The following is a 57671-nucleotide window of genomic DNA, read 5'->3' as shown; positions in this document are numbered from 1 at the left end:
ACACGACTGGAGCTCACTCCACCTGACGAGGTGGCTGATAACTGTTGTTCCGCCAAGGTTTCCGGCGAGCCGCTGATTGTTGACCTCGAGCCCATCAAGGTGTTTACCAATAGCTCAAATGTTGGAACATCAACGCAAGTTATTCCATTGCCTGAAGGTGATTCGCGCCCTCTAACCGCTGGCGAGATTGCCATGGCTCAGGTCGTCTTTAAGGACGCCATCGATTACAGCAAGGTGAAAGCGCACCACGGAGGCTGGTGGCTGTTCTTAGGCTTCCAGAATACTGCTGTTACGCCGAATGGCGAAATGTATTTCCCTGAAAGTACTGGCTTGTACAAGGACGATTTTTCTGCAACAGCGAAAGGCAGAGATAAAGCGCTGTTCATTCATGAGATGACGCATGTTTGGCAATACCAAATGGGCTACTGGGTTAAGTGGCACGCTTTATGGGTAACAAGCCGAGGCGCTTCAGCATATGAATACACCTTGAGGAAGACTGGCAAGCTATCTGATTACAACATGGAACAGCAGGGTGAAATTGTCTCGGATTACTACATGATTTGTGTCGAGCAAGATATTGAAGGCGTGTGGAATCAAAATAACAAATATAACGATCCATTACTGCTGGCTTCGACCGTTAAGGACTTGCTGTCCAATCCCGCTGACAAGGCAAATTTACCATGAAGAAACTAACACTGCTTAAAAGTGCTTTAGTAACTCTCGGATTAGCGTTCGTTTATTTCGATGCCGTAGCAACTCCGTGGGGGATGCCCAGGGACGCCAAAATTGAAGTCGGGAATGGAGTTCCGAAGCTATGCATTCCCGCAGAAGAGACCAATGATGTCGCTGTAGAATCGGTTTCAGTATCTGAAAGCTTTAAAAGAGACGGTATACGGCAGGTCATGTGGAGCGTAGAGATTAATAAAATATCTACTCCTGTAGTTTTGAAACCCGGTGATTGCTTGGGGTATGGGGTCGCATTGTCAGGCTACAAGATAATTAATAGCTCCAGGCCACTCGAGAATGGCGTGACTTATTATTTTAGGTTGAACAGGCGTGTCAGCAATCCTCAAAGAACTAGCGTCACATTTTATGATGCGACATTCTGTTCCGCTATTCAGGGAGGGGAGCTTAGATATCCGCAGTATCTGTATCAGAAGAATGGAGGCGTGATTAAGCCTCGGTGCGACAGCGATTAAATTCCGCACGAAGTTACTGGTGGAGCTGCAAACGTCGATCTCCTTTTCAAGGATGAACAAAATGTCAGATAAGAATCACCGTACAGATACGCTCAACCCCGGCATGGCTGTTCAGGGTAAGAAGCAAAATCAGCACTGGGTCGAGTTTCAGTTGGTAGATGAGCAAAATGTACCGTTACCTCATCTGCCTTATCGCGCGCAAAATACAGCTACGCGAGATGGTGCTGCGCCGGAGTACCGTGGCCAGGCTGATGCTCAGGGTGTGATTCGGATTGAAGGGCTGCGCCCAATTCCCCTGACACTGCTGATCGACGCGGACCAACTCGCGGAAGTTCTGCAGACCCGAAGACTTCGTGCGCTGCGTCCCGAGCCGTTACGTCCCGGCGTGGGCGATAAAACCCCGCTGTACTGCCCACCTTGCACGGGACATTCACCTGTCGAGGCGCAAGCGCTGAGAGAGGGGTATGGCTACCACTACCTGCGCATAGGCCAGCTATGCGATAAGCAGCCCAGCTTTGATCCTCCGCTGGAAGAAAATGAGGCTTTGCCGCCCTATCACTTCCCGGACAAGGACTTTAAAGGCTTCACGCTGGGCGCTGATGCACCTAACGGCATTGCAACGCCCTTGCTCAACCGTCGTCATGTGCTGGAGGTCTGCCCGTTCCGGGCGTGGTCATTGGTCCTTAATCATCAGCGCGAATATTGTCTCGTCACGGCCTACAACTTAGGGCTAATGAGCATACTTTCCTACAGTAAGTATGAGGGGCTTCAACCCGGATCGGTGAAGGAGTTCTTCAAAATGCAATGCCAAGATCTCTCTCGCACACCTCGTGTACTTGATGGGGCTAGCAACCCGCCATGCGTCGTAGTTGATGTTCCGTTCAATAATAGATACTCGATCTCCGAGCCATTAGACACAACTAAAGGGAAACTTCCGGAGGGTGATACTCAACTCTTCTACGCCATTAGCAATGATCAGGTTCTAGTTGGGTGGAGGGGGACGGAAATGGGAATCCCGGATTTAGCGACGGATGTCACCTTCAGACCATCCAGGCCCGAAGTACAAGCAACTTGTGAGCCTAAAGTTCCCTGCGCTGATTTAACGTCGGCAGGGAGTGTCCATCTAGGGTTTAGGAATGGATTTGAAGTGGCTCGCCGTATATTTTCAAAAGAGTTAGGAAAAGCCTTTTCAGACAGGCTGATCGGTAAGGATTTCTTTATTTGCGGGCACAGTTTAGGCGGCGCGCTAGGCCTGATACATGCGGCATCTCATAAAGAGAGCAATCCGCTACTATACACTTATGGTATGCCACGCACTTTCACTCTTAAAGCAGTCAGTTGTCTTGATGAGGTTCGACATTTTCGCCATGTCAACGACACGGACCTGATTCCCGACGTGCCACCGGAGGCTGCGATGGACAATTGGCTGTACGACCTATACGGCCCGCTTGGGACAACTTTGGGTACGATTTGGTCGGTTGGTCAGTTAGCCGCCAGCAAGGTGGTTAAGTTAGGTGACCCGTTCTGCCATCACGGCGAAATAGTCGCATTTTACAAGGCCGAGCAACATACTCAGGACCGATCCTCGGACAACCCGTTCTATCAGAGCCGTAAGGGGCTGGAAGCCCCGTATCACACTGTCGTCACGAAAATACTACCGGCAAAGGCAAAATTATTCCTCGTGCCAAGTTTAAGTGAAGGCGACAGTGATGAGGCCCGAGCGGCACAGGAGCGGTTTAAGGCTTCACTCGGGGAGGCCAGCCTAACACGCTATTTCCCTCGTCGAGGAAACGCCAAATCTGGAACCTTGGTTGGAGTACTCAATCATTTTATGACTGAGTATCAGCCATTTCTCTATGGCCAACTTATTGAATCAAACAACTCTAATCGTATGCAGGAGCGACAGGAAAGGCGCCGATTGTTTGAGGAGCAAATGGCCAAGCATGGCGAGCGCATTCCACCCGCAGAAATGACCCGCGACCGTGTTTTTCTCGATCTGCAGAATCTCGTAGGGCAGACCTTGGAAGCCACTCGGCATTTGGAAGGGGGAAAGGATGCTCTGCAGCGATTCGACTCTGTAGTTGAGGAAAGTGCATATGTGGAGAAAGTTCATGGTTAGTTCACTTCGTGGTCCGACAGGGATTTCCCTAGTTCTGCTCGGCGTGGGGTGGTGTCTGAGTGGCTGCGCTCAGGACTACGGCTTTGCTCCGCCTTCTAATAGCCAACTGGTTACTGTTCAGGTCAGGGTGCATCCGGACCTCGTAGCTGAGAAGCTTGAAGTTATGTATCGCTCTGCTTCCTGTAAGCGGACTCGTCGGGATGCACGCGGGGAGCCCTATGAAGTCGACGGGTTTCACGAAATCGATGTGCTACCCCAAAAAAATGGAAGTACAGACATTTATGAGGCAAGGATTTTTAAAGACGGTGGTGGAGAGTGTCGCTGGAAACTATCTAACGTGACCTTTGGTGTTGCTTACAAAGAGCCTACACCGTTTGGTGATGGAGTGCGCTATGGGGCGGGAGGCGGGGTAGTGGTAATGTTTGATGAGCACGACTCACCCCACGGTGGAGCTGATATAGAGGCAAGTGGTAACTTGCTGATAAAAAAAGACTACTACCCTTGGGTGAGTGAGTCTTACATTGGAGGCTATAGGAAGGAAGTAAGTCTCGCTGGAAGAGGTGATATATATGCAAAGTATCGCACCTCAGATGCCGATTCCGTATATTTCGAACCGATCCTGCATACAGATATGGTTGTATCTTCCGAACAGCCGAAGGTTCATAAAAAAGGCCTATTTACAATCTTTAAGTACCCTGATGGGACTGTTGTTGCGGATGGTCATTCAGAGCCTGACATTCTTAGGTTAGAAGCGATTAGGTTGAAATCAGAAAATAGACAATGAATTCATATTTTGCAGCATGATTCGGCGACCGCTGCTATTTGTGATTTCAATATTATCTCTCACAAGAAACGTCTGAAATTGTAGAAATGGAAGCAAACATGTCTCGCGGCTTCGTTTTGTTAGGCGATCAGACCACCCATGGCGGCAAGGTTATTTCTGCGTCGTCCACCCATGAAGTTCACGGCAAGCTGGCTGCGTTGGTGGGCGATCTGGTGAGCTGCCCTATTCCCGGACATGGAGTGAATGCCATTGTCGAAGGCTGCGCGGACTGGTCCGAGAATGGTCGCGCGCTGGTGGTCGATGGTTGCCGTAGTGCTTGCGGCTGTCAGGTGATCTCCAGCGCCCCTGACTGTGCGGTGACCTGATCCATGGCTTGGAATCGTCGCGCGCCGGAAGTGGTTACCGCGCCTGAGCCACCGTCGATGGTGCGCTGGCTCGGAGCGGGCCTGCTGGCGGTGGTGGTGGGCATTGGCCTGTTCGTGCTGGTCGCCTCTGGGCAGGTGCCGGAGCTGGGCGGAGTGAATGTCTGGGGGCTGGCGGCTTCGCCGCTGCTGCTTTGGGTACTTGCGTTCAGCGTGCGCGCATATAGCTATGGTGGGGCTGTCAGTCATTTTCAGTTCCTTGAAGACGAGGCGATCGAGGCAGAGAACGCCTGGAACCTGTGGGCGCGCCGCAACATTGCTGTGCTCAACAGTTGCGTAGTACTACCGGAGATGATCTCCGCTCCTGTGATTGCGCAGGGCGCGCCTGGCATTTCGCCGTGCTCCGGCGTGGCAAAACGGATCACGTCGCTACCCGCTAAAGGCTCCGCCCGTATACAGGCCGGCTTGGACCAGTTGCTGGAGGGGGTGGCGCCGGCCTTGCTGGCAATGCCTGCCGAGCAGCCGTTGCGGGTGACGCTGTTGAGCGATGTCGCCCCGGACGATTACGAGCTGCTGCGCAGCGCTTGGCGCAAGCGCTGGTTAAAGGTTGCACCCAACCATATTTCTGTGACGCCCAACCTCGTCAATGAACTGTCCCTTGACTGGGTTGAGCGTTCGCTCAAATCACCGGGAGCAGACATTGATCTGATCCTGGTCCTCCAGGTGAGTGGGCAAGGTGACTATTCCGATGGCCTGGCAGCGTTGCTGCTGTGCCCAGATGCTCTGGCCAGCGAGCAGGAACTGACAGCGCAAGGCCGAATACTGCGTCCCATGCCACTGGATGTGGGTCAGCTCGACAGCGAGCTGCCGTTATTCCTGCAGACCCAGGCGGCTGCGCGCGAGGCCACCGCAATGCTGGCCGACAGTGTGCGATGGCAAGAGTGTTTCGGAACAGTCCTATCGCTGGCGGGCAAGCATGGCGCCAAGCTGCAGGTCGGCAGCCAATGGATTCAAGAGTCGCTCAGTGGGCTGCCGGGGCCGTTTGGTCACTGGCTGGTTGCCGCGCTTGGGCTCGATCTGGTGCGGCAGCTGCAGCAGCCGTTGCTGCTGCTGAGCCAGGAAACATCGCAATGCTGGATCAGCACCATCGCCACAGGAGAGTGTGCATGAAGACCTACAACAACCCCTGGCGCCGATTTGGCGGTGGGATGTTGATCACCGTGGCGCTGGCGGCCGTTGGGGCGCTGATCTGGCACTACGGTGATCGGATAGGTCTGGTAGAGAAGCACCACAAGTTGCTGGCGTTCCTGTTGGTCGTCGTGATCGTTGCTATTGCTCGTGGCATGCCTCGGATCCTAGCCTACATCACGCGGCAGCAGCATCGTGAGGAGGGACAGGCCACGGGCGTACGGCCGACGGCCGATGGAAAACTGCCGCCTTCGAGCCAGCGCCGCTCCCCGGTCGAGGAAATACCTGGTCACCTGAAGGCTCAATATGGCTACTTCTGGAGGCGCAAAGTTCGCTTGTTGTTGGTGGTCGGTGAGCCCGAGCAGATCGAGGCCGTGGCCCCTGGCTTGAGCAAACAGCGCTGGCTGGAAGGCCAGGACTGCGTGCTGTTATGCGGCGACTCGCTGAATGGCCACTGGCAGACCGATGTAGCCGCGCTTGCGAAGTCGCTGCGCGGCTCGCGGCCGCTGGACGGCATCGTCTGGGCGCTGAGCGAGGCGCAGGGCAATGACGTCACTACGTTCAGCACCGGTGTGCGTCAACTGCGGGACTTATGTCAGGTGCTGCGCCGACAGGTTCCGCTGTATCTCTGGCAAGTGCGTGAAAGCGTTTGGGAGCAGACCGGGCGTGATGTGCAGCCAGTGGGCTGTCTGCTGCCTTCCAAGGTCACCGGAGAACGGATTGAAGTCTCCCTGCAGCGGTTGGTCGAGCCACTTCGCGAGCAAGGCATGGGGCAACTGGAGGTCGACTCGAAACATGATTTCCTCCTTCGCCTGTCCCGTGATCTGGAGAACCAGGGAATCAGTCGTTGGCGCGAAGCCTTGGCGCCGTTCCTAGATCAGCTCAGCCGTACCGTGCCGTTGCGTGGCTTGTTGTTCAGCCCAAATCTGCCCGATGGCTCTGCCGGTACGCCCAACAGCTGGTGGCCGCAGACCAGCTGGAAAACCGTACTGGACGACAGAAATGTCCGTGGTCGACGCCTGGGCTGGACCTGGCTCCGCGGCCTCTACACTGCCGTCCTCGCTGTCGCGGGCCTTTGCCTCCTGGCCCTGTTGGTGTCCTTCACCAGCAACCGCGCGCAGATCGCCACGGTGGAAACGGCGCTGGCGACGATCAATCAGTCCGGAGATGCGGATGCGCAGCTTTCGGCGCTGAACGAGCTGACCCGTGAGATCGCGCGGCTGGATTATCGTCGTGAGCACGGGGTGCCCTGGTACCAGCGTTTCGGCCTGAGCCAGAACGATGCCTTGCTGGAATCACTGTGGCCGCGCTATGCGCAGGCGAACAATCGGCTGATGCGCGATGTGATGGCCAAGGAGCTGGAAGCGCAACTGAGCGATCTGGCGGCATTGCCGGCGGACAGTCCCGAGCGGGGCGAGCGTGCCGAGGAGGCACACGGGCAGCTCAAGGCGTACCTGATGATGGCGCGGCCGGAGAAGGTCGATGCGGCCTTCCTGACCAAGGTGCTGACCCAGACTGAACCGACGCGCGCGGGCGTGGCGCCTGGCCTGTGGCAAGGCATTTCGCCCAACCTGTGGGCCTTCTATGCGCAGCACCTGGCGGCGCATCCGCAGTGGCGTATCAAGACGCAGCCTGCACTGGTAGCGCAGGTTCGTCAGGTATTACTGGGGCAGCTCGGGCGGCGCAATGGCGTGGCTAACCTGTACCAGCAGGTGATCGAACAGGCGAGCAACAACTACGCCGATCTGACGCTGATGGACATGGTCGGGGAAACCGACTCTTCGAGCCTGTTCGATACGCCCAACAGTGTGCCGGGGGTATTTACCCGCCAGGCCTGGGAACGGCAGGTGAGCAAGGCCATCGACGAGATGGCCGAGACCCGCCGCGAGGAAATCGACTGGGTGCTGAGCGACCAGCAGAGCACCATCGACAGCGAGCTGACGCCCGAGGTGCTCAAGTCGCAGCTGACCGAGCGCTACTTCCGGGACTTCAGCGATGCCTGGCTGACCTTCCTCAACAGCATCCGCTGGCGTAAAGCGGACAGCCTCTCCGACTCCATCAGCCAACTGACCCTGCTCAGCGATGTGCGCCAGTCGCCGCTGATCGCTCTGATGAACACCCTGGCCTACCAGGGCCGCACCGAGGTCAAGGGCGAGGCGCTGGCCGACTCGCTGATGCGCTCGGCGCAGCAACTGCTGGAGAAGGACAAGCAGCCGGCGATCGAGCAGAGGACCCGTGCGCCGCAGGGCCCGCTGGACAATACTTTCGGCCCGCTGCTCGCGCTGCTGGGCAAGGAGAAGGGTGCTTCGCGGGGTGATGACGCGCTGAGCCTGCAGGCCTTCCTGACCCGGGTCACCCGCGTGCGCCTGAAGCTGCAGCACGTGACCAATGCCAGCGACCCGCAGGCGATGACCCAGGCCCTGGCGCAGACGGTGTTCCAGGGCACCAGCGTCGACCTCACCGACACCCTCGACTACGGCGGCTTGATCGCTGCCAGTCTCGGCGGGGAGTGGAGCGGCTTTGGCCAGAATCTCTTCGTGCAGCCGCTCAACCAGGCCTGGGAAGGTGTGTTGCAGCCGTCGGCAGCAGGCCTGAACCGCCAGTGGCAACGCGCCGTGGTGGACAACTGGAATCGTGCCTTCAAGGGGCGCTATCCCTTCGACTCCACCGGCAGCGACGCATCCTTGCCCATGCTCGGGCAGATGATCCGTTCGGGCAGCGGGCGGATCGACCAGTTCATCAAAACCCAGCTGGGCGGCGTGCTGCGCAAGGAAGGCAACCGCTGGGTACCGGACAGCACCCACAGCCAAGGCCTGCATTTCAATCCGCAGTTCCTGCGGGCGGTCAACCAGCTCAGCGACCTGGCGGACATCCTCTACACCGACGGCGGCATGGGCATGAGCTTCCAGCTGCAGGCCAAGCCGGTGCGCAACGTGGTGGAAACCACCTTCATCCTTGATGGCGTGAAGCTGGAGTACTTCAACCAGATGGAGAGCTGGCAACAGTTCACCTGGCCGGGCGGCACCGATCATCCGGGCGCATCGTTGAGCTGGACCAGCCTGAAGGGCGGCGCGCGGCTGTTCGGCGACTACGCCGGCGTCTGGGGGCTGATCCGCCTGCTGGAGCAGGCGCAGGTGACCTCCCTGGACGGCAGCGACACCCGTTTCGAACTGGTACTCAAGGCGGCGGACGAACTGCCCCTGACCTGGCAGCTACAGACGGAGCTGGGCCGCGGCCCGCTGGCGGTGCTGGAGCTGCGCGGCTTCGCGTTGCCGGAGAGCATCTTCGATGTCGGAGCAGGGCAGGTAACGCCTTATGCCGTGACCGATCCGCTGGGTTACGACGAATGATCAAAGCAAGGCAATTCAGGACGCATCGATGAGTTTGCAGGGATTGATATCAACCTGCCTGGAAGGGCAGGACGCCGTGGCGCTGGCCAAGGTGCAGGCGGCGCAGTGGGAAGCCTGGCTGAAGCCCATGGAGGGCAACACCGCCGTGGGCGAGGACCCCGGTTACGACGACGACTTCCAGCGCATGCGCGAGGAGGTCAACAAGCTTTCGTCGGCCAACGTGGCGCTGGTAGCGCAGCTGGCGGAGCAACTGCTCAAGCATCGCTGCAAGGACGTGCGGATCGTCAGCTACTACCTTTGGGCGCGGACCCAGAGCGATGGCGAGGCGGGCTTTGCCGATGGCCTGGAGTTGCTCGCGGCGCTGCTGGATCGCTTCGGCGCCCAGGTGCTGCCAGCGCGCCCGAAGAGCCGGCGCATGGCGCTGGAATGGCTGGCCAGCGCCAAGGTGCTGGACAGCCTGTCGCTGTTCCCCGAAGTAGTGAAGGCAGAAACCCAGCGCACGGTCGCGGCACTGGCGTGGCTGGAGGATATCCTCGCCTCCTGGCCCGAGGCCGAGCGGCCGGGGCTGGGCGGCTTGTATGCCGCACTGGGCAGCCGCCTGGCGCAGTCCGGCGGCGTGCACGCGTTGGTGCCGCAGAACAGCGCGGCGCAGAGCGAGAACCTGCTGGCGTCCCCGGCACCGGTGCCGGGCAAGGTGCAGTCAGGGCGCGACCTGCTCGACAGCGGTAAGGTCCTGGCCAACTACCTGCGCGACCAGCCCCAGGGCTGGCTGGCGGCCCATCGGCTGCTGACCAGCCTGCGCTGGGACACTGTGCACCAGCTGCCACCCCAGGACTCCAATGGCAATACGCGGTTGGCTCCTCCGCGCACCGAGTACCGCGCGCAGCTCAAACGCCTGAACCTGCAACAGGGCTGGACCGAGCTGCTCGATCACGCCGAGCGTATGTTCGCCGAAGGGGTGAATCACTTCTGGTTGGACCTGCAATGGCACCTGTGCCAGGCACTGGGGCGGCTGGGCACGCCCTACGACGGTTGGGCCGAGATGCTCAAAGGCGACCTGCGCATGCTGCTGGAGCGCCTGCCTGGGCTAGAGCAGTTGCATTGGAGCGACGGCACGCCGTTCGCCGACGAAGCCACACGCAACTGGATCGCCCAGCACGTCTGCACCGGGCAGGCCGCGCACTGGATGGGCTCGGCCGTGGCCGCCAGCACAGCCAGTGACGATGTGCTCGCCCTGGAAAGCGAAGCCCTGGCCCAGGCCGACAGCGACGGCGTGGAGGCGGCGCTGGCCTGGCTGGCATCGCGTCCGGACCTGCGCAGTGGCCGTCAGCGCTGGCTGTTGCGCCTGCTGATGGCGCGGGTGGCCGAGCAGCATGGCAAGGCGGAATTGGCAGCGCACCTGCTGAGCGAGTTGGATGGTCAGGCACAGGCGCTGAGCGACTGGGAGCCCGAACTGTGCTTCGAAGTCAAGGCACGCCTGCTCAAGTTGCTGCGGCAGAAAGCCCAGCGCAGCGACGCCGACAAACCCGCCCTGGCGCGACGCATGGAAGGCCTGCTGGCCGCCCTGGTTGCCATCGATCCCGTTCGCGCCGCCGTGCTTTGCGGCTGAACCCCATTCTCAGGACAGTAAATGGACAATCGGACCCTGCGCTATTTCGATGCCGAAATGCGCTACCTGCGCGAGGCCGGCAAGGAGTTTGCCGAAGCCTTTCCGGATCGCGCCGCGCAACTCAACCTGGACAAGGCCGGCGCGCGCGACCCTTACGTGGAACGCCTGTTCGAAGGTTTCGCCTTCCTCATGGGGCGCCTGCGCGAGAAGCTCGACGATGACCTGCCGGAGCTCACCGAAGGACTGGTGAGCCTGCTCTGGCCGCACTACCTGCGCACCATTCCATCGCTGTCGGTGGTGGAGCTGACGCCGGACCACCTGCAGATGAAGCGTGACGAACTCATCGACGCCGGCTTCGAGGTGCTGTCGCGCCCCGTCGGTCCGCAGCGCACCCGTTGCCGCTACACCACAACCGAGCCGGTAAACCTGCACCCGCTGGCACTGGAATCGCTGCGGGTGGCCAGCGAGCCCGACGGTCGCTCGGTGCTGCGCCTGCGCTTTTCCTGCGGCGCCCTGGCGGACTGGAAACAGATTGACCTGGGTAACCTGCCGCTCTACCTCAACGCCGATGCGCCGCTGGCCAGTGCCCTGCATCAGGCGCTGACGTTGCAAACCCAGGCGCTGTACGTGCGTCTGCCCGGCGAGGCGGATCGCCAACCGTTGCAGGGGCATTTTTCGCCCAAGGGTTTCGCTGCCCAGGACCGCCTCTGGCCCAAGGCCGACAGCGCCTTCAGCGGCTACCAGTTACTGCTGGAGTACTTCACCTTCCGCGAGAAATTCATGTTCGTCACCCTGCACGGGCTGGAGAACCTGCCGGTGAAGGAGGGGCTGCCGTGGTTCGAACTGGACGTGGTGCTGAGCGAGCAGTGGTCCCACGAATTCCTGCTCAGCGCCGAGCACGTGCGCCTGCACGCGGTGCCGGTTATCAACCTGTTCCCGTTGGAAGCCGACCCCATGCGCCTGGCGCCGCTGCAGACCGACTACCTGCTGCGCCCCATGCGCCTGCAGGACGGCCATACGGAAATTTACTCAGTGGACAGCGTCACCTCGTCCAAGAGCACCGAGCGCCAGGATTACGTGCCCTTCACCAGCTTCCGCCACAAGGGCGGCATGCTCCGCGACGAAGCGCCGGAGCGGTATTTCCACACACGCCTGAAGCGCGGCGTCAACGGCATGCATGACACCTGGCTGATCCTTGGCGGCGAAGGCTTCGACCGTGACCGCCTGCGCGAGGGCGAAAGCCTGTCGCTGCGCCTGACTGGCACCAACGGCTTGCTGCCGCGCAAGGCGCTGCAGAGCACGTTGCTGGACAGCGTAGTGAAGGCGGCCCAGGTCGAATTGCGCGTGCGCAACCTGTGCGCGCCGACCATGCCCTGCTACCCGCCCAACCGCGACCGCTTTCACTGGCGCGTGCTCAGCCACTTGGGGTCGAACTTCCTGCCGATGCTGGATAACGCCGAGGTCCTGCGCGGCACCCTGGCGCTTTACGACTGGACCCACAGTGAGCTGAACCGCCGCCGTCTGGAGGCCATCGCCGAGGTACGCCACCACTTGGTGCAGCGCTTCGAGAAGGGCTTCCTGCTGCGCGGCGTGGACATCGAAGTAACGCTCGATGCCAACGGTTTCTCGGGCGAGGGCGACATTCATCTGTTCGGCGAAATGCTCAGCCGCTTCTTTGCGCTGTACGCCGATATTCATCTGTTCAACCAGCTCACGCTGGTCCTGCAACCTTCGGGCAAATGTCTGCGATGGAAAGAGAACCACAGTCAGCGTATTCCCGGCTGAAAGCCAGCGGATTACTGGAGGCGCTCGGCGAGCGCCTGCCCCAGGCGAACCTGTACCGCTTCTGCCAATTGTTGGAGGCGGCGCTGCCGGGCAACCCGCCGCTGGGCAGCACGTCGAATCCGGCGGACGATGCCGTGCGCTTCCGCCCCCATTCGGGCATGGGTTTCCCGGCCGGCGAGCTGAAGGGCTTCGAGGAGGACGAGGAGCACCCGTTGCGGCCGATCACGGTGCGCACGCGCCTGCTCGGGCTGTACGGTGTCGATTCACCGCTGCCCACCGCCTACCTGGACGACATCGCCCAGCGCCGCGAAGGGCATGAGGCGCTGGAGGCCTTCCTCGATATCTTCAACCACCGGGTTTTCACCCAGTTCTACCGGATCTGGCGCAAGTACTCCTATCCCGCGTCGTTCCAGGCGGGCGGGGCGGACGCCACCTCGCAATGCCTGCTGGGGCTGATCGGCCTGGGGATTCCCGGCACCGCCGAGCACATTGCCACGCCGGTGTCGCGTTTCCTCGCGCTACTGGGAGTGATGCGCCTGCCGACGCGCAACGCCGAAGGCGTCGTGGCACTGGTGAAGCTGCTCGCACCGGGGACCGATGCCCAGGTAACGCCGCACTGGCCGCGCAAGGTGCCGTTGACGAGTGCGGCCAGCCTGTCGCGCATCCAACCGGTGCTTCTGGGACAGGGTACGCCGCTGGGCGCCAGTGGGGCGGATGCCAACAGCCAGCTGCTGCTGGTGCTGAGCACCGAGGACCTGGACGAAGCCCGTGGCTGGCTGCCCGGCGGCCAGCTGCACAGCGACCTGTTGGTACTGCTGCGGGTCTACCTCGGCTGGCGTTGCACGGCGCGGCTGCAACTGTCGTTGCCGCTGGGCTGCCTGCCGGCCCCCAGCCTGGGCAGCCCCGCCGTGTTACTGGGCATGACGGCGGTGCCAGGGCTGGACGAGCGCAGGCGGCAAATGGCGGGGAACCAGTGCGTCACGGTGAATCTGGGGCGCTGCCAGGGATTGAGCGAAAACACCATGAGCAGGGAGACACGAGATGTCGCTTACCGTTTCTAGATCGCGCCTGGCGCTACTGCTGCTGGCGTCGATCCTGACTGGCTGCGGCCTGACGCAGCGCACCATGGATGCCAGCAAGTCGGTCAGCAACGCCATCTTCTACAAGCAGGTCAGGGACCTGCACCTGGACTTCAGCGGCCGTGCGGCGTTGAACACCGACAGCCGGGACATGAGCGGGCTGTCGGTGTCGACGCTGGTGCGTGTCTATCAGTTGCGCGACCGCAAGGCGCTGGACCAGGCCAGTTACCAGGACCTGCTGGGTGATGGCGACCAACTGCTGTCCAACGACCTGCTGGACCAGCGCCGCGTGGTGGTGAAACCGCAGGAGGGTACGCAGCTGAATGTGCCGATGGCCAGCGAGGCTCAGTTCGTTGCAGTGGTGGCGCTGTTCCGCTCCCCCGACAAGCAGGATGACAGCTGGCGTCTGGTGCTTGCCCGCGACGATCTGGATCCGGACAAGGCACGGGTGATCGAACTGGGCGACAACGCCCTGAGCCTGGTGCCGTTGCCGAAGAAGGATGCCTGGTGGTGAGCGAACCGACCCCGTCGCTCTACGAACTGCTGCTGCAGAATTTCAGCGGAGAGCTCGACCTGCATCAGGTGCGCGAGAAGGACCAGCCGATGCTCTCGGTGCTGGACAACCTGCAGCGCATTCTCAACTGCAGCGCTGGCACCCTCAGCCACCTGCCCGACTATGGCCTGCCGGACATGAGCCAGATCCTCCACGGCATGCCGGGCAGCGCCCACGGTTTGATGGCGACGCTGCGCAGCATGCTGCTCAAGTATGAGCCGCGCCTGGCTTCGGTGGAGGTGGTGTTGTTGCCGCAGGTATTGCCAGGGCATCTGGAGTACAGCCTGGAAGTGGAGCTGCGTGATGGCGCCCGCGCCACCTTCGGCACGACGCTGGAACCGCAGGGCAAGGTGCTGATACGGCATCTGAAACAGCGCAACTACCTGCAACGCTGAAAACAAGAGAGTGGAATGAAGGGATGACGGTGGTTGAGGAAAAACTGCGCCTGGGCGGCGACCCGCAGGGAAACGAGCAGTCAGCGGCACTGGGCGCGGAGCTGGCGAAACTGAGCCATCCGGCACGCCCGGACGTGGCTTGGCCCAGGGTGGAGCGCCTGTGCCTGGCGCTGTTCCGCGAGCACGGCCTGGAGTTGCAGTCGGTCACTGCGTTTGTCCTGGCCAGGGCGCATCTGCACGGACTGCAGGGGCTGGAAGAGGGCCTGAACCTGGCCTGCACCTTGTTCGCCGATGAATGGGACAGACTCTGGCCGCCCGCGCCGGCGGTGCGACTGGAGATGCTCGGCTGGCTTTTTACTCAGCTACGCCCCTGGTTGCGCGGCTTGCTGCTGTCGGAATCAAACGTGCCTGACCTGCTGCAATTGGACGAGTCGCTCAAGGAACTGGTACAGCTGTTGGTGCGCCGGCAGCAGACCAGCCTGCCGGCGCTGGAGGCGCTACGCAGCCAGTTGCAGGGGCTGATCCGGCGCCTCTCGCCGGAACAGGACACCAAGACCAGCTGGGTGGTCAGCATCGCTCATGCAGAGCCCAGGCCGGAGCCGACCATGGTCGCCGTACCGGCGCAGGAACAACAACCGGCGCAGCCGCATCGGGGGGAGGCGCCGCAAGTGCTGGTGCTCAAGCTGGATCGCGAGGGTGCACCGATACCCGAAAAACGTCGCAGACTTTGGCCGTGGCTGCTGACGCTGGTCCTGTTGATCGTGCTGTCGGGGCTGTTTGCCTGGGCACACGCTCACGGTTGGTTGGGCCAGGGTTGGCAGGTCGTGCGCGTCGAGCCCGCGCCGCCGCCCGCAAGCAAGGCCGTGCAACTGGACGGCCAGTTGCTGTTTCCGCCCGGCAAGGCGGAACTGCGATCGCAGTCGGACAAGGTGCTGATCAACAGCCTGATCGACATCAAGGCTCAGCCGGGTTGGCTGATCGTCATCACCGGGCACAGCGACTCTACCGGGGATGCGCGGCGCAACCTCGAGCTGTCCCGCGATCGTGCGGCGGCAGTGCGTGACTGGATGCAGCGGATGGGCGATATCCCGAGCGATTGTTTCGAGGTGCGGGGAGCCGGAGACAGCCAACCGGTGGCCAGCGATGAAACGGAGGAGGGACGCAACGCCAACCGACGGGTCGAGATTACCCTGGTTCCCGAAGGCGGTGCCTGCAGCAAGGCCGGAGAAACGCCGGAGACCTGAGTTTCGACCCTCACCGAAGGCCAGCCGTGACCGGCTTTCGGTGAGGGTGTGGCGTCAGCAGACTGCGATGTGCGAGTCCGCGCGCGGTTCGGTGCCACCGCAGAGCACGCCGGTGTGCGGATCACGGACGATGATCTGGCCGCGGCCGTAGTCGGTCAGGTCACAGGCGATCTCCACCTCGTGGCCGCGCCGCGCCAGGCCGAAGGCGAGATCGCGGTTGGCGTGCTGCTCGATGCCTACCTTCATGCCGCCCAGCCATTGCCAGCGCGGGGCGTCCAGCGCGGCCTGGGGGTTGAGGCCGAAGTCCACCAGGTTCATCACCATCTGCACGTGGCCTTGCGGCTGCATGTAGCCGCCCATCACGCCGAATGGGCCGACGGCCACGCCATCCTTGCTGAGGAAGCCGGGGATGATGGTGTGGAAGGTCTTTTTGCCCGGTGCCAGGGCGTTGGAATGCGCAGGGTCCAGGCTGAACTCCGAGCCACGGTTCTGCAAGCCGATGCCGCTGTCGGGCAGCACCACGCCGGAGCCGAAGCCGTGGTAGGCGCTCTGTATGAACGAGACCATGTTGCCTTCGCCGTCGGCGGTGGCGATGTACACGGTGCCGCTGGCGTGCGGGTCGCCATGTCTGGGCTCGGCAGCCTTTTCGTCGATCTCGGCGCGGCGGCGCGCGGCGTAGTCGTCCGACAGCAGCGCGGCGGTGCTGACGCGCATGTGCTCGGCGTCGGTGATGTAGTGCAGGCCATCGGCGTAGGCCTTCTTCATCGCCTCGAGCTGGCGGTGCCAGGTGAGCTGGCTATCGCGCTGGTCGAAGTCGTAACCCTGGAGGATATTCAGGGTCATCAGGGCGATCAGGCCTTGGCCGGCCGGCGGGATTTCCCAGACGTCATAGCCACGGTAGTTGGTCTTGATCGGCTCGACCCATTTGGGCTTGTAGCCGGCCAGGTCCGCCGCGCTCAGCTCGCCACCTGTGGCGGCGGAGTGGGCGGCCAGGCGCTCGGCGATGGCGCCACGGTAGAAGCTTTCGCACTTCGTCTCGGCCAGCTCGGCGAGGGTTTTCGCCTGGGCCGGGTTACGGAACAGCTGACCGGCATGCGGTGCCTCGCCGTTGACGGTGAAGGTGTCGAACCAGGCTTCCAGGGCCGGCACGGCGGCGCGGCTTTGTTGGTATTCGCAACGGGCGATTTCCCACTGGTGGGCCACCACCGGGGACACCGGGAAGCCGTCGCGGGCCAGGACGATGGCCGGTTGCAGCAGGTCGGCGAAGGGCAGTTTGCCGAAGCGCGCGGACAGCTCGGCCCAGGCCGAGGGAATGCCCGGCACGGTGACCGGCAGCCAGCCGTGCACGGGCATCTTGTCGTGACCGGCGGCCTTGACCTTGTCGATGGAGATGGAGGCGGGCGCATGGCCGCTGGCGTCCAGGCCGTGCAGCTGGTCCTTGACCCAGACCAGGGCAAAGGCGTCACCACCGATGGCGCAGCCGGTGGGTTCGACCACGGTCAGCGCGGCGGCGGTGGCGATGGCGGCGTCGATGGCGTTGCCACCGGCACGCAGCATGGCGATGCCGGCCTCGGCAGCCAGGGGCTGCGAGGCGGCGACCATACCGTTGCGGGCGAACACGCTCTGGCGCTGGGAGGCGTAGGGATACTCGTGAGCGGAAAACTTAAGCATGGCAGGGCTCTTCGAAGGTCATTGGCCAGTCTTGATCCGGGTCCATTCGCGGGTGATCACGCGCTGGATTTTCGGCGGCAGGTCGGCGGAGACGTAGAGCTTCTCGATCACCGCGTCGCTGGGGTAGATGCCGGGGTTGTCACGCACCTTCGCGTCGAGCAGCGAGGTGGCGTCGGGGTTGGGGTTGGCGTAGCCGACATAGTCGCTGATCGGTGCGATTACTTCAGGACGCAGCAGGTAGTTCACCAGTTCGTGGGCGCCCTTGGGGTTCTTCGAGTCGCGCGGGATGGCGAGCATGTCGAACCACAGGTTGGCGCCTTCCCTGGGGATCACGTAGCGCACGTCGATTTTCTTGCCGGCTTCCTGGGCGCGGGTCTGCGCCTGCATCACATCGCCCGAGTAACCGACCGCCACGCAGATGTCGCCGTTGGCGAGGTCGGTGGTGTACTTGGAGGAGTTGAAGTAGGTGATCGACGGGGCGAGCTTCTGCAGCAGGGCGGAGGCTTTGGTGTAGTCGTCCGGGTTGGTGCTGTTCGGGTTCAGGCCGAGGTAGTGCAGCGCCTGCGGGATGATCTTCACTGGCGCGTCGAGGAAGGCGACACCGCAGCCGTGCAGCTTGGCGAGGTTTTCCGGCTTGAAGATCAGGTCCCAGGAATCCAGCGGGGCGCTGTCGCCCAGGGCGGCCTTGACCTTGTCGTAGTTGTAGCCGATGCCGACGGTGCCCCACATGTAGGGCACGGCATACTGGTTGCCCGGATCGGCAGCTTCCAGGCGCTTCATCAGGCGCGGGTCGAGGTGCTTCCAGTTGCTCAGCTGGGCACGATCGAGCTTCTGGTAGACACCGGCGTTGATCTGCTTGGTGAGGAACTGGCTGGACGGCACCACCAGGTCATAGCCCGAGTGGCCGGAGAGCAGCTTGGCCTCAAGCATCTCGTTGGTGTCGAAGACGTCGTACTGGACCTTGATGCCGCTGTCCTTTTCGAAGTTCTTCAGGGTGTCCGGGCCCATGTAGTCGGACCAGTTGTAGAAGCGCACCAGCTTGTCGTTGGCCTGGGCTGCGGTGGCGCAGGCGAGGAGGGTCAGAGTGCTGGCGAACAGAACGCGTTTACGCATGACTTGTCCTTATCGTTAGAGAACGCGGCTTAGGAATTCCCGCGTACGCGGGTGGTGCGGATTGCCGAAGACCTGCGCGGGCGGGCCTTCCTCGATGAGTTCACCCTGGTGCAGCACCACCACGCGGTCGGCCACTTCGCGGGCGAAGCCCATCTCGTGGGTGACGACCACCATGGTCATGCCTTCGTCGGCCAGCTCCTTCATCACCTGAAGGACCTCGCCGACGGTTTCCGGGTCGAGGGCGCTGGTGGGTTCGTCGAAGAGCATGGCCTGGGGCTTCATCGCCAGGGCGCGGGCGATGGCCACGCGCTGCTGTTGGCCGCCGGAAAGCTGGCCGGGGTAGTGCTCGGCCTTGTCCGACAAGCGCACTCGCGCCAGCAGCCGGCGGGCCTGGTCCAGTGCTTCGCCCCTGGGTACGCCGAGCACCTGGGTCGGCGCTTCGATGATGTTCTCCAGCACCGTCATGTGCGGGAACAGGTTGAAGCGCTGGAACACCATGCCGATGTCGCGGCGACGGCGGGCGATGTTGCTTTCCGAGTCACGCACCAGCTTGCCGTCGGGACGCTCGCGGTAGCCCATCAGCTCGCCGTTGACGCGGATGCTGCCGCCCTGGATGTCTTCAAGGTGGTTCATGCAGCGGATGAAGGTGGTCTTGCCCGAGCCGGAGGCGCCGATCAGCACCACCACTTCGCCGCGGTGCACTTCCAGGGAAACACCCTTGAGGATTTCCAGCTCGCCGAAGGCCTTGTGCACGTCGCGGGCCTGGATCACCACGTCTTTCATATCCGGGATCATCTCAACGCCCCCTCAGCAGTTTCATCGCCTGGCGGCCGAACATGCGGTTCGGTGCGGCGGCCTGGCCGTCGGATTTGCCGAAGCGCACTTCCAGCCAGCGCTGGAAGAAGCCCCACAGGGTGGTCAGGGCGAGGAAGTAGATCGCCACGACCAGGTACAGCTCGAACACGCGGAAGGTCGCGGAGGTGACCATCTGGGTGCTCAGCAGCAGTTCCTGCACGCCGATCACGCTGACCAGCGTGGTGTTCTTCAGCATCACGTTGAACTCGTTGCCCAGCGGCGGAACGATCACCCGGAAGGCCTGGGGCAGCACGATGCGGCGCATCAGCCTGGGGAAGGTCATGCCGAGGGATTTGCCGGCTTCGTACTGGCCCTTGTCCACCGCGCCGATGCCGGCGCGGATGATCTCGGCCATGTAGGCGCCTTCGTTGAGCCCCAGGGCGATGATCGCCGCCTGGATGTTGCCCGGCAGGATGAACAGCCCCAGGTCCAGGTCCTCGAACCGGAAGATCCCGCCGGCGGCCAGCGCGGTGTAGAGGAATACGATCTGCACCAGCAGCGGCGTACCGCGCATCAGCCATACGTAGAAGCGCACCGGGTATTGCAGCAGCGGATTGGTCGACAGACGCATCAGCGCTGCCAGCAGCCCGAGCACGCAGCCCAGCAGCATGGCGCTGACGGCGATCACGCAGGTCAACCAGAGGCCGTAGAGGTAGATGTCGCTCGGCCGTAGCAGGTATTGCCAGAACACGTCCCAACTGAAGTTCATGTCTCGTTACCTCAGTCCAGTTTGTCGCCTTCGATGTGCCACTTGGCCAGCAGCGCGGCGTAGCTGCCGTCGGCCTGCATGTCCTTGATGATCTGCGTGACGGCCTCGCTCAGCTGTTTGTCCTCCTTGCGGATGCCCAGGCCGGTGAGGATGCGCGCGAAGGCCGGCACGCCGATCTCGAACAGGTCCGGCGCCATGCTCTGGTAGTAGCCGGCGGTTTCCACGGTGGTGCCGTAGGCGTCGGTCTGGCGGATGCGCAGGGACTGGAAGGCATCGGTGTCGGTGTTGTAGACCACCACCTTCATCGGCGGCTTGCCGGCCTTGGCCAGCTTCTCGTTGTGGGCGTCGAGCAGGGTGCGGATGGTCGAGCCGTTGAGCACCGCGACCTTCTTGCCGGAGAGGTCGTCGAGGGTGCGAATGCCTTCGGGGTTGCCCTTGGCGACCACCACGGCCTGGCTGGAGTACATGTAGTTGACCATGTCGATCACTTCGCGCCGCTCGGGCTTGTCGAACAGCTGATCCACCAGCATGTCGCACTGGCCGGCCAGCAGCGCCGGGATCAGCCCGGAGAAGGGCGTGATGCGCCAGTCGATCTTCTTGTCGCCCAGCCGCTTGGCGATGGCTTCACCCAGGTCGATGGTGACCCCGGTGAGCTTCTGGTTGGCGTCATAGAAGCCCATGGGCGGGGAGTCCATGCCGCCGCAGAAGGTTACCTTGCTGGCGTTCTGCAAGCGGTCGGGAATCTTCACATCGGCGTGCGCCAGCGGGGCGGCCAGGCAAAGGGCGAGAAGGCACTGCGGGATCCTGCGTTCGAACATATTGAGCTCCAGGGTGGGGTTGCCAGGGGCAGTTCAGGGACACAGAAGTACGGGTCTAGGCGCCCGTTGCTTCGATTCGCTTCTTCGTGGATTGCGTTGGGGTGGATTGCACGTGGGTGGCACGCGCTTTCAGGTGGCTTGCGCCTCCAGAAACCTGGCCAGGGACGGGATCGTCCCCTCGATGTGGTCGCAGATGACCCGCTCGGCTTCGCGGGCATCGCCCGAGCGCAGGGCGTCGAGGATCACCGTGTGTTCCTCGCGGGCGCTCATGGGTTTGTCGACATGCTGCAGCCACAGGCGCATGTGCGGCTCGATCACCGAGTACAGCGCAGTGATCTGGCGCAGCAGGCGCGGACGCCCGGCGAGGCTGCAGAGGTATTCGTGGAAGGCGCGGTGGCGGCTGACCCACTCGGCGCTGTCGTCGCGGTAGTCGTCCATCTCGTCGAGCATGCGCTCCAGGCGGGACAGGTCGCGGTCGGTCAGTTGCGGCACGGCGATACGGATGGCCAAGCCTTCCAGAGCGCTGCGCATCTCGAAGACTTCGCGCATTTCCTCGATGTTCAGGCCGCTGACAATGGCGCCGCGGTTGGGTCGCAGGGTCACCAGCCCCTCGGCGTCAAGGCGCTTGAAGGCGCCGCGCACGGGCATCCGACTCATGCCGATGTCGCTGGCGATGTCTTCGGCCACCAGGCGGTCACCGGTCTTGTAGCGACCGGTGCAGATGGCCTGGAGCAGGTAGTCGTAGGCCTCGTCTTCGGCGCTCATCGGTGGGCGGGCAGCGGGTACCAGGCGCATGGGATGTTTCCTCGTGGATTTTTGGATCCAATTATCCATGCATGCAGCAAAGCAGATGCCGTGCCAATGAGGGCGATGTGAATGGAATTGGGCGGGATAGAGCGGCAGACGTAGGAATATGGCGTGGGGCTGAGCGTGCGGGAACGGGGCGGAACCGTAACGCACAGGGTTATTCGTGCGCGCTCACGGTGCGCTTCGGTAACGTTATGGTGCGAGGGCTCGCGATCGTTGTGGCGCGATGCTGACCTATCGCGGACGGAGTCCACGCATCTCGGAACGCGCGCGTTGAAACAAGACGAAACGGCCTGCGCATCACTCGGACCATTGATAGTTGACTACAAAGGTTGGTGATGCAGTTCGCTTTCGATAGAATGCGCAAACGTTTCAGCAGACCATGCATCCCTCCCACAACAAAAGCCAAGGCCGAAGGCTTTGCGTGTCTCTCTGCGCAGGACGTCCCTCATTCCATCAAGCAGGCCCCAGAGCCGGCGGAGGAGGGAACTGAGTCCCGACTCATCCTCGTCATCTGTCGCCTTGCCTTTCGCGCCCTGCGCGCCGGGCGCGGCCTTCACGCTGAATGACGCCGGTGGGGAAGGCCAAGCCCTAACGACGAGAAACCTTTCGATGATCAAGAAAGTTAGCGGGGCGCTGCTGGGCCTCGCTCTGGCAGTGAATTGCGCGCCCGCGTTCGCGGAACCCAAGAAAGTCGATGTGCTGCTGATCGGCGGCGGCATCATGAGCACCACCCTGGGCGTCTGGCTCAACGAGTTGGAGCCGGGCTGGAGCATGGAGATGGTCGAGCGCCTGGACGGCGTCGCCCTGGAAAGCTCCAATGGCTGGAACAACGCCGGCACCGGCCACTCCGCCCTGGCCGAGCTGAACTACACCCCAGAGGACAAGGACGGCAACGTCACCATCGCCAAAGCCGTGGAGATCAACGAGTCGTTCCAGATCTCCCGTCAGTTCTGGGCCTGGCAGGTACAGAACGGCGTGCTGAAGAACCCGCGCTCGTTCATCAACACCACCCCGCACATGAGCTTCGTCTGGGGCGACGACAACATCGCCTTCCTCAAGAAGCGCTACGAGGCGCTGCAGGCCAGCCCGCTGTTCCGCGGCATGCAGTACTCCGAGGACCCGGCGCAGATCGCCAAGTGGGTCCCGTTGATGATGCAGGGCCGCGACCCGTCGCAGAAGATCGCCGCCACCTGGACGCCGATCGGCACCGACGTGAATTTCGGCGAGATCACCCGCCAGTTCGCCGGCTACCTGCAGACCAGGCCGAACTTCAGCTTGAAGCTCTCCAGCGAGGTCGAGGACATCACCCGCAACGCCGATGGCACCTGGCGCGTCGGCTACAAGAACCTCAAGGACGGCAGCGTTACCGAGACCGACGCCAAGTTCGTCTTCATCGGCGCTGGCGGTGGTGCCCTGCGTCTGCTGCAGAAGTCCGGCATTGAGGAAGCCAAGGACTACGCCGGTTTCCCTGTGGGCGGCTCGTTCCTGGTCACCGAGAACCCGACCATCGCCCAGCAGCACCTGGCCAAGGCCTACGGCAAGGCGTCGGTCGGCGCGCCGCCGATGTCCGTGCCGCACCTGGACACCCGCGTGCTCGACGGCAAGCGCGTGATCCTCTTCGGGCCGTTCGCCACCTTCTCCACCAAGTTCCTCAAGGAAGGCTCGTATCTCGACCTGCTGGGCAGCACCAACATCCACAATGTCTGGCCGATGACCCGCGTGGGCATCGACGAGTACCCGCTGGTGGAATACCTCGCCGGCCAACTGATGCTCTCCGACGACGATCGCCTCGCTGCTCTGCGCGAGTACTTCCCCGACGCCAAGGCCGAGGACTGGCGCCTGTGGCAGGCCGGCCAGCGCGTGCAGATCATCAAGCGTGACGCGGACAAGGGCGGCGTGCTGAAGCTCGGCACTGAGATCGTCTCTTCCGCCGACGGTAGCATCGCTGGCCTGCTGGGTGCATCGCCGGGTGCCTCCACCGCCGCGCCGATCATGCTCAACGTGCTGGAGAAGGTGTTCAAGGACAAGCTCGCCACCCCTGAATGGCAGGCCAAGGTCCACCAGATCGTCCCGAGCTACGGCACCAAGCTCAACGACAGCCCGGAGAAGACCTTCGCCGAGTGGAGCTACACCACCAAGGTCCTGCAACTGGCCCCGCCGCCGGCCATCGACCAGGCTCCGACTGAGACGTCGACCGATGCCGCGCCAGCCTCGGAAAAGGCTTCCAGCGACATGGCGCTCTGAGCCGAATTTCGCTGTAGAACAAGGCCCGCCATTGGCGGGCCTTGTTCATTCTGCGCCCGGCGCCGGTGTCGATTCACAACCAGGCGGGAACGGATCGAGGCGGATGCCCTCAAAGGAACACGAAGCAGCAGATTTCAGTAGACGCGGGAACACCCGGCAAACGCCCCCTTTGCGCAACTGCCGAAGGGCCGGGAACCTGGGGAGGACAAGGGCGTGACACCTGTAGGGGCGAGCCTGCCTGTCATGGTTGTCCGGGCGGGGCTTGCGCGGGGGCTCGCTCCTACGGCGGCCGGAGCCACCTTTGCCTCATCGCGGCCGCGGCGCCGCTGGTTTCAGCATCTCCAGGCCGCGCGCCAGATCATCAACGGCGCGCTGCAGTTCCTGTGGCGTATAGGCGGCGAATCCCATCAGGAACCCGGGCTGCGGAGGCCGGGTAACAAAGAGTCCGCTCAACCCCAGTAACTCGATACCCGCCGTGCGCGCTGCACCCAGCACCGCATGCTCCGTCATCTCGCCATTCAGCAGGCACGGCATCTGCAGGCCGCCAGCGGGCCGACGTGGTTGCAGAATCCCACCCAGGCGCTGCTCAAGCAGGTCTGCCAGCAGTTCCAGCCGCTCTGCGTAGAGGTTGCGCATTGCGCGCACGTAGGCGCCGAAATGGCCGCCAGTGATGAAGCGGGCCAACGTCAGCTGGGCAATGGAGGCGGTGTGGCCGTCCTGCAGCGAGCGGGCAATGGTCATCGGCTCGACCAGCGAAGGCGGCAGGACCAGGTATCCGATACGCAAGCCTGCAAACAGCGACTTGGTGAAGGTGCCGATGTATAGGGTGCGCTCATGGGCGTCCAGGCCCTGCACGCAGGCCGTGGGTTTGCCGGCGTAGTGGAATTCGCTGTCGTAGTCGTCCTCGATGATCCAGGCCTGCTCGCGCCGCGCCCATTCGATCAGCGACAAGCGCCGCTCCAGGGACAGGGTGGCCCCGCTGGGGAACTGGTGCGACGGGGTCAGGTAGGCGACCTTGGCCGGATGTGGGTGGGCTAGCAACTCATCCACTCGAATGCCCTGTGCGTCGACGGGGATCGCCTGGCAGTCCAGCCCTGCCGCGGCGAATGCCTTGCGCGCACCGTAGTAGACCGGGTCTTCGATGAAAATCCTCTCGCCGGCATCCAGCAGCACGTTGGCGCAAAGGCCCAGCGCCTGCTGCGAGCTGGTCAGCACCAGCACCTGATCCGCCGTGGTTCGGGCACCGCGCTCCAGGTTGACGTAGTCGGCGATGGCCTGCCGCAAGGGCTGCATGCCTTGCGGATCGCCATGCAGCAGCGCGCGTGGGCCGAACTCCTTCAGCACCTGGCGTTGCAGACGCTCCCAGGTCGACAGCGGGAAGGTGCGGGTCTCTGGCACGCCGGGCGCGAAGGGACGGGGCGTGAGCTGCTCGCGTACTCCGCCGTTGTCGAGCATTGCCTGGCCGCGCTGGCTGAGGTTTGCCGCACCGGGTGGCGCGCCACTCAGGCGCCTCCGGGTACGGCGGCCTGGCGACAGGCGCGTGGCTTCGGCGACGAAACTACCGCTGCCGACACGGCGCTCGATGAAACCCTCGGCATGCAGGTGCGAGTAGGCGGATTCGATGGTGTCGCGCGATACCCCAAGCGATCGGGCCAGCAGACGTGAAGCAGGAAGAGCGCTACCGGCGCCCAGCGCACCTTCGAGAATCAGTTGGCGTAGCGTCCGCTGGATGCGCGAATGCAGCGGCAGGGACAGAAGTTCCGGATGGGCCATCGCGGCCTTGACCGATTCGAGCAGGGCGGTCTTGAACAATTGGTCTGTTACTCATCCGTGAATTGGCTGGGCTTTGCATGCCATTAGGGCGATATAAATCAGCCCGGTCAAGCAGGGGGTCTGCAGACCGGGACGATTGTCCGTCATCGTGGATGGATGAAGAGGACACGCTCCCGCCGTGATCAAGGAGACAGGACATGACAGCGATACAACAGCTCATCTCGATTCGCCCGGTAGTGCAGGAAGACTTCGAGAAGTGGTCCGAGTACTGGGCCCGGTATCAGGATTTCTACGGTGTGGACCTGGGCGAGGAAGTCACCCGGATCACGTGGGCGCGCTTTTTCGATAGCGCCGAACCGATGCATTGTGCCGTTGCTACGGATGGCGAGCGGATATTCGGCTTCGTCAATTTCGTCTACCACCGTTCGACCTGGGGACGGAACCAATTCTGTTACCTGGAAGACCTCTACGTTTCCTCCAGTGTGCGAGGCCAGCAGATTGGCAAGAAACTGATCGAGTACGTGCAAGGCCAGGCGCGGGAGCACCAGTGCGACCGGTTGTATTGGCATACCCAGGAAACCAACCACAGGGCGCAGCGGCTCTATGACTGGATCGCTGAACGGCCGGGGGTGATCGAATATCGGATGCCGCTTGAGGGTTGAGCCGGGACTTCGCGTTAGAGGGGGCGGACCTTGTCCGCCGTGCGCCGGGAGGGTTGGCGATTGCCGATGCCGGCTTGCTGGCTGTCCCATAGCAGCGGATGGAATCCGCTGCTATGGGACATGAGGCGCTGGTGCACGATGTTCGACGTCGTGCACCCTCCGGTCTACCGCCGCGAAGCCTTCCAGCGACGGATCACCAGCTTCTCAAGTTCCACCGCGAAGAACACCGCAATACCTATACCGAGCGAGATCAGCCAGCCGCTGAAGGGCAGGGCGACGGTATGGAAGGCAGTCTGCATGAAGGGCACGTAGATCACGAAGCACTGCAGCAGGATCAGCGCCAGGGTCACGGTGAGCAGTGCGCCATTACGTAGCAGCGCCAGGTTCAGCGAGAACTCCTCCTGCAGGCGGCAGTTGAACAGGTACGCCCACTGCGCGGTGACCAGGGTGTGCAGGATCATGGTGCGGATATGGTCGGTGTCCTGGCCGTTGCTGACCATCCAGGCTTCCAGCAGGAAGGCCGCGGCGGTGAGCAGGCCACCAACGTAGAGCACCCGCCAGACCGCGAAACCGTTGAGGATTGACTCCTTCGCATTGCGCGGCGGTCGGCGCATCATCCCCGGCTCGCCAGGCTCGAAGGCCAGGGCGAAGGACAGGGTGGTGGAGGTCGCCATGTTCATCCAGAGGATCTGCAGCGGCGCCAGCGGGATCACCGCGCCGGCGAGAATCGCCATGACGATCAGCAGGCCCTGGGCCATGTTGGTCGGCAGGATGAACAGCACGGTCTTCTTCAGGTTGTCGTACACGCGCCGGCCCTCGCGCACGGCGCCGGCGATGGTGGAGAAGTTATCGTCGGTGAGCACCATGTCGGCGGCTTCCTTGGTTACCTCGGTGCCCTTGATGCCCATGGCGATGCCGACGTCGGCCTGCTTCAGCGCCGGGGCGTCGTTGACCCCATCGCCGGTCATGCCGACCACTTCCTCGTTGGCCTGCAGCGCGCGCACCAGGCGCAGTTTGTGTTCGGGGCTGGTGCGGGCGAACACCGAGTACTGCATGGCGAGGGCTTTCAGTTGCGAGTCATCGGCCTGCTCCAGCTCCTGGCCGGTCATGGCGCGCAGGTCGTTGCCCATGCCGAGCATGCCGGCGATGGCCACGGCGGTATCCGGGTGGTCGCCGGTGATCATCTTCACCTGGATGCCGGCGCGCTTGCACAGCGCGATGGCCTCGATGGCCTCCGGGCGCGGCGGGTCGAGCAGGCCGGCGACGCCAAGGAAGATCATGCCGTCCTGCACGTCCTCGTGGTCGATCACGCCGTCATCGGGCTGCACCGGCTTGTAGGCGGCGGCGAGCATGCGCAGGCCCTGCCCGGCGATGAAGCTCATCTCGCGCTCCCAGTACTCGCGGTCCAGCGGCTCCACGCCGCTGGCGCCGAGCTGTTGCTGGCACATGCGCAGCAGCACGTCGGGTGCGCCCTTGAGGTAGACCAGGCTCTGCCCGGCGACGTCGCAGCGCCGCGCCATGTACTTGTAGGCGGAGTCGAAGGGAATCTTGCCGAACTTCTGGAATTCGATTTCCGGCAGGTTCGCCTTGCGCGCCAGGACCTTCAGCGCGCCCTCGGTGGGGCCGCCGACCACGCCCCAGCGGCCCTCATCGCCCAGTTGCAGGCTGCTGTCGTTGCAGATGTCCACGGCGCGGATGAAGGACTCCAGTGCGGCGTGCTGCGACCAATCCAGCTCGTCGCTGGTGCTGCCGAAGGTGATGCGGCCCTTGGGCTCGTAGCTTTGGCCCTCGACCGCGTAGAGGCCGTTGGCGAGCAGCACGCTCTTCACGGTCATCTCGTTCATGGTCAGGGTGCCAGTCTTGTCCGAGCAGATCACGCTCATGGCGCCCAGGGTTTCCACGGTGGGCAGCTTGCGGATGATCGCCTTGTTCTGCGCCATGCGCTGCACGCCCAGCGACAGGATGATCGAGACGATAGCCGGCAGGCCCTCGGGCACAGAGGCGACGGCCAGGCTGATCAGCGACAGCAGCAGCTCGCCGAAGGGGTAGTCGTGCCAGAAGAAACCGATGATGAAGAGCACCACCATCATGCCGATGATCAGCCCGAAGATGCGCTTGCCCAGCTCGGCGATCTGCCGCAGCAGCGGAGTCTCGCCCTCATCGACGTTGGCGATCAGCTTGTTGATGCGCCCAAGCTCCGTAGCTGCGCCCGTCTCGATCACCACGCCGCGCGCGTTGCCGGCGCTGACGTTGGTGCCGGAGAAACCCAGGTTGGTGCGGTCGGCCAGCAGCGCTTCCTTGTCGAGCGCGTCGGAGTGCTTGCCCACGGTGAGGGATTCACCGGTGAGCATGGATTCCTCGACCTGCAGGTGGTGAACGTCGAACAGGCGCACGTCGGCGGGAATCTTGTCGCCGGGGCGCAGGATGACTATGTCACCGGGCACCAGTTGGGTGGCGTCCATCTCGATCTTCTTGCCGTTGCGCACGACGTGGGCGGTGCTGCTGAGCATGCCGCGCAGGGCGGCGAGGGATTTCTCCGCCTTGTTCTCCTGGAAGAAGCCGATACCGGCGTTGATCACCGCTACCAGCAGGATGACGACAGTGTCGGTCCAGTGGCCCATCAGCGCGGTGGCCACGGCGGCGGCCAGGAGGATGTAGATCAGTACGTCGTTGAAGTGCCGCGCGAAGCGCAGCCAGAGCGGATCGACCTCCTTGGCCGGCAAGGCGTTGGGGCCGAAGCGCAACAGCCGCGCCTCGGCTTCGTCGGGGGAGAGGCCTTCCGCGCTGGTCTGCAGATCGGCCAGAGTCTGATCGACGCTCTTGCGGTACCAGTCGGTGCTTTTGAGTTCGGTGCCTTGCGGTTTGCCGTCGGTGGTTTGCTGTGCAGTCATGCGCTGACTCCCGGCTCCTGCCTGCTGGGTAAGTGGGACTGCCCCCAGACTAGACCGCGGGGATTACACCGGAACTGTCATACCTCAAAGTTCTTCGATTCCTGGCTGAACGCTTCCTGAACGACGTAGGACTCTTTACGGAGATCGTAGGGCGGATAATGCGCCAGCGTTATCCGCCCTACGGTTCTATGAAACGCTCGCCGCCATCTCATCCGTCCCGCCCACCCGACTGGCCTGCCGCCAGCGGTTCGGCGTGCAGCCCACCAGCTTGCGGAAGCTGCGGCAGAAGTGCGATTGGTCGGCGAAGCCACATTCCTGGCTGACCTGGGAGATTGGCGTGTCGTCACTGGCCAACAGCTCGCGGGCGCGGTCGATGCGCAGGCGCAGCGCCCATTCCCGGGGCGCGAGCCCGGTGGCCTGTTTGAAGGCGCGAGAGAAGTGGCTGCGTGACATGCCGCATTGCTCGGCGACATCGGCGATGTACAGACGGCTGAGCAGGCTGCCGGCGAGAATGTCCTTGGCCTTGCGCTCCTGCCAGGGGGCGAGGGCGAGGCGTTCGCCAGTCTCCGCCCCATCGATGCTGGGCTCGGGCATCCGGTAATGTTCCAGCAGATGTTGGCAAAGGCGCTGACTGGCCTGGTGGAGGCCGTCGCCTTGGCTTTCCAGCTCCTCCATGAGCTGCAGGATCAGGCGGTGGGTCTGGGGGGCGAGCATGGTCGCTACCTGGTGGGCAGGTGCGGGCATGGCGTCTCTCTTCTGGTTTTGTCGGCGGCCGAAATGCCGCTTCGGAATGTAAAAAAATCAAGGTAAATCAAGGTGATCCGTTGCTCAATCGGATTAAGCCAAACGGCAGGTGAATGAGCACACACGTCCAAGAAAAACGCCCCGTTTCATGATCGACTGGCGCGGCCCTCGTCTTGTGCAAAGATGCCCACTCCCACTGCCCCGAGCGACCAGCCATGAACCGAAACGACCTGCGCCGCCTGGACATGAACCTGCTGGTGATCTTCGAATCCCTGATGCTGGAGCGGAACCTCACCCGCGTCGGCGAGAAGCTGTTCATCACCCAGTCCACCGTCAGCGCCGCATTGGCGCGCCTGCGCGACCTGTTCGACGACCCGCTGCTGGTGCGCGCAGGCCGGGCCATGGAGCCCACCAGCCGGGCGCTGCACATCTTCGAAGAGCTGCGCCCGGCAATGGACGTGATCTCCGCCGCGGTCAGCCGCGCGAAGTCATTCGAGCCCGAGAGCAGTTGCAACATCTTCCGCCTGGGGCTTTCCGACGACGCCGAGTTTGGCCTGTTCCCCGCGCTGCTGGCGCGCCTGCAGCAGGAGGCTCCGAACATCACCGTGGTGGTGCGCCGCGCCAACTTCCTGCTGATGCCGGCGCTGCTGTCCTCCGGCGAGATCACCGCCGGGGTCAGCTACACCACCGACCTGCCGGCCAACGCCAAGCGCCGCAAGCTGCGTGATATCGGTGTGAAGGTGCTGCGCGGCGACGACCGCCCCGGTCCGCTGACACTCGACGAATACTGCTCGCGGCCGCATGTGATGGTGTCCTTCTCCGGCGACCTGAACGGCGCCATCGACCTGGACCTGGAGCGCATCGACCGCCGCCGTCGCGTGGTGTTGGCCGTGCCGCAGTTCGGTAGCCTGCGCGCTCTGCTGCGCAACACCGAGATGATCGCCACCGTCCCCGATTACGCGGCCTGCGCGCTGGTCGAAGACAGCTGCCTGCGTGCCGAGGACCCGCCGCTGGAGATCAAGCCGGCCGAGCTCTCGCTGGTGTGGAGCGCCGCCCACGACAACGACCCGGCCGAGCGCTGGCTGCGCGAGCGGATGGTCGAGTACATGAGCGCGCCGGTGCCCTAAGCGGCGCACATCGACTTTGTGCGACGTGTTATTCGTATGGATTCAGCGGTTGCAGGAGGAGCCGTATGCGCACAACGAACTGGTTGTGCGCCCCGCTCCTCAAGCGGAGAGGGGGCGTTCGTCGAAGACTGCGACCTCGGCGTCAGCCGGCGCGCAAGGCGCTCCTGCAGTGATCCCTTGCGCCGAGCGCTTGCGGCACAGACGTCCAATAACCGCCCGACCAACGCAGGGCAGCATGACGCCACCATTTCCCAAGGAGGCGCCGACCATGCCGGCATCCCGCAGCAACCACTGCTTCCCGCTCCTGGCCAGCGCACTGCTGGTCTCCACCTTTGCCTGTGCCGAGCCGCCGGCGCCGCTGAAAACCCAGGCGCCGGGCTATTTCCGCCTGGCGGTAGGCGAGTATGAAGTCACCGCGCTCTACGACGGCTACAACGACCTGTCTCCGGGGTTGCTGCAGGGCCTGAGCCGCGAACGCATCCGCGCGCTGCTGGCACGCAACGCCATGAGTGGCGAGCGCGTGCAGACCAATTTCAATGCCTTCCTGGTCAACACCGGCAAGCACCTGGTGCTGGTGGACAGCGGCGCCGGCCAGTGCATCGGCGGTACCGCCGGGCACCTGCTGGAGAACATGAAGGCGGCGGGATATGCGCCTGAGCAGGTGGACAGCGTCCTGCTCACCCACATGCACCTGGACCACGTCTGTGGACTGGTGGACGGGCAGGGCAAGGCGCTGTTCGCCAACGCCACTGTTTATGCGGCGCGGGCCGAGGCGGACTACTGGCTGGATGAGCATCGCCGCGACCAGGCGCCGGAAAAGGCTCGCGAGTTCTTCGAAGTGGCACAGCATTCGCTGGCGCCGTACCGCGCCGCCCACCGCCTGCAGACCTTTGTGCCGCCTGCATCGCCACTGCCGGAACTGAAGACCGAGGCCACCAGCGGCCATACGCCGGGCAGCACCAGCTACCGCTTCGAATCCAACGGCGCGGCGATTGTCTTCATCGGCGATCTGATCCATAACGTCGCGGTGCAGTTCGCCCATCCGGAAGTCGCGATCCGCTTCGACACCGACCCGAAGCAGGCGGTGAAGGCGCGCGACGCCGAGTTCAGTTCGTTGGCGAAAAACGGTGCCTGGGTCGCTGCCGCGCACCTGCCGTTCCCCGGCATTGGCCATGTCACCCGCGACGGCAAGGCGTTCAACTGGGCACCCGCTGTGTACGGGCCTTACCAGCGTGCGGACAAGGTGCCGTTCATTCAGTGACGCCAGGCGCAGGCACGAGCCTGTAGGAGCGAGCCTTCATGCACTCCCGGTTGCTGCGGCAAACGCCCGCGCGATGGCGTCGATCACTGCCCGCACCCGCGCTGTATGGCGCACGTCCTTGTGGGTCACCAGCCAAACGTCGTACGGCAGGGGCGGGCGTTCCGGCCACAGTCGGACCAGCCCGTCCGCCTCGCCCAGCGGTAGCGGCAACTCCCCCACACCGAGTCCGGCGACCAGCGCGCGGCGAACCATGAAGCCGGAAGTGCAGGTCATGGCGATGCGCCCGTGGATGGTCGGCTCGGAGGCGAGGAACACTTCCTTGCCCGCGTCTATGTACGGCTGATAGACCACCAGGTCGTGCCCGGCGAAGGCGGTTCCCGGCTCGGGAATTCCGCGCTCCTCGACATACTGCGCGGAAGCGAACAGCCCGCTGCCCCAGCGAGCCAGACGCCGCACGATCAGGTCGGGGTTCTCCGGCTGATGGGTACGTACGGCGATGTCGGCCTCGCGCTTGCTCAGGTTGAGCATGTGCGTGGAGGTTTGCAGTTGCACTTCGACGCCCGGTTCCTCGCGGTGCAAGGCGGCGACCGCGGGGATGACGAAATCGGCGGCGAAGGAGTCGGTGGTGGTGACCCGCACCACGCCACTCATACGGTCGTCCATGCCGAGGATCTGCCGTTGCAGCTCGGCGGCGGATGACTCCATGGCCTGCGCCGCGGCAAGGGCGATCTCCCCGGCAGCGGTCAGGCTGTAGCCGACCGAGGTGCGCAGGAACAGCGTCGCCTCCAGTGAGCGCTCCAGCGATGCCAGGCGCCGGCCGACCGTCGCCTGGTCCACCGCGAGCACGCGGGCGGCGCCGCGCAAGGTCTGTTCGCGGCACAAGGCGAGGAACACCCGGGCATCGTCCCAGTTCATCATGGCGAAATCCTTGTGATGCAGAAATGCATTGCTGCTGTGAAAACTCGCTGCATTATTTCATCTTCGCGTAACTTTATGATCCCCCCATCACTACTCAACGGCGCCGCCCTGACGGCGCGATAGGGGTTGTCATGAATACCGATGCGTCCCGCCTCGCCAGCCGAGGCTCCCTCTGGATGCCGATCTGGGCGGGCCTCTGCGCCAGCCTGGTCGGCATCGGCCTGGCGCGTTTCGCCTACACGCCGCTGATCCCGGCGCTGATCGAGGCGCACTGGTTCTCGGCATCCGCCGTGGTCTACCTGGGCGCCGCCAATCTTGCCGGCTATCTCGTCGGCGCGCTGGCCGGGCGTCCATTGGCAGCGCGCTGGTCGAGCACGCTGGTACTGCGCGGCATGATGCTGCTGGTCACGCTGTCGTTCTTCGCCTGTGCCTGGCCACTGAACCAGGCGTGGTTCTTCTTCTGGCGCCTGGTCTCGGGGATTTCCGGCGGGGTGATCATGGTGCTGGCCGCCAGCACCATTCTCCCGCACGTGGCGGCCAATCGGCGTGGGCTGGCAAGCGGGGCGATCTTCCTCGGCATCGGTCTGGGCATCGCTGCGTCCGGCACCCTGGTGCCACTGTTGCTGGCCCTGGGGCTCGTACCGACCTGGCTCGGCCTTGGCGCGCTGGCCCTGTCGCTCAGCTTGAGCAGCTGGTTCGGCTGGCCGCAGGAACAGGCTCATGCCCAGGCGCACAATGTCGAAGGGCCACGCGCCTCGGCAGGCATCTACGTGCTGTTCGCGCAGTACGCGCTGATGGCCGCCGCGCTGGTGGCGCCGATGATGTTCCTGGTGGATTACGTGGCGCGAGGCCTCGGCGCCGGCACCCACGGCGGCGCGCTGATCTGGACGCTCTACGGCGTCGGCGCCATCGTCGGGCCGGTGGTCTATGGCTTCCTTGCCGATCATCTGGGCGCGCGGGCGGCGATTCGGCTGGTGCTGACGGCGCAATTAATCGCCCTCGTCCTGCTGCTGGAAACCGGCGACCTGCGCCTGCTGGGCGTGGCGAGCGTGGTGATCGGCTCATTCCCGCCGGGCATCGTGCCGCTGGCACTGGCGCGGGTGCATCAACTGGTGCCCGGTCACGCCGCGCAGAATGCCACCTGGAGCCGCGCGACAGTGTCCTTCGCCAGCTTCCAGGCCATCGCCGGTTACGCCTACTCGGCGCTGTTCAGTGCAAGCCACGGTCATTACGCGCTGCTCTTCGCGGTAGCGGCGGGAGCCATCGTGCTGGCCCTGCTGATGGAAACGGCGCTGCTGTTCAAGGTGGCGCCCAACACCGGTGAGCCGGCGCGTGGCTGATCCCTCCCGGCGCGTCGGCCTTTATGCAGGTCCGGATGTCTGTCGGCTCGGTTCAGAACATGCCCTTGAGCGGGTATTCCACGATCACGTAGATGCGGTCGATATCCGCGCCGCCCTGGGCGTCGTTGGCGCGGTGCGAGACCTGCGCGAAGCTCAGCGCCAGGTTCTTGGCCGGACCGGACTGCACCACGTAGCGCACGTCGAGATCGCGCTCCCAGTGGCGCCCGCCGTCGTCATAGGCGGGCTGGCAGGCGCCGCCCTCCATGGGGTTGTAGGCGCCGCCACACGGTGCGTGGGTGCCATCGATGCCGCTGCCGCGCACGTATCGCGCGGAGAGGGTAAAGCCGGCGAGCCCGGCGCTGGCGCCATCCCACTGGTAGCGCGCCTGCCAGGAGTGCTCGCCGGGGCCGTTGAAGTCGGCGTACTTGATCGAGTTGGCGAGGTAGATGGAGTCGCCGCCGACGAAGTCGAAGGGCGTGTCGCCGTCGATCTTCTGGTAGGCGAGGCTCAGCGCATGGCTGCCGAGGGCGACCTTGCCCAGCAGGCTCCAGGCCAGGGTATCGATCTCGCCTGCGCGGGCGCTGCCGGTATCGCCGGTCTTGTACAGGTTGGCGTCCACCGACCAGCGCCCGAAATGGCCGTTGAGGTTCGCGTAGGCCTGGCGCCAGACATCGTCCAGCTGGCTGGCGTAGAGCGCGCCGCCCCAGGTGGCATCGGGTGCGCTCCAGGTGGCGCCGGCCAGGCTCAGGCCGCCGAAGCGGGTACTGGCGCCGTAGCCTTCGAACTCGCCGTGGCTGGAGCTGGAGTCCTGGTTCTTGAAGGCGGTGAAGCGCCCGGCTTGCAGGCGCAGGTTGGGCAGGCTGCGATCGTCGAGGAACCAGCCGGTGGCGTACTCGGGCTGCAGGCGTTTGTCGCCGGTGTCGAATACCGGGGTTTCCACTTCCATCTCGCCCCAGGCCAGGGACGTCTTTTCATGCACTAGGCGCAGCGCCGCGCCGGCGTCGGAGTACTCGCTCTCGCTGCGGCCGTCGCTGTCCAGCGGCAGCAGGCCGGTACCGGCGTGGCCGCGCCCGCCGTCGAGCTTCAGCCCGAGGAAGGCATGTGCATCGACGCCCAGGCCGATGGTGCCGGGTGTGATGTCGCTGCTGAACTTGCCGATAAAGCCCTGCGCCCATTCACGGCGTAGGCTCTGGCCGTTGGGGCCGGGGCTGCGGTAGTCGTTGTCGAGGAAGTAGTTGCGTGACAACAGCGACCAGTCAGCAGCGTGGGCCTGGACGCAGGCAAGCGCCAGTGCGCAGGGGATCAGTAGGTTTTTCATGGTCTGGGCTCCGTCCGAAGTTCACCCAGGCGGGGCAGGGGGAGGCGATAGCTGCCAGGGCCGGCCATCGCCAGGCCGGTGAAGAGGATCAGCATCCACCAGGCGAACTGGCCTTCCTCCAGCGACCACTGCGGGTGCACGAACAGCAGTGCCACCAGCAGCACGGCGATTACCGGCAGGCAGGCGAGGCGGGCGAACACGCCGAGGATCAACAGGATCGGGCAGAGCACTTCGGCGAACACCGCCAGCGCCAGGGTCGATGTGGCGCCGAGGCCGAACGGGTCTTCGATGTGTTGCAGCTCGGTGTGCCAGTGCAGCAGCTTGGGTAGCCCGTGCACCTGGAGCAGCAGAAGGGCGGCGCTGACGCGCATGAATAGGAGCGCCACGGCGCCGGAGCGGTCTTGGGTCGGCATGGTGTTTTCCCGGAAATGAAAAAGGGGCGGCAATGCCGCCCCTTTCTACTGCTCAGGCTCAGTGGCCTTCGCTGGCGTTGAACATGGTCTTGGCGTAGATCAGGCCCAGGCCGTAGGCGCCGCCGTGCTCGATGGAGGTCTTCACGGTCTGGTCGTAGGTTTCACCGCGGGCCCAGTCGCGTTGCAGTTCCAGCAGGTACTGCAGGGAGGTCATGGGGCGCGCGCCCAGTTGGATCATTCGTTGCAGGGCCATCTCGTGGGCTTCGTTGGAAACGTCGCCACAGGCGTCGGCGATCACGTAGACCTCGAAGCCCTGGTCGATGGCGGACAGGGCCGGGCCGACGATGCAAACCGAGGTCCAGAGGCCGGCCAGGACGATCTTCTGCTTGCCGAACTTGTTCACTTCCACGGCGATGCGCGGGTCTTCCCAGGTGTTCATGCTGGTGCGGTCGATGACGTTGTGATCGGGGAAGACCGACTTGATCTCGTCGAAGATCGGGCCGGAGAAGCTCTTCTCGGCAACGGTGGTGAGGATGGTGGAAACGCCGAATTCCTTGGCCGCCTTGGAAACCAATGCTGCGTTATTGCGCAGGGTCACCGCGTCGATGGATTTGGTCGCGAAGGACATCTGCGACTGGTGGTCGATCATGATCAGGGTGTGGTCGGTGGGGTTCAGCAGAGTCTTGCCGGGAACGGCTTTGGCGATGGCGGTCATGGTCGGATTTCCTGTTGGGTTGCGTGATGGGAAGAGCGGCGGCTGGATTGTTTTGTCGGCCTGCAGGGCTTGGTCGCAAACCGTGGACACATCTTTGCCGAACGCTGCGAGGCGCGGAACAGACAGGTCTGCAGGGTGGCTTTGCAGTTCTGCAAGGGCCTTCCGGGCGCGTCGATAGGCAAACTATGGTTTCGCCGGCGCGGTATTTATTGGACCTGTGTGCTCGGGCTGCGCGGCGCAGAATGATGCAAACGTGCGATTCGCCAGCGCGGCGAGTCGCTACAGTGACGGTTTCCTATACCGGGGTACGCGAGACCGCCAAGCCCCGTTTGCGTGCGAGTAGAAGAATGAAAACAGTGGCCATGGTGCTGTACGACGATGTGCTGGCGCTGGATGTGACGGGGCCGATGGAGGTGTTCTCCATGGCCAACCGCTACCTCCCGCCTGAGCGGCATTACCGGTTGCTGACGGTGGCGGCGAAGCCCGAGGGCGTGCGTGCCTCCAGCGGCCTTAAGCTGAGCGCCGACCTGCCACTGGAAGCGCTGCTGGCGGGCGTGGACCTGCTGCTGGTGCCCGGCGGACCCGGTGCCTACAACGGCAACAACGAGGCGCTCGAGGCTTGGTTGCCGGCAGCGGCGCGCGCGGCGAAGCGTTATGGTGCGGTGTGCACCGGCGCCTTCCTGCTTGGCGCCGCCGGGCTGCTCGACGGCTACCGCTGCACGACCCACTGGAACTACCTCGAGCGCCTGGCGCAGCTGTACCCGCGCACCCAGGTGCAGGCCGAACGCATCTACGTCATCGACCGCAACCTGATCACCTCCGGTGGCGTCACCGCGGGCATCGATATGGCGCTGGCGGTGGTCGCCGAGGACCACGGCAAGGAGGTCGCCCTGGAAGTCGCCAAGGTGCTGTTGGTGGTGCTCAAGCGCCAGGGCGGGCAGACGCCGTTCGGTCCGCTGCTGGTATCGGTGGTGCGCGATGGCTCGGTCATCGCCCGCGCCCAGGCTTACGTGGTGGACCATATCGACGAGCCTCTGACGGTGAACCGCCTGGCCGAACTGGTAGCCATGAGCCCGCGCAACTTCGCCCGCGCCTTCCAGCGCGAGACGAGCATGACGCCCATGCAGTACGTGCAGAGCGCGCGCATCGACCACGCGCGCAAGTTGCTTGAAAGCAGCGACCTGCCGCTCAAGCAGGTGGCCTGCCGCAGCGGTTTCGGCAGCCCGCGGCACATGCGCACGGTTTTCGGCGAGCGGATCGGCATGACGCCGAGCCAGTACCGCGAGCAATTCGGCTTTGCCTGATGGCAACAAGCCGTATTTCCGGCCGGTTGACCGTCCGGCGCACCCAAGTTGGCCGAATCCTTCCCCCTGTGGGAATTGCACTGTCACACGAGGGCGGGAAAATAGCCTGACCAATAATCAGGGGCGCGTCACCTCGGTACTGGCCAGATCGCCTGGAGGACCCGTTGTAGAGCGATCCGTCAGAACCACAGACGTGAGCAGAACATGAGCGCAAGCACGGAAAACCGCACTGAGACCATCCTGCAGTTCGGTCGCTTCCAGTTCCATCCCTACAAGCGGCAGTTACTGCAGGGCGACCGCCCAGTGCGTATTGGCAGCCGGGCGCTGGACATTCTCCAGGTGCTGATTCGCCAACCCGGCGAGATCATCGGCAAGGACACGATCATTGCCCAGGTCTGGGGCGACACCGTGGTCGAGGAGATCAACCTGCGCGTGCACATCGCAGCCCTGCGGCGTGCTCTCGGCGAAGGTCGTACCGGTGAGCGCTACATCGCCAACGTGCCGTTGCGCGGCTACGGCTTCGTCGGTGTGGTGGAGAGCGTGGTCGCTCCGGCTCAGACCTCGGTGCTGCCGTGTGAAGTGCGCGCCAGCAACCTGCCGGTCCTGCTGATGGGGCTGGTTGGTCGCCAGACGCTGCTCGAACGGGTGGTGAAGCAGATGCCTGTCACTCGCCTGATGACCCTGGTCGGCCCGGGAGGCATGGGTAAGACCTCCCTGGCGATCCACGCCGCCGAACAGCTCGGCAAACATTTCAGCCAGGTGCGTTTCCTCGACCTGTCCGCCGACCCGGATGGCGTCTCCCTCAGCCAGAGCCTCGCCATCCTGCTCCGCGAGCCGACCTATGAACCAACCCTGCTGTTGCTGGACAACTGCGAGCACCTCGCCGACCGCTGCGCCGAGGCGGTGGAGCACCTGCTGCGCCTGCACCCGTCATTGAGCATCCTCGCCACCAGCCGTGAACCGCTGCGGACGGAGGGCGAGCACGTGGTGCGCCTGCCGCCGCTGGAAGTGCCCGGGCAGGACGACGCGCCGCTGGCGCTGGCGATGTGTAGTTCGGCGGTGCAACTGTTCGTGATGCGCGCGCGGGAGGTTTGCGACCGCTTTGAACTCAAGGCCGGCCAGGTGCGCGCGATCATCGACATCTGCCGGCGCCTGGACGGTATTCCCCTGGCCATCGAGATGGCCGCGCGGCAGGTGGGCATCCTTGGCCTCGCCGGGCTGCCGGCGCTGCTGGACACGCCCATGCAACTGCTGATGCCCGGCCGCCGGACTGCTCCCGCGCGGCAGCAAAGCCTGCGCGCGACCTACGACTGGAGTTACGGCCTGCTGGACACCGCCGAGCAACGCTGCCTGGGGCTGCTCGCCCAGATGACGGATGACTTCACCCTGGACAACGCAGTCGCCTCGCTGGACGACCAGCATTGGTGCCGGGAGAGCGTATTCGCCGCGGTGCGGCAGTTGGCGGACAAGTCCTTGCTGTGGGTGGAGCAGGGCGACAGCGAAGTGCGCTACCGCGTGCCCCACACCGCCCGCGCCTACATGCGCCAGGTGACCTTGCCCGAGCTCGCCATCACCGCTGCCTGAATCGCCTTCTGCTGCAGCTGCCGGCATCTTGCGTTCATGTATCCCCTGACTCCGGTGCGAGCTGTGACTCGAGCGGCGTAGGGCGCATAACGCGCCAGCGTTATCCGCCGTTCGGCCGCCAGCGCATAACCCGTTCCGGGTTATGCGCCCTACCTGGCTTCACCCTGGCGTAGGAGCGACTTTGTCCGCGATAGGTTCGCATCGCGCCGGACACCATTGCGAACGGAGTCCGCTCCTACGCACCTGCAGACCTCCATGGTCGAGCAGCTATCCAGCACATGCGTCCAATAGGACGACCGTAGCCGCCGCCATAGTGTCCGGACCTCAATCATGAGTCCGGGTCCCCCATGAGCGCCGAAACCATCGATCTGAACAGCGTGGTCACGCTGGTGGTCCACCACAAGGTGCGTTGCGAAGCCCTGCCCAGCTACGAGGCCTGGCTGCGCCGCACGGTTTCGGCCGCGCGCCGGCAGCCGGGGCACCTGGGGGTGAACGTGATCCGCCCGGACGGCGACGGCGCGATGTATACCACCGTGGTGCGCTTCGCCGCCGCCGCGCAGCTACAGGCGTGGATCGACTCCCGCGAGCGCGCCGAGTTGGTCGCCGAAGTTCTCCCGTTGCTGGAGGAGGGCGACCACCCGCTGATCCACAACGACGCCGAATTCTGGTTCACCCCCGAGCACGGCAACGTGCGCCAGCCGCCGAAATGGAAGCAGGCGCTGCTCACCTACCTGGTGATCAGCCCGCTGACCATGCTCATCCCGCCGCTCTGGGGGCCGGCGTTCGAACGCTTCCCGGTGCTGGCCGGCGTGGTGCCCAGCAACCTGCTGGTGACCCTGTGCATCGTCCTGCTGGTGGTCTATCTGATCATGCCCTGGGTGACCCGTCGCTGCGCCGGTTGGCTCAACGCCGATTGATCCTTTCCCTTGACGTCCCCTCCCGCGGCGCCCGCGTGGCGCCCGTACCCACATTGTCCTGCATGGCAGGCAGAGGAGTTTCCATGAGCACTTTCGTTACCCGCGACGGCACCGAGATCTATTACAAGGACTGGGGCAGCGGCAAACCCGTGCTGTTCAGCCACGGCTGGCCGCTGGACGGCGACATGTGGGAATACCAGATGCAGTACCTGAGCAGCCGCGGCTACCGCACCATCGCCTTCGACCGCCGCGGTTTCGGTCGTTCCAGCCAGCCTTGGAACGGCTACGACTACGACACCTTCGCCGATGACATCGCCGGGCTGATCGAGCACCTGGACCTGCGCGAAGTCACCCTGGTCGGCTTCTCCATGGGCGGTGGCGACGTCAGCCGCTACATCGGCCGCCACGGCACCTCCCGCGTCGCCGGCCTGGTGCTGCTGGGCGCCGTCACGCCGATCTTCGGCAAGGCCGCCGACTTCCCGCAGGGTGTGGACACTGCTGTGTTCGACGGCATCAAGGCCGGCCTGCTGCAGGACCGTGCGCAGTTCATCGCCGACTTCGCCGCGCCGTTCTACGGCACCAACCACGGCCAGAAGGTCTCCGACGGCGTGCTGACCCAGACCCTCAACATCGCCCTGCTGGCTTCGCTCAAGGGCACCGTGGACTGCGTGGGCGCCTTCTCGGAAACCGATTTTCGTGCGGACCTCGCCAAGGTCGACGTGCCGACCCTGGTGATCCACGGCGACGACGACCAGATCGTGCCGTTCGAAACCACCGGCAAGCTGGCCGCCGAGCAGATCAAGGGCGCCGAACTGAAGGTCTATGCCGGCGCACCCCACGGCTTCGCCGTCACCCACGCGCAGCAACTCAACGAAGACCTGCTGGCCTTCCTGCAACGCTGAGGGGCACGAGCATGAGTAACGCAGAGCGCAACGCAGACCTGATCCTGTTCAACGGCAAGCTGCACACCGTCGACCCGGAACGCCCGCACGCCACCGCCGTGGCCATCGCCGACGGCAAGTTCCTGGTCGTCGGCACCGATGCCCAGGCGATGGCCTATCGCGACGCCTCGACCCAACTGGTCGACCTTAACCGCCGCACCGTCATCCCCGGCCTCAACGACTCGCACTTGCACCTGATCCGAGGCGGCCTGAACTACAACCTCGAGCTGCGCTGGGAGGGTGTGCCGTCGCTTTCCGACGCGCTGGAAATGCTGCGCCTGCAGGCCCAGCGCACGCCCTCGCCGCAGTGGGTGCGGGTGGTCGGTGGCTGGAACGAATTCCAGTTCGCCGAGCGTCGCCTGCCGACCATCGAGGAGCTGAACAAGGCGGCGCCGGATACCCCGGTGTTCGTCCTGCACCTGTACGACCGCGCGCTGCTGAATCGCGCCGCGCTGCGAGTCGTCGGCTACACCAAGGACACGCCGAACCCGCCCGGCGGCGAGATCGTCCGCGACAGCAACGGCGAACCCACCGGCATGCTGATCGCCCGCCCCAACGCGATGATTCTCTACGCGACCCTGGCCAAGGGCCCGAAGCTGCCGCTGGAGTACCAGGTCAACTCGACCCGCCAGTTCATGCGCGAGCTGAACCGCCTCGGCCTGACCAGCGTGATCGACGCCGGCGGTGGTTTCCAGAATTACCCGGACGACTACCAGGTGATCCAGCAGCTGGCCGACGCCGACCAGCTCACCGTGCGCATTGCCTACAACCTGTTCACCCAGAAGCCCAAGGAAGAACTGGCGGACTTCAAGAACTGGACCTCCAGCGTGACCTACGGCCAGGGCACCGACTTCCTGCGCCACAACGGCGCCGGCGAGATGCTGGTGTTCTCGGCCGCCGACTTCGAGGACTTCCTCGAACCGCGTCCCGACCTGCCCGGCACCATGGAAGCCGAACTGGAGCCGGTAGTGCGCCACCTGGTCGAGCAGCGCTGGCCGTTCCGCCTGCACGCGACCTATGACGAGTCCATCTCGCGCATGCTCGACGTGTTCGAGAAGGTCAACCTGGATATCCCGTTCAACGGCCTGCCGTGGTTCTTCGACCACGCCGAGACCATCACGCCGAAGAACATCGAGCGGGTGAGGGCGCTGGGCGGCGGTATCGCCATTCAGGACCGCATGGCGTTCCAGGGTGAGTACTTCGTCGACCGCTACGGCAAGCAGGCCGCCGAGGCCACGCCGCCGATCAAGCGCATGCTGGCCGAAGGTGTGCCGGTCGGCGCCGGCACCGACGCCACCCGCGTGTCCAGCTACAACCCGTGGACTTCGCTGTACTGGATGGTCAGCGGCAAGACTGTGGGCGGCCTGAGCCTGTACCCGGAAGGCCTGTCCCGTGAAGTGGCGATCCAGCTGTTCACCCACGGCAGCGCCTGGTTCTCCAGCGAGCAGGGCAAGAAGGGCATGCTCAAGGCCGGCCAGTTGGCGGACCTGGCGGTGCTCTCGGATGACTTCTTCAGCGTCGAGGAAGAGGCGATCAAGACCATCGAGTCGGTGCTCACCGTGGTGGGCGGCAAGATCGTCCACGGCGACCGCGAATTCGACAAGCTCGCCCCGCCGAGCATCCCGGTGGTGCCGGAGTGGTCCCCGGTGGCCATGGTTCCCGGCCACTGGCGCCCGCAGGCGCCGCTGCAGCAGGCCGTGCACCAGTGCATCGGTTCCTGCGGCGTACATGGCCACAGCCACGAGCGGGCACGTACCAAGGACGTGCCGGTGAGTGACTTCGCCGGGTTCTGGGGCGCGTTCGGCTGTTCCTGCTTCGCGTTCTGATGGTGAGCTGGAGCCTGCCTTGCCGCCCGGCACGGCGGGCTCTTCGTAGGGCCGAGGGGGACGCCTAGTCCTTGCTGGCGAACAGTGTTTCCGGATGCTTCGGTTCCGGAGCGTTCGCGAGCAAGCTCGCTCCTGCATTTCCGATTCCCGGCGTGCGATCCAGGCTGCCCCCCGCATCGATAGCCTTTTACCGCTTGAGCCAATCAATAACTGCAATAGCAGCCCGTCCCGTTTGATCTATCTTCTGATGAGTTGTGCGAATACGAGGCGCCGCACAGGCGTCCACAAGGAGCCTGCAATGAGTGAAGAAAAGAAAGGTAGCTGCCCCTTCCACCACACCGCCGGTGGCGGCACCTCGAACCGCGACTGGTGGCCGAACCAGCTGAGGCTGGACCTGCTGCACCAGCATTCCTCCAAGTCCAATCCGATGGGCGAGGACTTCAACTACGCCGAAGCCTTCAAGACGCTTGATCTGGAATCGGTCAAGGCCGACCTGCGCGCCCTGATGACCGATTCCCAGGACTGGTGGCCGGCAGACTTCGGCCACTACGGCCCGCTGTTCATCCGCATGGCCTGGCACTCCGCCGGCACCTATCGCATTGGTGACGGCCGTGGCGGCGCCGGTCGCGGCCAGCAGCGCTTCGCCCCGCTCAACAGCTGGCCGGACAACGTCAGCCTGGATAAGGCGCGCCGGCTCATCTGGCCAATCAAGCAGAAGTACGGCGCCAAGCTGTCCTGGGCCGACCTGATCGTCCTCACCGGCAACGTTGCCCTGGAATCCATGGGCTTCAAGACCTTCGGCTTCGCCGGCGGTCGCGAGGACGTCTGGGAACCGGACCAGGACGTGTACTGGGGCGAGGAAACCACCTGGCTGGGCGGCGACAAGCGCTACACCGGCGAGCGAGACCTGGAAAACCCCCTGGCTGCCGTGCAGATGGGCCTGATCTACGTGAACCCCGAAGGCCCCAACGGCAACCCCGACCCGCTGGCCGCCGCCCGCGACATCCGCGAAACCTTCGCGCGCATGGCCATGGACGACGAGGAGACCGTCGCCCTGATCGCCGGCGGCCACACCTTCGGCAAGACCCACGGCGCGGGTCCGGCGGACCACGTCGGCGCCGACCCGGAAGCCGGCGGCCTGGAAAACCAGGGCCTGGGCTGGGTCAGCAGCTTCGGAACGGGCTCTGGCGGCGATGCCATCACCAGTGGCCTGGAGGTCACCTGGACGTCCACGCCGACGCGCTGGAGCAACAACTTCTTCTGGAATCTGTTCGGCTACGAATGGGAGCTGACCAAGAGCCCGGCCGGCGCCCACCAGTGGCAGCCGAAGAACGGTGCGGGCGCCGGCAGCATTCCCGATGCCCACGACAAGTCCAAGCGCCGCGCACCGTCGATGCTCACCACCGACATCTCGCTGCGTGTCGACCCGGCCTACGAGAAGATCTCCCGGCGCTTCTACGAAGACCCTGACGCCTTCGCCGACGTGTTCGCCCGCGCCTGGTTCAAGCTGACCCACCGCGACATGGGCCCGCGCGCCCGTTACCTCGGGCCGGAAGTGCCGGCCGAGGAACTGGTCTGGCAGGACCCGATCCCGGCGGTCAATCACCCGCTGGTCGACGAGCAGGATATCGCCGCGCTCAAGGCCAAGGTGCTGGCCTCGGGCCTGTCTGTGTCCGAACTGGTCTCCACCGCCTGGGCCTCGGCGTCGACCTTCCGTGGCTCCGACAAGCGCGGCGGCGCCAACGGCGCGCGCATCCGCCTCGCCCCACAGAAAGACTGGCCGGTGAACCAGCCCGAACAGCTGGCCAAGGTGCTCGGCGTGCTGGAGGAAATCCAGACCGAGTTCAACGCTTCCGCTGCTGGCGGCAAGAAGATATCCCTGGCCGACCTGATCGTCCTGGCCGGCGATGCCGGTGTGGAAGAGGCGGCGCGCAAGGGTGGCCACAAGGTCAGCGTGCCGTTTGCGCCGGGCCGCATGGACGCCAGCCAGGAACAGACCGACGTGCACTCGGTGGGCATGCTGGAGCCGGTCGCCGATGGCTTCCGCAACTTCCAGAAGTCGAAGTTCGCCGTGCCCGCCGAAGCGCTGCTGATCGACAAGGCCCAACTGCTGACTCTTACCGGACCGGAAGTGACCGCGCTGATCGGCGGCCTGCGCGTGCTGGGCGCCAACACCGGCGGCTCGCAGAATGGCGTTTTCACCTCGCGTCCCGGCACCCTCAGCAACGACTTCTTCGTCAATCTGCTGGACATGGGCACCGTGTGGAAGCCGACTTCGGCGGACAACACCGAGTTCGAAGGTCGTGACCGCAAGACGGGCGAGCCGAAGTGGACCGGCAGCCGCATCGACCTGCTACTGGGTTCAAACTCTCAGCTGCGGGCGCTGTCGGAGGTCTATGGTTGCTCGGACGGCGAACGCAAGTTCGTCCATGACTTCGTCAAGGCCTGGACCAAGGTGATGAACCTGGACCGCTTCGACCTGCCGCGCTGATCGGACAGGCAGGAGCCAAGGGCCCGCGGACGAGCGATCGTCCGCGGGCCTTGTCGTTCGTGAGGGAGCCGGCCGTCGCAATATCTTCACAGGCTGCCGGCAGACTGGGCCGCTTATCCGATACCCATCGAAAGGGGTTTCGCACATGCGCCGTCGCATCACCGCTGTACTGGGCACCATCGCGCTGGCCGCCGCCAGTTTCACCGCCAGCGCCGAGGAGTCTCCCGGCCGCGCCCTGAGCGCGGCCGCCGGCGTTCCCTGGCCGACGGTGATCGCCCACCGTGGCGCTTCCCACGACGCCCCCGAAGAAACCGCGCCGGCCTATCTCGCCGCCCGTGAGCTGGGCGCGGACTATCTGGAGGCGGACCTGCAGCGCACCAGCGACGGCGTGCTGGTGGCCGTGCACGACGACACCCTGGAGCGCACCACCAACATCGCCAAGGTCTTTCCCGGCCGCGAGAAGGACCCGGTAAGCAAGTTCACCCTGGCCGAGCTCAAGCGCCTGGACGCCGGCAGCTGGTTCAACATCAGCTATCCCGAGCGCGCCCGTTCCAAGTACGCGGGGCTGCGCATCCTTACCCTGGACGAGCTGATCGACATTGCCGAAGGCGGTGGCGAAACCCCCGGCCTGTACCTGGAAACCAAGGCGCCGGGGCAGTTCCCCGGTATCGAGGAGGACCTGCGCAAAGCGCTTGAGAGCCGCGGCTGGCTCGATGCGCAGGGCGAGCCGCAAGGCAAGATCGTCCTGCAGACCTTCGAGAAGAGCAGCCTCGAGCTGCTGCAGAAGAGCATGCCGAAGGTGCCCAAGATCCTGCTGCTCTGGACCGGCGATGGCTACATGGCGGCGAAGAGCCCGACCACCTTCGCCCAGTCCGGCGAGAAGATCAAAGCGGATTTCTATGCCCGGCAGGAGGTGAAGTCCAAGGAAGAATTCTTCGCCTGGCTGGACTGGGCCAAGGCCCATGGCGCGCTGGGTACAGGGCCCTCGGCGACCCTGACCGCCCGCGGCGACCAGAGCTACATGGACCTGGTGCAGCCGTGGATGAACCAGGCCGCCCATGAACGTGGCCTGTTCGTGCATGCCTACACGGTCGATGACTCGGTGGACTTCGACACGCTCACCAAGGCCGGCGTGGACGGCTTCTTCACCAACAGAACCGACCAGTTGCTGATGTTCCTCGGCCGGCCGCCGAGCCGCGACGTGGATGAGGTGCTGAAGTCGGTGGGCTACTGAGTTGCAGGGGATGTCTACACTCGCAGTGGCGTCCCGTCCCGTCATGCGCAACCGGGAGAGTCCCATGAATAGGAGAGCCCAATGATTGCCCGCAAACTGATTCCCGCTGCCCTTGCCGCCGTCTTGTTGCCCTGCTCGCTGGCCCAGGCCGCCTCCCTCGGCGATGTCGCCGGTCAGCTCGGGGGCCTGGGCAGCCTGCCGTCCGCGTCTTCCAGCAGTAGCAACGTCGCCGGGTTGTTGGAGTACTGCGCGAAGAACAATTACCTCAATGCCAATGCCGCCACGCAGGTGAAGGACAAGCTGCTGGGCAAGCTGCCGGGCAATACCACCACCAGCGACAGCGGCTACAAGGATGGCGCCAAGGGCATCCTCACCGGTAGCGACGGCAAGAGCCTCGACCTGTCCGGTAGCGGCATCAAGGAGAAGGTCACCAAGCAGGTGTGCGACAAGGTCCTGAGCCAGGGCAAGTCACTGCTCTGATACCGCTGCAGCGTATGGGGGCGCGCGGCCCCCATTTGTCGCGCGCGTTTGTAGGATGGGCTCGCCATCCTACGTTGCGCTCGACCGTGATTTCTCGTACCGCACATCCCGCTCGTCCACGCGCCCGGACAGTTGCCAGCCGTGGCGGCGATAGAAGGCGTTGGCGCGAATGCCGTCGCCGCCATCGGTCACCAGCCATATGTTCCCATGCTCGCGGAACAGCTGTTCCTCGGCTGCCGCCAACAACAGGCTGCCCATGCCCAGCCGCTCGCACTCCGGGCGCACGAACAGAGCGAAGAGTTCTCCTTCCTGGGTATCCACCATGGCGAAGCCGCCGGCAACGCCCTCGATCTCGGCGACCCACGCGCAGGGCGCGGTTTTGATCGCCTCGGTCAGCACCTGCGGCGTGATGCCCAGCTCGGCCATCTGCTCACGGCTCAGGTGGTTCTCCCGCACGCTGGTGCGGATGTCGAAGAGGGTGTCGATGTCCGCCGGTGTGGCGATGCGGACCGATGCGGTGCGGATCGATGGAGACATGGCGACTGTTCTCGACATCAGGTGGCGGAGAATCCGCTGTGGTAGGCGACCTGGCCTTCAGCTTTCGAGCCATCCAGCGACAGCGCCATGAAGTATTCCGCTGGCACGCCCGCGTATTGGATGGCCGGGTCCTGGCGGAAGCCGAAGCGCGGGTAGTAAGCCGGGTCGCCGAGCACCACGCAGCCTTTCGCGTTCAGGGCATTCAAGCGCTCCAGCCCGGCGCGGATGAGCGCCGCGCCGATCCCCCTGCCTTGCAGATCGGGCCGCACCGAAACTGGACCCAGCCCGTACCATCCGAGGTCCGCACCGTTCAGGGTGACGGGCGAGAACGCCACATGGCCGACCACCGCGCTCTCCATAGTGGCGACTAGGGAAACGCTCAGCGCCCCGGCTGCACGCAAGGCGTCGACGATGGCCCCTTCGGTACCGCTGCTGTGCTCGGCCACGGCAAAGGCTGCGGTCGTCACGTCGCGGATGCGTGCTGTGTCTTCGGATTGTTCGGGGCGAATCTGGTAATCCATGCTGCGAATCCTCATTGAATCGCCGGCCCGTTGTTGTTGGCCGGCTGAGCACTATAGTCAGGGCAGACTGTGACTTGCTTGTAGGGCGAATACTCCGGAGCGGGGCGCACGACGGGGACTACGCGGCTGCATTGCGCCCCGCCTCGCCAGAAGCGGCGCGGGGATCGGGCTTCTCGTCGACTCAGACCTTGCGCCAAACGCTCGCCAGCCAGGGCTGCTGCTCCCGCGGCAGGCCAGCGGGGCGATAGTAGTGCTCCAGTTCACGGAAGCCGGCTTCCTCCAGCAGGTTTGTCCAGTTCGCCAGGTCGTGGTAGGAGCCGTAGCGCCCGCCGTTCCAGCCTTCCTGGTTCTCCCCGCGCGGATTGGAGCTGAACAGTACGCCGCCCGGCTTCAGCGCTTGATGAAGCTGGCGCAACACCCGCGGCAGTTCGCTGCGCGGTACGTGGAAGAGGCTGGCGTTGGCATAGATGCCGTCGAAGTGCTCGGCGGGCAGGTCGAGGGCAAGGAAGTCCTGCTGCCAGACCTCACAACCGCTGGCCTCGCGTGCCATGGTGACGAAGTCGGAACAGCCGTCGAGGCCGACCGGCGCATGCCCCATGTCTTTCAGCGCACACAGATCGCGGCCCGGACCACAACCGAAGTCGAGTAGGGCGAAGGGCGCCTCGCCCTGGATGTGCCGCAGCAGCGCGGCGATGTTCTGGGTGACGTCGTGGTACCAGGTGCCCTCACGGAAGGAGTCGGCGCTGTCCTGGTAGTGCTGCAGGGTGAAGCGGGAAATGTCGCGCAGGATCGGGTCTTCGGTGCTCATGGTAGTGGTCGGTCCGAAATTGATGCCTGATTCTACAGTGGAGTTTGAAAGTCAGCGCTGGGACGCGGGTATCGACGGGCGGTTCTAGACTGAAGCATTGCAGCAACGGATCGACAAGATGTCCCTCTCCCGAACCCTGCGTGCCCTGGATTGGCCCGCACTCACCCAGCAACTCGACGCCGAAGGCCATGCGCTGATCCCGGGCCTGCTGGATAGAGCGCAGTGCGAGATGCTACGTGCGCTCTACGACCGGGACGCGCCATTTCGTAGCCGCGTGGTCATGGCTCGGCACAACTTCGGCCTCGGCGAGTACCGCTACTTCGCCTATCCCTTGCCCGCTCTGCTGCAGGAACTGCGCGAGTCCTTCTATCCACCGCTTCAGGCCATCGCCAATACCTGGCAGGAACGCATGGACACCGGTATGCAGTACCCGCCGGAGCATGCCGATTTTCTAGCCCAGTGCCATGTCGCCGGCCAGTGTCGGCCGACGCCCTTGCTGCTGCGCTACCGTGCCGGCGACTACAACTGCCTGCACCAGGACCTCTACGGCGAACTGGCCTTCCCGCTGCAGGTGGCGATCCTGCTGTCGCGGCCTGGCGAGGAGTTCACGGGGGGCGAGTTCGTCCTCACCGAGCAGCGTCCGCGCATGCAGTCGCGAGCATCCGTGGTGCCGTTGCGTCAGGGCGATGCCGTGGTGTTCGCCGTGGCGCAGCGCCCGGTACGCGGCGCGCGAGGCTATCACCGGGTCAACCTGCGCCACGGCGTCAGTCGCGTGTGTACCGGCGAGCGCTTCGCCCTCGGGGTGATCTTCCACGATGCGCTGTGAGGAGTAGCATGGATCGGTCCAGGGAACCGGGAGATCGACATGCACTACGAAGTGATTCAGCGCCACCGCAGCGAATACCCCGCGCCCATCACCTTTGCCAAGGGCGCGCCGCTGTTCGTGGGCGAGCGCTATGAAGGCGCCGAGGGCTGGGAAGACTGGTACTTCTGCTCCACGCCCGGGCAGCGCGAGGGTTGGGTGCCGGCGCAGGTGTTCAACATGACCGCGCCGGGTGCCGGGGTGGCGATGGAGGACTACACCGCCCGTGAACTCGACGTGGAGGTCGGTGAGCGGCTCGAAGGCGGGCGTGAGCTGGGCGGCTGGCTCTGGTGCGTCCGCCCCAGCGGCGAGGCGGGCTGGGTACCGCTGGATTGCCTGCAGGAAGTCAGCGCCTGACCCGCGACGCCTGATCTGCTATGGAGTCAGGCCTTGTAGCGGCGCCCGGCGTGCTGCTTGAGCCACGCCATCAGCCCACGCTGCTGCACCACAGCGGGTTGCTCCACCAATAGCGCGGCGCTGGCCTTCTGGCGGAAGTCCAGCAGACGGCCCATGGCCTCGGCGATCTCCTGGCGCGCCTCCATGCAGGGGGCGAGGGTTTCCTTGTCGATGTAGTAGGCGGCGCCGTCGCTGATGGCGGTGAACTGTGCCTGCCAGGCAGAGCCGGTCAGCACACCGGCCTCGCCGAACACTTCGCCCGGCCCCATGCGGCCGGCCTCGATGGTCTGGCTCTCGTGGGGCAGGGTGACGCTGACCACGCCGGAGTCGATGATTTGCAGACGGTCACTGACATCCCCCGGCGCCAGCAGCACTTCGCCGCGCTTGAACGGTCGGCGCTGCATGCGGTTCGCCAGCTCGTCGCGTTCCTCGTCGCGGAGCGCGTCGAACAGGCCCGAGCGCACCAGCAGCGCCCGTGCCCGCGAGGCGCTCTCGCGCATCGGCGCGTCGGCCTCGGCCAGCAGGTTGATGCCGGCGGCCTGCAGATGGCGGTAGGCGAGGTCGAACAGTTGATTGCGCACCTCGCGCTTCTCCCCCATGGCTGCGACGAAACCGCTCATTTCGTACTCCACCCCGTCCGGCGCGGACTTGCGTACGCTGACCGCCGGTGCCGGACTGGCCAGCAGGGCGCGGCAGCCCCCGAGGGCTTGCTCCAGGGCCTCGATCACCTTGCGTGGGCGGATGTGCGGGCTGACCGTCAGGCTCACGCTGACCCCATAAAGGTTTGCCGGTCGGCTCAGGTTGAGCACCTTGGCCTTGGCGGCGAGGGAGTTGGGCACTACCGCGAGCGTGCCCTGAGAGGTCTGCAGGTAGGTGGAGCGCCAGTCGATTTCGGTGACTTTGCCCTCGATACCGTCGATGGAGATCCAGTCGTCAAGCTGGTAGGGCTTGGTGGTGTTGAGCACGATGCCGGAGAACACGTCGCTCAGCGTGCTCTGCAGCGCCAGGCCGAGGACGATGGCAACCACCCCGGAAGTGGCCAGCAGGCCCTTCACCGGCAGCTCCAGCACGTAGCCGGCGGCAGCGATGATGGCGACCAGGAAGATCAGCGCGCCGACCACGTCTTGCAGCAGCCGCCCGCCGTGGCCGATGCGTTGCACCAGCAGGAAGCCCAGCACCACGGTCAGGCAGCGCGCGGCGAACAGCCACCAGAAGATCTGTACGGCGGTGGCGACCATGTGGCTGGGCAGGTCGTCCGGCCAGGGCGCGGCGCGCAGCGGGTTCATCCCGGCGTTGAACAGCAGCAGGCTGAACAGCAGGAAACACAAAATGCGCGCGGCCAGCCGCCAGTGCGGATGGGCCGGTCCGACCAGCCGCCAGAGCAGCAGGTCGATCAGCAGCAGGACGGGGGCGGCGAACAGCGGGTGGGTGGTGAGCAGGGCGGGCATCGAGCCTCTCCTTGGAACGATCGCAAGAAGATGGCACAGAAAGCGCTTTCTGGCAGCGCCCTCAGCTCGGGTTGTGCGAATCCACCAGCTTCAGCCACTCATCGGTCTCGACTTCGCCGGCGATGCGCAGCTTCGGTTCGCTCTCATCGAACAGCACCAGGGCGCTGCCGTACTCGGGGGTATCGGTCTCGCGGACCTTCAGGTTCTCGCGCAGGAGGTCGAAGCATTCGCTGTGGGTGACCAGCACCAGATTGCGGTGCGCGGCCTTGTGCTGGCGGATCTGCTCGGCAAGGTCACCGTCCTTGCAGGTGAGCAGCCAGTCCTGGCGCACCACGTTGCGGTCGAACATCAGGTCGGCGGTCTGCACGGTGCGGTTGGCCGGGCTGCTGTAGATGTCAGTGGCAGTCAGGCCCAGGCGGGCGATGCTGTCGCCCATGCTCTGTGCCAGGGCGGCGGCGCGGGAGGTGATGCCGTCGGCGGCGCCCAGGCATTCGGCGGCGGAGCGGTCGCAACGTTCCATATGGCGTACCAGCAGGACGACCCCGCCGCGGGCCCAGTTTTGCGCGAACAGGCTGCTGCTCGGCACCTCCTCAAGTGGCGATGGCAACGAACGCCAGGCGACCAGGGCGAAGGTGGTGCAGGCCAGGAGGGCGGCGGCGAACAGGGTAGTGCGGGGCAAGGGCGATCCTCGGGCGGGGCGTCCGCGCGGGATTGCGGGAGGCTGGGCGCATGCATGCTGCACCCGGCAAGGTGACAATCACACGATCGATTGATGACGAGACGGTGATTAAAGTTCCGCAGCGAGCCTATCGAAGGTCTTCGGTATTGTTGCTGTCCATTACGCTGACGGTGGCCGTGGTGCCTGCGCGTAGGCGGGCGCGACTCTGGTAATCCGCGGCGATGGCGATGCGCACGGGGATGCGCTGGGCGAGCTTCACCCAAGTGTAGCTCGGGTTGATGTTGGCCAGCAGGCGCGCGCCGGCGACATTCTCCCGGTCGGTGATGGCAAAGGCGATGCTCTCGACGCGGCCGTCGAAGCGCTCGCCGCTCATCAGTTGCACATCTACCCGGTCACCTTCGCGGATGCGCGGCAGCTTGGTTTCCTCGAAGTAGCCGCTGACATAGAAGGAATCACTGTCCACCAGCGCCACCAGTGAATGGCCTGCGGTGGCGTAGTCGCCGGCACGAGTCAGCAGGTTGGTCACGTAGCCGTTCACCGGTGCCACCACCTGGGTTCGCTCCAGGTCCAGGCGTGCCTGCTTCTGCGCAGCTTCGGACAGGGCCACGTTGGCTTGCGCCAGACCCAGGTTGGCCTGTTCGCGCAGCAACTGCGCCTCGGCCACAGTGACGTCGGTCTGGGCTTTCTCCCATTCCTCGTTGGAGATCGCCGAGCGCGCCTTCAGGGCCCGGCGGCGGACTTCCTCGCTATGGCGCTGCTGCAACAGCGCCTGGTTGGCGGCGATGGCTGCCTGGGACTGGCCGAGCGCAGCGCGGGCAACCTCCACCGCGCGGTCGGCGTGCAGCACCGCCAGTTCGTAGCGCGCCGGGTCGATGGTCAGCAGCAGCTCGCCCTTGCTGACGTGCTGGTTGTCCTTCACCCGCAGCTCGACGATACGCCCGGTGACGTCCGCCGAGAGCGTCACCACGTCGGCGCGTACCCGCGCGTCGCGGGTCCAGGGCGCACGGGTGTAGTAGGTCCAGGCGAAGTAGCCGAGGATAAGTGCGAGCGCGACCACCGCCAGGGTGATCAGTGGCGGGACGATTTTGCGCAGGCTGGCCATTCAGTGCAGGGCTCCCATGAGCAGGATCAGGCCCGCGCAGATGCAGGCATAGAGCGCGCCTTCGAACAGCGCCTCATGCCAGACCAGGCGCAGGACGCCAAGGCGGCGCAGGCTCCAGTCCAGCAGCAGGAAGATCGGCAGGGCCAGCAGCAGCGCCTGGGCCAGCGGCGGCAGATAGACGCCGCCCAGTTCGATATCAACGGGCATGCAGCGCGGCTTCCCCATGGCCATCGTGGAGGGCGGCGGATTCGCCGTAGAGGTCACGGAAGCGTTCGAGCAGGTCGGCAGCTACCAGCAGTGCCACGCCGCTGACGAATACCGGGCGCATGGCATCGCCGCTGGGGTAGTTGCCATGTCCTTGCAATTCGTCCAGCTCGTTGCCCAGCTCGCGCATGGCCGGCAATACCCGGTGCAGGGGTGCGGCAGGCGGCTGATCGAGGCAGGCGGCGAGTTCATCCAGCAGCAGTGACAGGCGCTCGCGCAGGGCTTGCGGCAGACCGTTGGGATTCAGGCTCTCGCGGCGCAGTTGGTGCAGCACGACGCCCAGGGTCATGCTCGCCAGGCTGCACTGGAAACGCTCGCCGGAGTGGCTGTCGCGCGCCGCCGGCAGTAATCCGAGCATGATCGCCAGGCGATCCACCATTCGGCTCTCGAACAGGAAGCGGCGCGCCTCGCTGGGCTTGGACAGCAGCACCGAGCGTACCTCGGCGCGAGTGCGGCGCGATTGACGGCGCAGGCGGGCATCGGCGTCGAAGGGGAACACCCAGGCGTACACCAGCAACGCCAGCACACCGGCGCTGACGTAACCGCCGGCGAACTCGAACCATTGCAGCGAGGTGTTGATCCACGCGCCCTGGTTTTGCGGGCCGACCAGCAGGAAAGTAGACAACCCCAGGCCGATGCCGATCCCGGCGGTCTGCGGGTTGGCCAGACCCACCGCGATCACGTACAGCAGCGGTGTGAGGAACAGCGCGAGCATCTCGAAGTCACCCACGCTGGGCAGCAGCAGGAACTGCAGCAGCGCCGCCGCCACCAGCGCCATGGCCAGCCCGCGCATGTAGGCCAGGCTGGCCATCAGCGGGCGCGGGAAGGTGGCTAGCAGGGAGCAGAGAATACCGATCAGGATCATTCCGGCGCGAGCGCCGTCCCAAGCGGTCTCGATCCATATCCAGCCGGCGCAGCACAGTGCGACGAAGGCACGTGTGGCGTTCATCGCGGCGAGATGAAAGTCCAGGTGCAGCGCATGGGCCTGGCTCTGCGGATAGGAACTGCTGCCGGGGCGGCCTTCCTGGATCGCCTCGCTCAGCTCGATCATCTCGTCCAGCTGCTGCATCAGCCGCGCCTGCTCGAAGCGCAACGCCCAGGCCAGGGAGCGCAGCGAAGTGGGCAGGCCGTCTGCCAGTTCCTCCGCCTGCCGCGCGGCGGCGTCGAAGCGCTGACGCAGTTGGGTGATGCGTTTGCGGGTAGCGTTGGGCAGATCACGGCCGAACTCGGCAAGCTCGGCGAGGCAGGCCAGTTCATCCTCGCGCAGACGCCGCACGGACTCGGGCAGCGGGCCGCTCAAGCGCGCTTCGATCAGTTTGCGCTGGCGCCGCAGGATGGCCAGCCGTGAAGTCATCAGCACCAGCTGGTTAGCCAACTGTTGCACCAGTTCGTCGGCACCGCGCAGGCGCGGGGCATCGAAATACAGGTGGCGGCGCAGCATTTCCAGGGCGGCAATCTCGCCCAGCAGCTGCTTCTGCCGCTGCTGGAAGTCCTCCTCCAGCTCCTCGCCACGGATCACCGCGGCAGCGTGCACGGCAATCAGTCGGATCAACTGGTCAACCTTGGCGAAATAGCCGCGCGCCACGCTCTGCGGACGGGCGAAGAACAGGCTGACCAGGGTCACGCAGGCAACGCCGAGCAGGGTTTCGGTGACGCGGGTGATGGCCAGGGTGTAGGTGGATTCGGGCGCCGGCTGGGCCAGCAACGCGACTATCACTGCGGTGAAACCGCTGAGGACGAAGGCGTGGGAGTAAGTGAAGCGCATCAGGGTGCCGCCGGCGGTGCAGAGCGCCAGCCACAGCGCCAGGGTGACGATGAAGGGCAACGGCGCCTGCGGGAACAGCGCCATGATCGCCACCGCGACCATGGCGCCGATGGTGGTGCCGATCACCTGGGCGAAGCTTTTCTGCAGGGTCATGCCGGCCAGTGGGGTGCTGATGATCACCACCGTCATGGTCGCCCATTTGGGCTGGTCGAGGTCTAGCAGGAAAGCCAGGTACAGCGTCAGGAGCCCCGCGAGCACGGTGCGCAGGGCGAACAGCAGGGTATCGCGGCCAGGATGAATGATGGCGCGCAGGTACAACAGCATGGGTGACATGCCAGGCCCTCGATCACGGCGGGAAGACGCCCCTTCGGTGGAGCGTCGCGAACCCTGTTGAGTGTGGTCGAGGTTTTCCGGCTGTGGGAAATTTCTTGGTTTAACCGGTGGCGTGCAGCGACTGCGCCAGACGCTCCTGGATGAAGTCGAGGAAGCACTGGATGCGCAGCGCCAGCTGCGAGTTGCGGTAGTACACCGCGTGGATGGGCTGGCGGCGTTCGCTGGTCATCTCCGGCAATACGCGCACCAGGCGCCCGGCACGGATGTCGTCGCAGGTCATGAAGCTGGCGAGGCAGGCGATGCCCTGGCCGCCGATGGCGAGCTGGCGCAGGGTTTCGCCGCTGGAGGCGGACAGCGACGGGGTAACCGTGAGGGTGTCGCCGCCAGCGTGGCGGATCGGCCAGACGTTCAGCGCCTCGGGCTGGGTGAAGCCCAGCAGGGAGTGGCCGAGCAGTTCTTCCAGGTCGGACGGAGCGCCGTGGCGCTCGAGGTATTCGGGAGCAGCGAGCAGGTTCAGCTGACTGCTGCCCAGCGGACGGGCGTGCAGGCTGGAGTCGGCGAGGTGGCCGATGCGGATGGCGATGTCGGTACTCTGCTCCAGCAAGTCGATGTTCAGGTCGTTGGTGTTGAGCTGCAGCTCGATGTCCGGGTAGCGCTCGCGGAAGGCGCCGATATGTGGCACCACGGCGTGCAGCATGAAGGGCGACGCCGCGTTGATCCGTAGACGCCCGGCCGGGGATTGCTGGCGCAGGGCCAGGCGCTCTTCCAGGGCGTCCATCTGTTCGAGGATGTGGCGGGCGTTCTCCAGGAAGAATTCGCCTTCCTCGGTCAGCTTCATGCGCCGGGTGGTGCGGTTGAGCAGGGTGGTGCCGAGCTTTTCCTCCAGCTTCGACAACGCCCGGCTCACTGCCGAGGGCGTGAGCCCCAGCTGTTCGGCGGCGGCAGTGATGGAGCCGCAGTCGATCACCGTGGCGAAGGTCTTGAGTTCGTCGGAGTGGGCTTTCATCGGCAGGCCTGTTCGAGAGCGGCGGGGTGATTGTAGGGTTTGGCGGGGTGACTGTAGGAGCGGGCTTGCTCGCGAACCACATCGCAGCGGGGCCGGTTCGCGAGCAAGAACCAGGCGTCCCCCT

50 protein-coding genes (1 of these 50 cut by a window edge) are annotated in these 57671 nt (G+C 64.5%); 28 read left to right on the top strand and 22 right to left on the bottom strand.

Going from position 1 to position 57671, the window contains the following annotated elements; all coding sequences use genetic code 11:
• The 13 genes from IB274_RS14555 to IB274_RS14495 all read left to right on the top strand — a co-directional run.
• Positions 1-684 carry the 3' portion of a type VI secretion system Vgr family protein gene (locus IB274_RS14555; protein WP_192432640.1) on the top strand. 2664 nt of this gene lie to the left of the window's left edge, so 684 of the gene's 3348 nt are visible here — the last part of the coding sequence; the start codon falls outside the window, past its left edge; its stop codon occupies positions 682-684.
• The gene (locus tag IB274_RS14550; protein ID WP_192432639.1) at positions 681-1199 is read left to right on the top strand and encodes a hypothetical protein; all 519 of its coding nucleotides are present in this window, start codon (positions 681-683) and stop codon (positions 1197-1199) included. Before IB274_RS14555 ends, IB274_RS14550 begins: the two co-directional genes overlap by 4 nt.
• A gap of 61 nt (positions 1200-1260) precedes the next feature.
• Positions 1261-3318, top strand: a complete 2058-nt coding sequence (locus IB274_RS14545) for a lipase family protein (protein ID WP_192432638.1) — start codon at positions 1261-1263, stop codon at positions 3316-3318.
• The gene (locus IB274_RS14540) at positions 3311-4102 is read left to right on the top strand and encodes a hypothetical protein (protein WP_192432637.1); all 792 of its coding nucleotides are present in this window, start codon (positions 3311-3313) and stop codon (positions 4100-4102) included. The genes IB274_RS14545 and IB274_RS14540 overlap by 8 nt, the downstream gene beginning before the upstream one ends.
• A gap of 98 nt (positions 4103-4200) precedes the next feature.
• Complete coding sequence (locus IB274_RS14535) at positions 4201-4467, top strand: PAAR domain-containing protein (protein WP_192432636.1); 267 nt, start codon at positions 4201-4203, stop codon at positions 4465-4467.
• Between the two features lie 57 nt (positions 4468-4524).
• Positions 4525-5634, top strand: a complete 1110-nt coding sequence (locus tag IB274_RS14530; protein WP_192432635.1) for a hypothetical protein — start codon at positions 4525-4527, stop codon at positions 5632-5634.
• Positions 5631-9002, top strand: a complete 3372-nt coding sequence (locus IB274_RS14525; RefSeq protein ID WP_225614865.1) for an ImcF-related family protein — start codon at positions 5631-5633, stop codon at positions 9000-9002. Before IB274_RS14530 ends, IB274_RS14525 begins: the two co-directional genes overlap by 4 nt.
• A 28-nt stretch (positions 9003-9030) precedes the next feature.
• Positions 9031-10611, top strand: coding sequence for a type VI secretion system protein TssA (gene tssA / locus IB274_RS14520; RefSeq protein ID WP_192432634.1), 1581 nt, complete (start codon positions 9031-9033; stop codon positions 10609-10611).
• A 21-nt stretch (positions 10612-10632) separates the two neighbouring features.
• The gene (gene tssF, locus IB274_RS14515) at positions 10633-12396 is read left to right on the top strand and encodes a type VI secretion system baseplate subunit TssF (RefSeq protein ID WP_192432633.1); all 1764 of its coding nucleotides are present in this window, start codon (positions 10633-10635) and stop codon (positions 12394-12396) included.
• Positions 12360-13457, top strand: coding sequence for a type VI secretion system baseplate subunit TssG (gene tssG, locus IB274_RS14510; RefSeq protein ID WP_192432632.1), 1098 nt, complete (start codon positions 12360-12362; stop codon positions 13455-13457). Before tssF ends, tssG begins: the two co-directional genes overlap by 37 nt.
• The gene (gene tssJ, locus IB274_RS14505) at positions 13438-13989 is read left to right on the top strand and encodes a type VI secretion system lipoprotein TssJ (protein WP_192432631.1); all 552 of its coding nucleotides are present in this window, start codon (positions 13438-13440) and stop codon (positions 13987-13989) included. The genes tssG and tssJ overlap by 20 nt, the downstream gene beginning before the upstream one ends.
• The gene (gene tssE, locus IB274_RS14500) at positions 13986-14423 is read left to right on the top strand and encodes a type VI secretion system baseplate subunit TssE (protein WP_192432630.1); all 438 of its coding nucleotides are present in this window, start codon (positions 13986-13988) and stop codon (positions 14421-14423) included. The genes tssJ and tssE overlap by 4 nt, the downstream gene beginning before the upstream one ends.
• A 23-nt stretch (positions 14424-14446) precedes the next feature.
• Entirely contained in the window at positions 14447-15667 is a 1221-nt protein-coding gene (locus IB274_RS14495) for an OmpA family protein (RefSeq protein ID WP_192432629.1), read from the top strand.
• A 54-nt stretch (positions 15668-15721) separates the two neighbouring features.
• Here IB274_RS14495 and IB274_RS14490 read toward each other — a convergent pair whose 3' ends face one another.
• From IB274_RS14490 to IB274_RS14465, 6 genes are all read right to left on the bottom strand, one after another.
• Positions 15722-17338 (bottom strand): gamma-glutamyltransferase family protein, encoded by a 1617-nt coding sequence (locus IB274_RS14490; RefSeq protein ID WP_192432628.1) that lies wholly within the window; start codon positions 17336-17338, stop codon positions 15722-15724.
• A gap of 18 nt (positions 17339-17356) precedes the next feature.
• A complete protein-coding gene (locus IB274_RS14485) occupies positions 17357-18451 on the bottom strand; it encodes a polyamine ABC transporter substrate-binding protein (protein WP_192432627.1) in 1095 nt (364 codons plus the stop codon).
• Between the two features lie 15 nt (positions 18452-18466).
• Positions 18467-19246 carry an amino acid ABC transporter ATP-binding protein gene (locus IB274_RS14480; RefSeq protein WP_192432626.1) on the bottom strand — a complete coding sequence of 260 codons (780 nt, stop codon included), beginning with the start codon at positions 19244-19246 and terminating at the stop codon, positions 18467-18469.
• A gap of 1 nt (position 19247) precedes the next feature.
• Positions 19248-20015: an amino acid ABC transporter permease gene (locus IB274_RS14475; protein ID WP_192432625.1), complete on the bottom strand. Its 768-nt coding sequence runs from the start codon at positions 20013-20015 to the stop codon at positions 19248-19250.
• An 11-nt stretch (positions 20016-20026) separates the two neighbouring features.
• Entirely contained in the window at positions 20027-20833 is an 807-nt protein-coding gene (locus IB274_RS14470; RefSeq protein WP_192432624.1) for an ABC transporter substrate-binding protein, read from the bottom strand.
• 129 nt (positions 20834-20962) lie between these two features.
• Positions 20963-21628 carry a GntR family transcriptional regulator gene (locus IB274_RS14465; protein ID WP_192432623.1) on the bottom strand — a complete coding sequence of 222 codons (666 nt, stop codon included), beginning with the start codon at positions 21626-21628 and terminating at the stop codon, positions 20963-20965.
• 624 nt (positions 21629-22252) lie between these two features.
• Here IB274_RS14465 and mqo point away from each other — a divergent pair.
• Positions 22253-23887, top strand: a complete 1635-nt coding sequence (gene mqo, locus IB274_RS14460) for a malate dehydrogenase (quinone) (RefSeq protein WP_192432622.1) — start codon at positions 22253-22255, stop codon at positions 23885-23887.
• Between the two features lie 306 nt (positions 23888-24193).
• Here mqo and IB274_RS14455 read toward each other — a convergent pair whose 3' ends face one another.
• On the bottom strand, positions 24194-25699 hold the full coding sequence (locus tag IB274_RS14455) for a PLP-dependent aminotransferase family protein (protein ID WP_192432621.1): 1506 nt from the start codon (positions 25697-25699) through the stop codon (positions 24194-24196).
• 158 nt (positions 25700-25857) lie between these two features.
• On the opposite strand from IB274_RS14455, the gene IB274_RS14450 reads away from it, so the two are divergent.
• Entirely contained in the window at positions 25858-26322 is a 465-nt protein-coding gene (locus tag IB274_RS14450; protein ID WP_192432620.1) for a GNAT family N-acetyltransferase, read from the top strand.
• Between the two features lie 164 nt (positions 26323-26486).
• Here the strand turns inward: IB274_RS14450 and IB274_RS14445 are convergent, their stop codons facing one another.
• The gene (locus tag IB274_RS14445; RefSeq protein ID WP_192432619.1) at positions 26487-29213 is read right to left on the bottom strand and encodes a cation-transporting P-type ATPase; all 2727 of its coding nucleotides are present in this window, start codon (positions 29211-29213) and stop codon (positions 26487-26489) included.
• A gap of 186 nt (positions 29214-29399) precedes the next feature.
• Positions 29400-29957: an AraC family transcriptional regulator gene (locus IB274_RS14440; RefSeq protein WP_192432618.1), complete on the bottom strand. Its 558-nt coding sequence runs from the start codon at positions 29955-29957 to the stop codon at positions 29400-29402.
• A gap of 215 nt (positions 29958-30172) precedes the next feature.
• Between IB274_RS14440 and IB274_RS14435 the strand changes: the two genes are divergently transcribed.
• Both IB274_RS14435 and IB274_RS14430 read left to right on the top strand, forming a co-directional pair.
• Positions 30173-31084, top strand: coding sequence for a LysR substrate-binding domain-containing protein (locus IB274_RS14435; protein ID WP_192432617.1), 912 nt, complete (start codon positions 30173-30175; stop codon positions 31082-31084).
• 268 nt (positions 31085-31352) lie between these two features.
• Complete coding sequence (locus IB274_RS14430) at positions 31353-32345, top strand: MBL fold metallo-hydrolase (protein WP_192432616.1); 993 nt, start codon at positions 31353-31355, stop codon at positions 32343-32345.
• A 36-nt stretch (positions 32346-32381) separates the two neighbouring features.
• Here IB274_RS14430 and IB274_RS14425 read toward each other — a convergent pair whose 3' ends face one another.
• Positions 32382-33260 carry a LysR family transcriptional regulator gene (locus tag IB274_RS14425; RefSeq protein WP_192432794.1) on the bottom strand — a complete coding sequence of 293 codons (879 nt, stop codon included), beginning with the start codon at positions 33258-33260 and terminating at the stop codon, positions 32382-32384.
• A gap of 134 nt (positions 33261-33394) precedes the next feature.
• Between IB274_RS14425 and IB274_RS14420 the strand changes: the two genes are divergently transcribed.
• On the top strand, positions 33395-34603 hold the full coding sequence (locus tag IB274_RS14420; protein ID WP_192432615.1) for a YbfB/YjiJ family MFS transporter: 1209 nt from the start codon (positions 33395-33397) through the stop codon (positions 34601-34603).
• 52 nt (positions 34604-34655) lie between these two features.
• Here the strand turns inward: IB274_RS14420 and IB274_RS14415 are convergent, their stop codons facing one another.
• Genes IB274_RS14415 through IB274_RS14405 form a run of 3 tightly spaced genes read right to left on the bottom strand, consistent with a single transcriptional unit; the run spans position 34656 to position 37049 of the window.
• Positions 34656-35921, bottom strand: a complete 1266-nt coding sequence (locus IB274_RS14415) for an OprD family porin (protein ID WP_192432614.1) — start codon at positions 35919-35921, stop codon at positions 34656-34658.
• Positions 35918-36334 (bottom strand): DoxX family protein, encoded by a 417-nt coding sequence (locus tag IB274_RS14410; protein ID WP_192432613.1) that lies wholly within the window; start codon positions 36332-36334, stop codon positions 35918-35920. The genes IB274_RS14415 and IB274_RS14410 overlap by 4 nt, the downstream gene beginning before the upstream one ends.
• A gap of 58 nt (positions 36335-36392) precedes the next feature.
• Positions 36393-37049 (bottom strand): hydrolase, encoded by a 657-nt coding sequence (locus IB274_RS14405; RefSeq protein ID WP_192432612.1) that lies wholly within the window; start codon positions 37047-37049, stop codon positions 36393-36395.
• Positions 37050-37396: 347 nt separating this feature from the next.
• Between IB274_RS14405 and IB274_RS14400 the strand changes: the two genes are divergently transcribed.
• The 8 genes from IB274_RS14400 to IB274_RS14365 all read left to right on the top strand — a co-directional run bounded on the left by IB274_RS14400 (position 37397) and on the right by IB274_RS14365 (position 47826).
• Positions 37397-38353, top strand: coding sequence for a GlxA family transcriptional regulator (locus tag IB274_RS14400; RefSeq protein ID WP_192432611.1), 957 nt, complete (start codon positions 37397-37399; stop codon positions 38351-38353).
• A gap of 204 nt (positions 38354-38557) precedes the next feature.
• Positions 38558-39937 (top strand): ATP-binding protein, encoded by a 1380-nt coding sequence (locus IB274_RS14395; protein WP_192432610.1) that lies wholly within the window; start codon positions 38558-38560, stop codon positions 39935-39937.
• Positions 39938-40284: 347 nt separating this feature from the next.
• Complete coding sequence (locus tag IB274_RS14390) at positions 40285-40854, top strand: antibiotic biosynthesis monooxygenase (protein WP_192432609.1); 570 nt, start codon at positions 40285-40287, stop codon at positions 40852-40854.
• 83 nt (positions 40855-40937) lie between these two features.
• Positions 40938-41756, top strand: coding sequence for an alpha/beta fold hydrolase (locus IB274_RS14385; protein WP_192432608.1), 819 nt, complete (start codon positions 40938-40940; stop codon positions 41754-41756).
• 11 nt (positions 41757-41767) lie between these two features.
• Entirely contained in the window at positions 41768-43621 is a 1854-nt protein-coding gene (locus IB274_RS14380) for an amidohydrolase (RefSeq protein WP_192432607.1), read from the top strand.
• A 298-nt stretch (positions 43622-43919) separates the two neighbouring features.
• The gene (gene katG / locus IB274_RS14375; protein WP_192432606.1) at positions 43920-46112 is read left to right on the top strand and encodes a catalase/peroxidase HPI; all 2193 of its coding nucleotides are present in this window, start codon (positions 43920-43922) and stop codon (positions 46110-46112) included.
• A 145-nt stretch (positions 46113-46257) separates the two neighbouring features.
• Complete coding sequence (locus IB274_RS14370) at positions 46258-47346, top strand: glycerophosphodiester phosphodiesterase (protein WP_192432605.1); 1089 nt, start codon at positions 46258-46260, stop codon at positions 47344-47346.
• Positions 47347-47427: 81 nt separating this feature from the next.
• Positions 47428-47826 carry a DUF2501 domain-containing protein gene (locus IB274_RS14365; protein WP_192432604.1) on the top strand — a complete coding sequence of 133 codons (399 nt, stop codon included), beginning with the start codon at positions 47428-47430 and terminating at the stop codon, positions 47824-47826.
• Positions 47827-47895: 69 nt separating this feature from the next.
• On the opposite strand, the gene IB274_RS14360 is transcribed toward IB274_RS14365, so the two are convergent.
• The 3 genes from IB274_RS14360 to IB274_RS14350 form a co-directional block, all read right to left on the bottom strand.
• Positions 47896-48363, bottom strand: coding sequence for a GNAT family N-acetyltransferase (locus IB274_RS14360; protein WP_192432603.1), 468 nt, complete (start codon positions 48361-48363; stop codon positions 47896-47898).
• Positions 48364-48380: 17 nt separating this feature from the next.
• On the bottom strand, positions 48381-48884 hold the full coding sequence (locus IB274_RS14355; RefSeq protein ID WP_192432602.1) for a GNAT family N-acetyltransferase: 504 nt from the start codon (positions 48882-48884) through the stop codon (positions 48381-48383).
• A 181-nt stretch (positions 48885-49065) separates the two neighbouring features.
• Positions 49066-49692, bottom strand: coding sequence for a class I SAM-dependent DNA methyltransferase (locus tag IB274_RS14350; RefSeq protein WP_192432601.1), 627 nt, complete (start codon positions 49690-49692; stop codon positions 49066-49068).
• Positions 49693-49810: 118 nt separating this feature from the next.
• Here IB274_RS14350 and IB274_RS14345 point away from each other — a divergent pair, with 118 nt between their 5' ends.
• Positions 49811-50518 carry a 2OG-Fe(II) oxygenase gene (locus tag IB274_RS14345; protein ID WP_192432600.1) on the top strand — a complete coding sequence of 236 codons (708 nt, stop codon included), beginning with the start codon at positions 49811-49813 and terminating at the stop codon, positions 50516-50518.
• Between the two features lie 39 nt (positions 50519-50557).
• Positions 50558-50911 carry an SH3 domain-containing protein gene (locus IB274_RS14340; protein WP_192432599.1) on the top strand — a complete coding sequence of 118 codons (354 nt, stop codon included), beginning with the start codon at positions 50558-50560 and terminating at the stop codon, positions 50909-50911.
• Positions 50912-50937: 26 nt separating this feature from the next.
• On the opposite strand, the gene IB274_RS14335 is transcribed toward IB274_RS14340, so the two are convergent.
• From IB274_RS14335 to IB274_RS14310, 6 genes are all read right to left on the bottom strand, one after another.
• Positions 50938-52398, bottom strand: coding sequence for a mechanosensitive ion channel family protein (locus tag IB274_RS14335; protein ID WP_192432598.1), 1461 nt, complete (start codon positions 52396-52398; stop codon positions 50938-50940).
• Positions 52399-52459: 61 nt separating this feature from the next.
• The gene (locus tag IB274_RS14330; RefSeq protein ID WP_192432597.1) at positions 52460-53077 is read right to left on the bottom strand and encodes a histidine phosphatase family protein; all 618 of its coding nucleotides are present in this window, start codon (positions 53075-53077) and stop codon (positions 52460-52462) included.
• Between the two features lie 127 nt (positions 53078-53204).
• On the bottom strand, positions 53205-54179 hold the full coding sequence (locus tag IB274_RS14325) for an HlyD family efflux transporter periplasmic adaptor subunit (protein WP_401088853.1): 975 nt from the start codon (positions 54177-54179) through the stop codon (positions 53205-53207).
• On the bottom strand, positions 54180-54386 hold the full coding sequence (locus IB274_RS14320) for a DUF1656 domain-containing protein (RefSeq protein WP_045207441.1): 207 nt from the start codon (positions 54384-54386) through the stop codon (positions 54180-54182).
• Positions 54376-56541 carry an FUSC family protein gene (locus tag IB274_RS14315; RefSeq protein ID WP_192432596.1) on the bottom strand — a complete coding sequence of 722 codons (2166 nt, stop codon included), beginning with the start codon at positions 56539-56541 and terminating at the stop codon, positions 54376-54378. The genes IB274_RS14320 and IB274_RS14315 overlap by 11 nt, the downstream gene beginning before the upstream one ends.
• A gap of 100 nt (positions 56542-56641) precedes the next feature.
• Positions 56642-57547 carry a LysR family transcriptional regulator gene (locus tag IB274_RS14310; RefSeq protein ID WP_192432595.1) on the bottom strand — a complete coding sequence of 302 codons (906 nt, stop codon included), beginning with the start codon at positions 57545-57547 and terminating at the stop codon, positions 56642-56644.
• Between the last annotated feature and the right edge of the window lie 124 nt (positions 57548-57671).

It is taken from the genome of Pseudomonas sp. PDM18, from assembly GCF_014852585.1.
Lineage (GTDB): Bacteria > Pseudomonadota > Gammaproteobacteria > Pseudomonadales > Pseudomonadaceae > Pseudomonas.
Note: the sequence above shows the minus strand (reverse complement) of the source record. Positions and strands in the feature narration are given on the sequence as shown.

Coding starts and splice junctions, on each gene's coding strand:
- IB274_RS14550 (WP_192432639.1), top strand. CDS start 681: ATGAAGAAACTAACACTGCTTAAAAGTGCTTTAGTAACTCTCGGATTA.
- IB274_RS14545 (WP_192432638.1), top strand. CDS start 1,261: ATGTCAGATAAGAATCACCGTACAGATACGCTCAACCCCGGCATGGCT.
- IB274_RS14540 (WP_192432637.1), top strand. CDS start 3,311: ATGGTTAGTTCACTTCGTGGTCCGACAGGGATTTCCCTAGTTCTGCTC.
- IB274_RS14535 (WP_192432636.1), top strand. CDS start 4,201: ATGTCTCGCGGCTTCGTTTTGTTAGGCGATCAGACCACCCATGGCGGC.
- IB274_RS14530 (WP_192432635.1), top strand. CDS start 4,525: ATGGTGCGCTGGCTCGGAGCGGGCCTGCTGGCGGTGGTGGTGGGCATT.
- IB274_RS14525 (WP_225614865.1), top strand. CDS start 5,631: ATGAAGACCTACAACAACCCCTGGCGCCGATTTGGCGGTGGGATGTTG.
- tssA (WP_192432634.1), top strand. CDS start 9,031: ATGAGTTTGCAGGGATTGATATCAACCTGCCTGGAAGGGCAGGACGCC.
- tssF (WP_192432633.1), top strand. CDS start 10,633: ATGGACAATCGGACCCTGCGCTATTTCGATGCCGAAATGCGCTACCTG.
- tssG (WP_192432632.1), top strand. CDS start 12,360: ATGGAAAGAGAACCACAGTCAGCGTATTCCCGGCTGAAAGCCAGCGGA.
- tssJ (WP_192432631.1), top strand. CDS start 13,438: ATGTCGCTTACCGTTTCTAGATCGCGCCTGGCGCTACTGCTGCTGGCG.
- IB274_RS14495 (WP_192432629.1), top strand. CDS start 14,447: ATGACGGTGGTTGAGGAAAAACTGCGCCTGGGCGGCGACCCGCAGGGA.
- IB274_RS14490 (WP_192432628.1), bottom strand. CDS start 17,338: ATGCTTAAGTTTTCCGCTCACGAGTATCCCTACGCCTCCCAGCGCCAG.
- IB274_RS14485 (WP_192432627.1), bottom strand. CDS start 18,451: ATGCGTAAACGCGTTCTGTTCGCCAGCACTCTGACCCTCCTCGCCTGC.
- IB274_RS14480 (WP_192432626.1), bottom strand. CDS start 19,246: ATGATCCCGGATATGAAAGACGTGGTGATCCAGGCCCGCGACGTGCAC.
- IB274_RS14475 (WP_192432625.1), bottom strand. CDS start 20,015: ATGAACTTCAGTTGGGACGTGTTCTGGCAATACCTGCTACGGCCGAGC.
- IB274_RS14470 (WP_192432624.1), bottom strand. CDS start 20,833: ATGTTCGAACGCAGGATCCCGCAGTGCCTTCTCGCCCTTTGCCTGGCC.
- IB274_RS14465 (WP_192432623.1), bottom strand. CDS start 21,628: ATGCGCCTGGTACCCGCTGCCCGCCCACCGATGAGCGCCGAAGACGAG.
- mqo (WP_192432622.1), top strand. CDS start 22,253: ATGATCAAGAAAGTTAGCGGGGCGCTGCTGGGCCTCGCTCTGGCAGTG.
- IB274_RS14450 (WP_192432620.1), top strand. CDS start 25,858: ATGACAGCGATACAACAGCTCATCTCGATTCGCCCGGTAGTGCAGGAA.
- IB274_RS14445 (WP_192432619.1), bottom strand. CDS start 29,213: ATGACTGCACAGCAAACCACCGACGGCAAACCGCAAGGCACCGAACTC.
- IB274_RS14440 (WP_192432618.1), bottom strand. CDS start 29,957: ATGCCCGCACCTGCCCACCAGGTAGCGACCATGCTCGCCCCCCAGACC.
- IB274_RS14435 (WP_192432617.1), top strand. CDS start 30,173: ATGAACCGAAACGACCTGCGCCGCCTGGACATGAACCTGCTGGTGATC.
- IB274_RS14430 (WP_192432616.1), top strand. CDS start 31,353: ATGCCGGCATCCCGCAGCAACCACTGCTTCCCGCTCCTGGCCAGCGCA.
- IB274_RS14425 (WP_192432794.1), bottom strand. CDS start 33,260: ATGAACTGGGACGATGCCCGGGTGTTCCTCGCCTTGTGCCGCGAACAG.
- IB274_RS14420 (WP_192432615.1), top strand. CDS start 33,395: ATGAATACCGATGCGTCCCGCCTCGCCAGCCGAGGCTCCCTCTGGATG.
- IB274_RS14415 (WP_192432614.1), bottom strand. CDS start 35,921: ATGAAAAACCTACTGATCCCCTGCGCACTGGCGCTTGCCTGCGTCCAG.
- IB274_RS14410 (WP_192432613.1), bottom strand. CDS start 36,334: ATGCCGACCCAAGACCGCTCCGGCGCCGTGGCGCTCCTATTCATGCGC.
- IB274_RS14405 (WP_192432612.1), bottom strand. CDS start 37,049: ATGACCGCCATCGCCAAAGCCGTTCCCGGCAAGACTCTGCTGAACCCC.
- IB274_RS14400 (WP_192432611.1), top strand. CDS start 37,397: ATGAAAACAGTGGCCATGGTGCTGTACGACGATGTGCTGGCGCTGGAT.
- IB274_RS14395 (WP_192432610.1), top strand. CDS start 38,558: ATGAGCGCAAGCACGGAAAACCGCACTGAGACCATCCTGCAGTTCGGT.
- IB274_RS14390 (WP_192432609.1), top strand. CDS start 40,285: ATGAGCGCCGAAACCATCGATCTGAACAGCGTGGTCACGCTGGTGGTC.
- IB274_RS14385 (WP_192432608.1), top strand. CDS start 40,938: ATGAGCACTTTCGTTACCCGCGACGGCACCGAGATCTATTACAAGGAC.
- IB274_RS14380 (WP_192432607.1), top strand. CDS start 41,768: ATGAGTAACGCAGAGCGCAACGCAGACCTGATCCTGTTCAACGGCAAG.
- katG (WP_192432606.1), top strand. CDS start 43,920: ATGAGTGAAGAAAAGAAAGGTAGCTGCCCCTTCCACCACACCGCCGGT.
- IB274_RS14370 (WP_192432605.1), top strand. CDS start 46,258: ATGCGCCGTCGCATCACCGCTGTACTGGGCACCATCGCGCTGGCCGCC.
- IB274_RS14365 (WP_192432604.1), top strand. CDS start 47,428: ATGATTGCCCGCAAACTGATTCCCGCTGCCCTTGCCGCCGTCTTGTTG.
- IB274_RS14360 (WP_192432603.1), bottom strand. CDS start 48,363: ATGTCTCCATCGATCCGCACCGCATCGGTCCGCATCGCCACACCGGCG.
- IB274_RS14355 (WP_192432602.1), bottom strand. CDS start 48,884: ATGGATTACCAGATTCGCCCCGAACAATCCGAAGACACAGCACGCATC.
- IB274_RS14350 (WP_192432601.1), bottom strand. CDS start 49,692: ATGAGCACCGAAGACCCGATCCTGCGCGACATTTCCCGCTTCACCCTG.
- IB274_RS14345 (WP_192432600.1), top strand. CDS start 49,811: ATGTCCCTCTCCCGAACCCTGCGTGCCCTGGATTGGCCCGCACTCACC.
- IB274_RS14340 (WP_192432599.1), top strand. CDS start 50,558: ATGCACTACGAAGTGATTCAGCGCCACCGCAGCGAATACCCCGCGCCC.
- IB274_RS14335 (WP_192432598.1), bottom strand. CDS start 52,398: ATGCCCGCCCTGCTCACCACCCACCCGCTGTTCGCCGCCCCCGTCCTG.
- IB274_RS14325 (WP_401088853.1), bottom strand. CDS start 54,179: ATGGCCAGCCTGCGCAAAATCGTCCCGCCACTGATCACCCTGGCGGTG.
- IB274_RS14320 (WP_045207441.1), bottom strand. CDS start 54,386: ATGCCCGTTGATATCGAACTGGGCGGCGTCTATCTGCCGCCGCTGGCC.
- IB274_RS14315 (WP_192432596.1), bottom strand. CDS start 56,541: ATGTCACCCATGCTGTTGTACCTGCGCGCCATCATTCATCCTGGCCGC.
- IB274_RS14310 (WP_192432595.1), bottom strand. CDS start 57,547: ATGAAAGCCCACTCCGACGAACTCAAGACCTTCGCCACGGTGATCGAC.